This window comes from uncultured Parasphingopyxis sp., assembly GCF_937129435.1.
Classification (GTDB): Bacteria; Pseudomonadota; Alphaproteobacteria; order Sphingomonadales; family Sphingomonadaceae; genus Parasphingopyxis.
This window is the reverse complement of record NZ_CAKZNF010000033.1, coordinates 54,752-103,705: the sequence shown is the minus strand read 5'-3', so window position 1 is coordinate 103,705 and position 48,954 is coordinate 54,752. Positions and strand designations below refer to the sequence as shown.

The window sequence follows — 48,954 nt, the reverse complement described above, 5'->3', positions numbered from 1 at the left end:
ACATAGGCACCGGCTTCAAGCGGCGAGCGCATATCGGGCCGCGAGACGATCTCCATCAGCGCGACGCCCGAGCGGTTCAGGTCGACATAGCTCATCGTCGGATGCTGGTCGTGCATCAGCTTGCCCGCGTCCTGCTCGACATGGATGCGCTCGATACCGATCGTTTTCACCTCGCCATCGGGGTCCTTCTCGTCGAGCGGCACCTCGATCACGCCTTCGCCGACGATCGGGTGGTAGAGCTGCGAAATCTGGTAGCCCTGCGGCAGGTCGGCGTAGAAATAATTCTTCCTGTCGAAGCGCGACCAGCGGTTGATCTGCGCATTGAGCGCGAGCCCCGTCCGCACCGCCTGGCGGATGCACTCGCCGTTCACCACCGGCAGCATCCCCGGCATCGCTGCATCGACGAGCGACACGTTGCAATTGGGCTCGGCCCCAAATTCTGTCGAGGCCCCCGAAAACAGCTTGGCCTTCGACGTCACCTGTGCATGGACCTCGAGGCCAATCACGACCTCCCATTCGCCCGTGGCGCCTTGGATGCGATATGTGCCCATCAGGCCATCCAATCCTTATTTTGTTTCGGCAATGGTTTACCTGCGTTTTTACGCTGGAATTCGGTTCTGACCGAAAATTGTATGCGCGTTACTGTCGAATCAGCTTTGCTCCCTTCTGCCTCTCCTGCCGCCCCGACCGACAAGACTCTCAGTGAAAATCCACCTTTCTTTGCCGAGGTGCGCTCTGCAGAAACGGCTATATCAAAAGCGACCTTCTTTGGCGCATTATAAGCATGTGTTCCGGTCCCAAACGGGGAACTCATTTGCGCTTCTGGCTGCACATCCGAAATGCCGTCCATGATAGCCTTCAGACTACCCGAAACGAATGAACGCAACTCGGCGAAATCTTCGTCAGATTCACTCTCTTCGTTCACCACCACTTCTCCGCCCCCGCCACGAACCCGGCGCGCTCCTCGATCGCCAGTCCCGCATCCATCACGCCCTGCTCGTCGAGCGGCTTGCCGATGATCTGGAGCCCCAGCGGCAGGCCCTTCTCGTCCAGCCCACCCGGCACCGAAATCGCTGGCAACCCGGCAAGCGAGCTCGGCACGGTGAAGACGTCGTTCAGGTACATCGCGATCGGATCGTCGCTGAGATCGCCAAGCGCGAAGGCGGCGCTCGGGGCGGTCGGGGTGAGGAGGAGGTCGCATTCCTCCCACGCCTTTTCGAAATCCTGCACGATCAGCGAGCGGACCTTCTGCGCCTTGGTGAAATAGGCGTCGTAATAGCCCGCGCTCAGCACGTATGTGCCGATCATGATCCGGCGCTTTACCTCGTCGCCGAAGCCTGCCGTCCGCGTCGCGGCGTACATGTCCTGCAGGTTCGCGCCCTCGGGCAGCTCGCGCAGGCCGTAGCGGACGCCGTCATAGCGCGACAGGTTGGCCGAGGCTTCCGCCGGCGCGATGATGTAATAGGCGGGCAGCGCATATTTGGTGTGCGGCAGCGAGATATCGACGATCTCGGCGCCCGCATCGCGCAACATGTCCGCGCCCTTGTGCCACAGCGCATCGATTTCGCCGGGCATGTTCTCGACGCGATATTCCTTTGGAATCCCAACTTTTTTGCCCTTGAGATCCGACGACAGCGCCGCCTCCCAATCGGGCACGGCGACGTCGAGCGAGGTCGCGTCGCCGGGGTCGTAGCCCGCCATGACGTTGAGCATGATCGCCGCATCGCGCACGTCGCGCGTCATCGGGCCGGCCTGGTCGAGCGAGCTGGCAAAGGCGATGATGCCGAGGCGCGAGCAGCGGCCATAGGTCGGCTTCATGCCGACGATACCGGTAAAGGCGGCGGGTTGGCGGATCGAGCCGCCGGTGTCGGTGCCGGTGGCGGCCGGGCAGAGATGCGCGGCGACCGAAGACGAGCTGCCGCCCGACGATCCGCCCGGCGTCAGTGGCGCATTGCCGCCATCGTTGCGCCGCCAGGGCGAGACGACATCGCCGAAAAAGCTCGTCTCATTCGACGATCCCATGGCGAACTGGTCCATGTTGAGCTTGCCCAGCATCCCGGCGCCCGCATCGAACAGCTTGGTCGTGACCGTCGATTCATAGGGCGGCGTGAAGCCTTCGAGGATATGGCTCGCCGCGGCGGACTGGACGCCCTTGGTGCAGAACAAATCCTTGATGCCGAGCGGCACGCCCGACAGCGGCTTGAGCGTGCCGGCATCGCGATCCTTGTCCGCCGCGTCGGCCGCTTCGATCGCCTTTTCGGGCGTCGTGACGATGAAGGCGTTGAGCTGGCTAGCGGCTTCGACGGCGCCGTTGAACGCCTCGGCCACTTCGCGCGCGGTGAAGTCGCCGGCACGGAAGCCGTCGCGCAGCCCGGCAACGCCGAGATCGGTGAGATCGGTCATCGGCCCACCCCATTATGCTTCAGCATCCATATGCTCCGACGTCGCACTTCTTTGGTGGATGGTCGGCATATGGACCCTGAAACAAGTTCAGGGTGACGATCCGAATTCATTGCTGTCACAACCACTATTCGATCACCTTCGGCACGGCGAAGAAGCCGTGTTCGGCATTGGGCGCATTCGCCAGAATATCGTCGCGCTTGTTGCCGTCGGTGACGATATCCTCGCGCATCCGCGTCCTGTTCTCGATCACCATCGCCAGCGGCTCGACGCCGTCGGTATCGACCTCCTCGAGCTGCTCGACCCAGTCGAGTATGGCATTGAGATCGGGCTTCAGCGCCTCGGCCTCTTCCTCGCTCATCGCGATGCGCGCGAGGTTGGCGATCTTCATCACGGTTTCGGTATCGACGGACATGGCCGCGCGGCTAGCACCGCCCCCGCCCCGCTTCAAGCGCGGTCATTCGACCCGCCGCCATCGTCATTGCGAGGAGCCGAAGGCGACGCGGCAATCCAGAGCCGCATGAGTCGGCGCTTGCCGCTCTGGATTGCTTCGCTTCGCTCGCAATGACGGTATGGGAGCGATTGGCCTACGCTGCCCGCCTGTGCTGGACTTTGCCGCGCGTTCGCTTATGTCGCGGCCACATTTCCATCGTCCATAACCGAGTATCCGGATGGCCGCCCGCATCTTTCTCTACATCATTGCGTTTCTCGTCTTCCTCGCCGTTGCCGCAGCAATCGCGTGGAACGTATTTCAGGACGAGCTGCTGCGCATGGCCTTCGTGCCGTCCGAGCCGGTCGAGATTCTCGATCCGGTCGAGGAATCGGCCTATGCGGCGGCGAATATGTGGCTGGTGCGGCCCGACAAGGACGACGCGGCAAGCGACTGGTTGCCCGAAGGCTATGGCGAGGAAACGAGCCTCACCGATGCCGAGACGACGGCCGAGGATGACGAAGCCGGCACCGAAACGCCTGCAAACGTCGAAAATCCGCAAGAGGAGATGGCCGAGGACCGGGTCGATCTGCCGCGCGTCCCCGTCTTCTACGTCCTGCCCACCACCTATGTCGCGCGCGACCGGTGGAACGCCGAAATGCGCGATGCAAGCGTGCGCGAGCGGCAGGAATTGTTCGCCGCCAGCCAGGCCAGCGTGTTCAACGATGTGGGCGAGGTCTGGGCGCCCCTCTACCGGCAAGCCGTGCTGGGCGCCTTCCTGACGACGAGCGAGGAGGCGCGGATGGCGATCCGCTTCGCCTATCGCGATGTCGAAGCGGCGTTCGACTATTTCCTCGAACAGATCGGGCCGGATCAACCCTTCATCATCGCCGGTCACAGCCAGGGGTCGCTGCATCTGCAGACGCTGCTGTTCGAGCGGATCAACGGGACGCCGATCGCCGACCGGATCGTCGCGGCCTATCTGATCGGCTGGCCGATTTCGGTCGAGGCGGACCTCCCCGCCCTTCCCCTCCCCGGCTGCGTGAAGGCCGACGATGCCGGGTGCATCTTCAGCTACATCTCCTTCGCCGACCCCGCCGATCCGCGGCAGGTGGAAAATCTCTACGAGGACAGCACCGGCCTGACCCAGGATCCCCGGCGCGGCACCGACATGCTGTGCATCAACCCGCTGACCGGACGGCGCGGCGGAGAGGCGCCCGCATCGGCCAATAGCGGATCGCTGATTCCGAACGAGGAAACCGACGGCGCGACGCTGGAACGCGAGCGAATTCCGGCGAACTGCGGCGATCGCGGCATCCTGATGATCGGCGATCCGCCGGTCGGCTATGACAGCTATGTCCTGCCCGGCAACAACTATCATGTGTTCGATTACATGCTGTTCTGGGCGAACCTGCGCGCCGATGTGGACCGGCGAACGCGGGCCTATTTCGAGGCGAGAGGTTGAGGGTAGCGCGCCTAGGTCCTCCCCGTTCCGGGGAGGAACTGGCCGATGATCGCCGCCTCCCCCGCCGATTTCCGCGCCGCCCTCCCCTCCGGCGGGCGCCTTGCCGGGCTCGATGTCGGCACAAAGACGATCGGCGTGGCGCTGTGCGATGCCGGATGGACCTTCGCCAGCGCCGCCGTAACGGTGCAGCGGCGCAAATTCTCGAAGGACCTGGAAGCGCTCAAGGCGATCTTCGACGCCCAGCAGGTCGCCGGCCTCGTCGTCGGCCTGCCGCTCAACCTCGACGGCAGCGAGAGCCCGCAAACCCAGTCCGTCCGCGCCTTCGCGCGTAATCTCGATGCTGCCCCCGCCCTCCGCCTCCTGTTCTGGGACGAACGCTGGTCGCCCATGGCCGTCGAACGCGACATGATCGGCATGGACATCTCCCGCAAGAAACGCGCCGCCAAGGTCGACGCGGCGGCGGCGGAGTATATCCTGCAGGGGGCGATTGATGGGTTGGTGGCGGGCTAGTCTCAATCCCCATCGATAAGCGCGAAACCGGTTGCAACCTCCGACGCCGGCAATTCCGAAATAACTTGCCGGATCAAAGCCCGTGAAATGGCGGAAGCACCATCGGCACAATGGTACGGCAAAACGAACATTCCTATTTCCCCCCTCGGGCTAACGAAGGCCACGCTATACTCTATCCCGGCATCATAGATCATGGGGCACCCGGTCGGTCGTGTATGATATTCTACACCCTCCAATATCTCGGGTCGAACACGCCATAGCTCTCGCCGTAAGCGGTTAGCGGTTCCAGAAGATATCTCGATGATCTCTTCTCCACGCACCCGCTCCGCAATGGTTTCCGGTTCCCAATATGTGTGCTGAACTCGAAGTGCGTTATCAGGCCTCAACTCGTACATGAGCATATCGTCTTTGTAAGGTCCGAGCGCGCCTATATTGCCGGCCCATTGATGAATCAGGATTCTCTCCCGGGACAACTCATGAGTACCGGGAAGTTCGTCAGCACCCACAAGGCTCTCAGAAGCATCAATCGCTGGCCTGGAGCAAGCGACCAGCACTAAAGCCAATAGTATGATATGATGTCTCATAGCTGATATGTAGCGCAAAGAGGCGAGGATTAGCAATTCCACTCGCCACCATATTGCCCCCCTCCCCCATTCGCACTAAAGCACCCCTTTAATGTCCAGCGCCGCCTCTCATCCCGCCGCGACCCCCGAGGGCGCGCATCCGTTTCCGCACGGGCACCTCACCGGGATCGACGGGTTGCAGCCCTGGGAAATCGCCTTTCTCCTCGACGAGGCCGAGCAATGGGTGGCGCTCAACCGCGCGGCGACGAAGCATGACGACCGGCTCGCCGGCCTCACCCAAATCAACGCCTTTTTCGAAAATTCCACGCGCACGCTCTTGAGCTTCGAGATTGCGGGCAAGCGGCTGGGCGCAGACGTCGTCAACATGCACGCCGCGCAATCAAGCGTGAAGAAGGGCGAAACGCTGCTCGATACGGCGATCACGCTCAACGCCATGCGCCCCGACATCATCGTGATGCGGCATGGCAGCTCGGGCGCGGTGCAGCTGATCGCCGACAAGGTCGACTGCCCGGTGCTGAACGCGGGCGATGGCTGGCACGAACATCCGACACAGGCGCTGCTCGACGCGCTGACGATCCGCCGCCGCAAGGGCGCGATCGCGAAGCAGCGCGTCGCGATCTGCGGCGATATCCTGCACAGCCGCGTCGCGCGGTCAAACATCCTGGCGCTGACCGCGCTCGGCGCCGAGGTCCGCGTCGTCGCACCGCCGACGCTGATGCCGCCCGCGGTCGAGCGGCTGGGCGTGACCGCCTTCACCGATTTCGATGCGGGGCTGGACGGCTGCGACGTCGTCATGATGCTGCGGCTGCAGACCGAGCGGATGAAGAGCGGCCTTGTCCCCTCGGCGCGCGAATATTTCGCGCTCTACGGCCTGACGCGCGAGCGGCTGGAAAAGGCCGCGCCCGACGCGCTCGTCATGCACCCGGGGCCGATGAACCGCGGCATCGAGATCGCCAGCGACATCGCCGACGACCTCGACCGGTCGGCGATCACCGAACAGGTCGAGATGGGCGTCGCGGTGCGCATGGCCTGCCTCGACGTGCTGACGCGCAAGGGGCGCGGCGTGGAGGGGTGGGTATGACGGGTCGTGCCAAGTTCCTCCCCGGCACGGGGAGGTGGCAGCCCGGAGGGCTGACGGAGGGGGCTATCCTCGTGGCGCAACGCGCGTGGAGAGCCCCCTCCACCGCACTTCGTGCGGTCCCCCTCCCCGTGCCGGGGAGGATTTCATGACCGGCCTCACCATCACCGGCGGCACGCTGATCGATCCGGTCGCGGATGAAGAGCGCGACGGCGTGGTCCATGTCGATGACGGCCTAATCGCCGCCTCGGAACCCGAATTCGCCGAGCCGCTCGATGCCACCGGGCTACACGTCGCGCCCGGTATCGTCGATCTCGGCGTGTTCGCGGTCGACCTCCCCGCCTTCGTCGCGGGCGGGATCACACGCGCGGCGTTGATGCCCGACCAATCGGTTCCGCTCGACGAGCCGTCTCTGATCCAGCGCGCCGCCGCGTCGGGCAAGCCCGATGTGTGGATCCATCCCATCGCCGCCGCGACAGCCGGGCTTGATGGCGAGGAACTGGCCGAGATCGGCCTGATGCAGCGCGCAGGCGCCTGTGCCGTCGCGACCGGCAAGAGCTGGATCGCCGACGGCAGCGTCATGCTGCGCGTCCTGCGCTACGCCGCCGCGCTCGACCTGACCGTCATCACGACCGCCGAGGACGCCGGGCTGGCGGGAAGCGCCGTCGCCACCGATGGCGAAGCCTCCACGCGGCTGGGCCTTGCGGGAGCGCCCGCCATCGCCGAAGCCATCGCCATCGCGCGCGACCTGATGCTGGCCGAGGAAGCGGGCGCGCGCATCCATTTCCGCAATGTGACCACCGCGCGCGGTTTCGACCTGATCCGCGATGCCAAGTCGCGCGGCCTTCCCGTCACCTGCGGCATCACGCCGGCGCACCTGATCCTGTGCGATGTCGATATCGGGCCGTACCGCACATTCGCCAAGCTGACCCCGCCGCTGCGAAGCGCCGACGATCGCGATGCCGCGCTCGCCGCGCTTGCCGATGGGACCATCGATGTCATTGCCTCAGGTCACGATCCCCAGGGCACGGAAGCCAAGCGTCTCCCCTATGCCGATGCCGAGCCGGGCATGGCAGGCGCCGAAACGCTGCTGACGATGAGCCTCGGCCTCGTCCGCGACGGGCGGATCACCCTGTCCCGGCTTTTCGCGCTATTGTCGTCCAATCCGGCGCGCATCCTCGGCATTCCCGGCGGATCGCTCGACAAGGGCTCGCCCGCCGATATCGTGATGTTCGACTCCGACGCCCCATGGAAGATCGACAGCGAGAAGATGGCCGCCAGCGCCGGAAACACACCGTTCGATGGCCTGCCCGTACAAGGCCGGATCGCCCACGTAATAAAGGGCGGCCGACTGGTGATCGACCGCCCTTGAAGTAGACATTTTGTGGCTCGCTCTACCGCAGCGCGGCTGCTCCGGCGCCGCTGCGAGCGGCCATCTGGAGCGGTGCATCGCCGGCGCGGGCGCGGACAAAGCATTCGACGCCGTTGCTACGGAGCGTGCGGCACATGCGGGCGGCTTCACCGTGATTCTCGTATCCGCCGAACGAGAGGCGGTGCAGCACACGGCCCTGTTCGAACGTCGCGCGCGACGGCACGAAGCTCGCGAGAGCGGAATAGCGGCGCACTGCGCGGTCCCATGCGATGGTGACATTGGCCTGGTTGGCGAAGGCGCCAAGCTGGACGACGAAGCGCCCGGTCATGTTGCGCGGCGCGGCCGGGATGCTTGAAGCTTCGGGCGCACGCTCGACGCGCGGCGCGGGGGCCGGGCGCGGAGCGGGCGAAGGAGCGGCACGCGGTGCGGGCGGCGGCGTGACGCTCGCCATGCGGACCGGCGCTTCTTCCTCGACGATGAATTCACCTTCGGTGCGCGAGGCAAAGCTGCCCGCAACGCGCGGTTCAGCCGTCTGGCCGGTCGTCGTGCGAACGGGCGCCGGTGCCGGGGCGACGGCGGTTTCAACCGGTGCGGCGAAAGGCGCCGGCGGCGGTACTTCGACTTCGGTCACGCGCGGCGTGATCGAAACGTCGGCCGGTTCGACCGGCGCGGTAAAGGCAACAACCGGAGCCGGAACGGCGGGTTCGCCTTCATCGGCCGGTGCTTCGGCCATCATGACCTGGTTCTGGATCGGGCCGAGCGCGAGACGCGTCGGCTGTCCCGGATCGCGGGCATCGGCTTCGACACCGAGGAGATAAGCGACCCGGCCGGCATTGTTGCCCGGTTCGGCCAGCGAAATCCATTCGCGCATCCGGCCGTCGAGTTCACCCATCGAAATGTCCTGCGCCGCCGTGATCCGGGCTTCGGCCCAGCGGCCGGCAAGCGCATAGGTCAGCGCGAGATTCTGGCGTGCCCGTGGATCGCCGCCATTGGCACGCGCGGCATCGCGAAGGATCTCGATCGCCTGGTCGTGGCGGCCGGCAAGCGCCAGCGCGAGACCGCGATCGGATTCGCCGATTCGGCCCTGCAGATCGGCGATCTCTTCGACCGCCGACTGGGTATCGCCCTGCGCGATCAGCGTCAGCGCAAGATTGAAAGCCGTGCGATCGAGATCGGGATTGATCGTCAGCGCATCCTGGAAGCTCGTTTCCGCCGATTCGAAGCGGCCGGCGGCCAGATAGGCACGGCCGAGCAGGTGCCGGTATTCGGCGCTCATCGGCATCTTCTCGACGGCGCGTTCGGCCTGGTCGACAGCACGGTCGGCACGGCCTTCGGCCAGCGCTTCACGGGCTTCGTCGGCAGCGCGGGACGCGTCGCGGGCGTCGCGGTTCGAAACTTCGGCGACGCTCGTCGAATTCGCGACGGTCGCGATCCCGGTCATCGTGCCGCCGAGCAGCAGGCCCGACGCGGCGAGTTTGATCAGCTTGGCATTCATCGTCGTCTCTCCTGCGATCAATGAGTCGTGTCGTTCGAAGCCCGGGCGGCAAGCGCGTCGAGTTCCGGCATATCGGCGAGGAAATTGTCGAGCGCCTCGGTCACGAGTTGCTGCGCGGAGCGGTTGTGAAGCGCCGAAGCGAGCCGCAATTTGAGGTGCCGTTCACGATCGAGCCGCAGCGTGAAGGCCGCCTTCTGACGCGCCGGGACCGACTTCGCGACCGTTCTGACGACGCGATCGGCTTCGGCCTGCGCTACGACATCTTGCTCGGCCACAGCTTCGGTTTCCGATTGCTCGGGCTGAACCGAAAGCTCTGGATCGTGGCGAGCCGGCTTTTTCATCGCGGCCATCTGCTGCTCGATCGGCGCCGGTTCGAACGCTGTTTCGATGGAATGATCTTCGTCGATCTCCGTTTCGAAAGCCTCGGTCTCTACCGGCTCGCCGGATTCGACTTCGGAAGGCGTGTCGACCGGGCTCAGGCCGCAATTGCTGCCATTGGCGCGATATTCTTCGCGATCGTCTTCCTCATCCTCGGCAAAAGCGGGATCGTAGACGTCTTTCCCGGACGGCGTTTCGTCCATGTCGCGAGCGAGCCGGTCGATCTGTTGGCGAACTTGCGGCATCGGCGCTTCGATGTCTTCTTCGCCATGGATCGGACGCGGGGCTTCATAGCCCATGTCGTTCCAGCCGAGATCGTCGTGCGTGCTGCCATTGGGATTCATGAAGCCCTGACGCCGCATGGCAGGCTTTGCCGCGCCCTTGCGAGCGAGCAGGCCGGAAGACAGCGATGCGAATTTTTCTTCTGCCACGGCGTCGCCCCTACTGGCCCGGCACGCGGCGGCCGAAACCGGCGGCGGCGGGGCGCTGGACGGACGGCTGTGCGGCGAATCTGGGGCTGCTGAAGACGGTGCGGCGGAAATTCTTCTCGAGCCGGTCGGAGATGTAACTCCACAATTCGTGGATTTCCCGGGCGGATTTGCCGTTGGGATCGATTTCCATGACCGTGCGGCCATCGATCATCGAGGCGGCGAAATCGGTGCGATGGTGAAGCGTCACTGGCGCCACCGTGCCATGCTGCGACAGCGCGACGGCGGCTTCATAGGTAATCTTGGCTTTCGGGGTCGCCGCGTTGACGACGAAGATCAGCGGCTTTCCGGCCCGCTCGCAAAGATCGACGGTGGCGCCGACGGCGCGAAGGTCGTGCGGGCTCGGCCGGGTCGGGATGACGATCAGCTCGGCAACCTGGATGACGCTCTGGATCGCCATGGTGATGGCGGGCGGCGTATCGAGGACGGCGAGCTTGAAGCCCTGTTGCCGCAGCACCTCGAGGTCAGCGGCTAGCCTGGCGACGGTCGTCTGGGCGAAGGCGGGCATGTCGTCGTCCCGCTCGTTCCACCAATCCGCAAGAGATCCCTGCGGATCGATATCGATCAGCACCACGGGGCCGGCCCCGCTCCGCTGTGCCTCGACAGCAAGATGGCCGGACAAGGTCGTCTTGCCGGATCCGCCTTTCTGCGATGCCATTGCCAATACCCGCATGATATCCCCTTTTGTTCGCGGCTCTTGCGAGGGGCATTGCCATCGGGCTGCCTAAAATCTGGTTAACGCCGACTGTTATAAATTCGTGGAGACGGCGGAAATGCGGGGCGTATTTTTGCTAAACTCTCCTTAACCTTGTAATAGGATTGCGCTGTTATCGGGGGCAGCGAAACAGTTGGAGTGAGAGTGATTATGATGGGACGGACGGGACTGGTGGGGGCCGTCATGGCGGCGAGCCTGGCCTTTGCGGCACATGCGGGGGTACCGGAGGGTGTGGCGGCATGGCAGAATGGCGATTATGCCCGCGCCATTGCCGAATGGCAGCCATTGGCCGACGCCGGCGACGCCGATGCCCAGTTCAACCTCGGTCAGGCCTACAAACTCGGACGCGGCGTACCGCAGGACATGGAACGCGCGCTCGATCTGTTCGGCAGCGCCGCGCGCTCGGGCCATTTGCAGGCAGAGGCCAATTACGGCCTGATCCAGTTCCAGAACGGCAATCGCGAAGAAGCCATGCCCTATATCATCAGCGCCGCCGAACGCGGAGAGGTTCGCGCGCAGTACATATACGGCACGGCGCTGTTCAACGGCGACCTCGCGCCGCGAGACTGGCCGCGCGCCTATGCGATGATGACGAACGCTGCGGCCGCCGGGCTTCCCCAGGCGACGGCGAGCATCGAGCAGATGAACGAATACATCCCGCTCGAACAGCGCCAGGAAGGCGAACGGATGGCGGAGCGCTTCGCCGGAACGCAGGTCGCGGCCGCCTCGCCCCCTCCTTCGGCCGCGCCCGCACCCGCACCCGTAGCGGCCACGCCACCACAGCCTGCGCCGCAAACCTACCCGCAACCCGATCCTCGACCGCAGCCCGCGCCACCTGTCCGGCAGCCCGCTCCGGTTGTTGCCGAGACGCCCGCGCCTGCTCCGACACCCGCTCCGGCGGCGCGTTCGGGCAATTGGCGCGTCCAGCTCGGCTCGTTCCGCCAGCGCAGCAACGCTGAAAATCATTGGCGCAACCTGTCAGCACGCGTGTCGCAAATCGCTGCGCTGCAGCCCTATCTGGTGACGGCGGGGCCTTATACCCGGCTTCAGGCAGGCCCATTCGCAACGCGCTCCGAGGCGAACAACATGTGTTCGGTGGCTCGCAGCGCGGGATCGGACTGTATCGCGACGCAGCGGTAATCGGTCCGGCCTATCCGCGCACCCATTCGCTGCGCGGATATCCCTGCGCATAGAGCAATGCCGACAGATCGGCATGGTCCAGACACGCATCGGCAGCCTCCCGCAGCTTCGGCTTGCCGCGATAGGCGACCCCCAATCCGGCCTCCCGGATGATCGACAGGTCGTTGGCACCGTCGCCGATCGCCAGCACATCCTTCTCGGCCAGTTTCATCGCCTCGCGCTCCTCGCGCAGCGCAGCGAGTTTGGCATCGGCATCGACGATCGGGTCCGAGACCGTGCCCGTAAGCCGTCCGTCCTCGATATCGAGAATATTCGCCACGGCGCGGTCGAACCCGATATCGGCGGCGACACGGTCGGCGAACAGGCGAAACCCGCCCGACACGAGCAGACAGCGCGCGCCATGCGCCTTCATTGTGCCGACCAGCGCCACCGATCCGGGCGAAAGACCGACGCGTTCCTCATGACATCGCGTGACAATTTCGGATTCCATGTCCTTCAAAAGACTGACGCGTTCGCGCAACGCCTCGGCGAAGTCGAGTTCGCCGCGCATCGCTCGCTCGGTAATCGCCGATACCTCATCCTTGAAGCCGGCATAGTCCGCCAGTTCGTCGAGACATTCGACGGTGATCATCGTCGAATCCATGTCGGCGACGAGCAACTTCCTGGCCCGGTCGCGCTCGACCTGGCAGATCGCATCGATCCCGTCGAACGTGCCCGTCAGCGCTGCGCGAGCCGCGTCGAGATCGTCCTCGAAGCGCAGATCCGCCGCCTTTTGCGCCTCGATCCAGCGCTCGCCGAGCGGCACGACTCCGGCATCGGACAGCGCGTCCTCGGCACGCGAAATATCGGCTTGCGAGAGCGTGTCAGCTGCTATGAGCGTGGCGATGAACATGGCGAACGCGTCTCCCGAAACGAAGGTCGGCCTTATCGCCGGACCCACGGCCAGCGGCAAGTCGGGCCTTGCCATGGCTGTGGCCGAAGCCATTGGCGGTACGGTGATCAATGCCGACAGCGCGCAGGTTTACCGCGACCTTCGGGTCGTGACGGCGCGGCCGAGCAAGGCCGACGAGGCGAGAGTGCCGCACGAGCTGTTCGGCTATATCGACGGAGGCGAGCCCTGTTCGGCAGTGCGCTGGGCCGATGACGCCAAGGCGGCACTGGCCGAGTGCGCAGCCGCCGGCTCCATTCCGATTCTGACCGGGGGGACGGGCCTGTATCTGCGAACCTTGCTGGAAGGGATCGCGCCCATTCCGGAAATCGATGCCGCCATCCGCGAGACCGTACGCGCATTGCCGGTCGACAAGGCTTATGCAGCCCTTTGCGCCGAAGACCCCGACAGCGCCCACCGTCTCGACAGGACGGATTCCAGCCGCATTGCCCGCGCGTTGGAAGTCATGCGGTCGACGGGCAGACCGATCGGCGAGTGGCGGCGCGAGAAGACCGGCGGCATCAGCGACACCATCACGCTCGTCCCGCTGCTCCTGCTTCCCGATCGCGACTGGCTTTTCGAACGGTGCGACCGGCGCTTTGCAGAGATGTTCGCAAGCGGTGCGATCGAGGAGGTCGAAGCGCTGCTGGCGCGCGAACTCGACCCGTCGCTGCCGGTCATGCGCGCCATCGGCGTCCCGGAAATCGCTGCGTTTCTGCGGGGAACCATAAACAGGGAGGAGGCCATGGCCGCGGCCCGGCAATCGACGCGCCGCTACGCCAAGCGCCAGTTCACCTGGTTTCGGCACCAAAGTCCCTCCGATTGGCAAAGGATCGATGAGTCAGAATATGACTCTACAATATGTGAAATGATAATAAACTTGCGCTAACAGTGGTTGACAGACAATTTTTGCTTCTCTAGCAGCCCCCGTTCCACGCTGCTATGGCGGCGCGCATTCAACATTCGGATAGGTACATAATGGCCGAGAAAAGCGGCTCGGAAATATTGGTCGAAGCGCTCGTCGATTGCGGCGTCGAGATCGTATTCGGCTATCCGGGCGGCGCCGTGCTGCCGATCTATGATACATTGTTCGGGCAGAAGAAGATCCGGCACATTCTCTGCCGCCATGAACAGGGCGCAGCCCACGCAGCCGAAGGCTATGCACGCGCCACCGGCAAGCCCGGCGTCGTGCTGGTCACATCCGGCCCGGGCGCGACGAACGCGGTTACCGGAATCACGGACGCACTGATGGATTCGATCCCGATGGTCGTCATCACCGGTCAGGTCGCGACGCATCTGATCGGTACCGATGCCTTTCAGGAGGCCGACACGGTCGGGATCACCCGCCACTGCACCAAGCACAATTATCTGGTGAAGGACCCGGACAAGGTCGGATCGACGATCCAGGAAGCCTTTTTCATCGCCACCACTGGACGTCCAGGTCCGGTCGTTGTCGACATCCCCAAGGACGTGCAGGTTGCGAGCGGAACCTATCGCAAATCGGGGCCGATCGCACACAAGGCCTATGTTCCGCGCGACAAGCCCGACACCAAGCTGATTGAACAGGCCGTGGAAATGCTCGCCGAGGCCGAGCGGCCGATTTTTTACACCGGCGGCGGCATCATCAATGCCGGGCCGGGCGCCAGCCAGATGCTGCGGGAGCTCGTGCGGCTGACCGGCGCGCCCGTTACGTCGACACTGATGGGGCTCGGCGCCCTCCCGGCGACGGCGCCCGAATGGCTCGGTATGCTCGGCATGCACGGTACCTATGAAGCGAATATGGCGATGAACCGAGCCGACCTGATCGTCGCCATCGGCGCGCGCTTCGACGATCGCGTGACGGGCCGGCTCGATGCGTTCGCGCCGGAAGCGAAGAAAATCCACATCGATATCGACCGCAGCTCGATCAACAAGAACGTCTCGGTCGACCTGCCCATCGTCGGCGATGCGGGCCGCGCCATGGAGGACATGGCCAAGATCTGGAAGGCGAAGCAGCACAAGAAGCGCGATCTGGGCGACTGGTGGCGCCGGATCGAGGGCTGGCGCGCCACCCGCTGCCTCGATTTCCCCGAGGATGGCGACGAGATCATGCCGCAACGCGCGATCCGTGCGCTGTTCGAGGCGACAAAGGATAGGAAGCCGATCATCTCGACCGAAGTCGGCCAGCACCAGATGTGGGCGGCCCAGCATTTCGGCTTCGACGCGCCCAATAAATGGCTGACGTCGGGCGGACTCGGCACGATGGGCTATGGCTTGCCCGCGGCCATCGGCGCGCAGATCGCCTTCCCCAACGCGCTCGTCATCGACATCGCCGGCGAAGCCTCAATCCAGATGAACATTCAGGAGCTGGGCACGGCGAGCCAGTATCGCCTGCCGGTCAAGATCTTCATTCTGAACAACGAATATATGGGCATGGTCCGCCAGTGGCAGGAACTGACCTATTCGAGCCGCTATTCGGAAAGCTATTCGGACGCGCTGCCCGACTTTGTCGCGCTCGCCGAAGCCTATGGCTGGAAGGGTATTCGTATCGAGGGCAAGCAGGAGCTGGAGCCCGGCATCGGCGAGATGCTGGCGCATGACGGCCCGGTGCTGGTCGACTGCCATGTCTCCAAGCTCGCCAACTGCTTCCCGATGATCCCGAGCGGGGCGGCGCATACCGAGATGATCCTGCAGGCGAACGAGGTGTCGGGTACGATGGACGACGAAGCAAAGGCGCTCGTCTGATGAAAATCCGCAGCCCCGATACCGCGCCGCACACGCTCTCGATCCTCGTCGACAACGAACCGGGCATCCTCGCCCGCATCGCCGGCATGTTCACCGCGCGGGGCTATAATATCGAGAGCCTTACGGTCACCGATGTCAGTGAAGACAGTTCGGTCAGCCGCATCACGATCGTCACCACCGGCTCCCAAAACGTGATCGAGCAGATCATCACGCAGACCGAACGGATGCCGCCCGTCTACCGCGTCACCGACCTCACCGAACTCGGCCCGCATGTCGAACGCGATTTGGCGCTGGTGAAGGTCGCCGGCACTGGCGAGCATCGGATCGAGGCGCTGCGGCTTGCCGATGTCTTCCGTGCGCGCGTCGTCGATTCGACCACCGAAAGCTTCGTCTTTGAGGTCACAGGCGCCAGCGAAAAGGTCGACAGCTTCATCGAACTGATGCGCGAAGTCGGCCTCGTCGAAGTCGCGCGCACTGGCGTCGTCGCCATTGGCCGCGGCAAGGAAGCAAGCTGATGCCCGCCCCCTGCCCCATTTGCCCTGAGCTTGTCGAAGGGCTGCCTTTTTCATATCGCGCCAAAATGGAAGGCAGGGCTTCGACAAGCTCAGCCCAAACGGAAAAATGGGGTACCGGCCCTAAGCCGATCATCTAGGCCATGCGTGAAGTCATCAGCATCCTCGCGATCGTGATCGCCTTCGTCTATTTCGTGACCTTCGGGTCGGCCGTGATCATGGGCCTCGAGCGCGAGATGCATTGGGCACTCGCACTCGGCGCCTTCGCCGCGATCATCCTGGTTCGGCTGTGGCCGCTGCTGCCGCTGGCAGCCTGGTATGGCGCCGACACCGTCTGGGGCTGGCCATGGTGGATCGCCATCGGCCTCGCCGTGCCCGTCACCATCTACATTCTTTCGCATTACTGGACGCGGATTTCCGACTGGTTCCATCGTCCGGCACGCCAACAACAGGGAGCTTGAAACCATGCGCGTCTTTTACGATGCCGATGCCGATCCGGGTCTGATCGCCGACAAGAAAATTGCCATCATCGGCTATGGCAGCCAGGGCCACGCCCATGCGCAAAACCTGCGCGACAGCGGGGTGAAGGACGTGGCCGTAGCGCTGCGTGAAGGGTCCTCCACGCGCAAAAAGGCCGAGGCCGCCGACTTCAAGGTCATGACCGCCGCCGAAGCCGCCGGTTGGGCCGATATCCTGATGATGCTCGCACCGGACGAACACCAGGCCGCGATCTATGCCGACGACCTGCACGCGAATATGAAGGAGGGTGCCGCCCTCGCCTTCGCCCATGGCCTCAACATCCATTTCGGGCTGATCGAGCCGCGCGAAGATATCGACGTCATCATGGTCGCGCCCAAGGGCCCGGGCCACACGGTCCGCGCCGAATATGAGCGCGGCGGCGGCGTCCCCTGCCTGATGGCGATCGCGCAGGATGCAACCGGCAACGCGCACGATGTCTGCCTCGCCTATGCGAGCGGCGTCGGCGGCGGGCGTTCGGGCGTCATCGAGACGACCTTCCGCGAGGAATGCGAGACCGATCTGTTCGGCGAGCAAGCGGTGCTGTGCGGCGGCCTCACCAGCCTCGTCATGGCGGGCTTCGAAACTCTCACCGAGGCGGGCTATGCGCCCGAGATGGCCTATTTCGAGTGCCTGCACGAGGTGAAGCTGATCGTCGACCTGATGTACGAAGGCGGCATCGCCAACATGCGCTATTCGATCTCGAACACCGCCGAATATGGCGACTATCACACCGGGCCGCGCGTCATTACCGAGGAAACAAAGGCGGAAATGAAGCGCGTGCTCGACGACATCCAGAAGGGGAAGTTCGTCCAGCGCTTCATCGCCGACAACCGCGCCGGCAACCCCGAGATGAAAGCGGCGCGCAAGCTGCAGGCCGCACACCAGATCGAAACCGTCGGCGAGGAACTCCGCGCGATGATGCCCTGGATCGGCAAGAACAAGCTCGTCGACAAGGAAAAGAACTAGGCTTTGTGCTATGCCGCGAACGATCGAGAGGAAGACGGCATCATGGCAAAGCACCGCATCTACACGACGAGCTTCGGCAGCGTTTACCCGCACTATATCAACAAGGCGGAAAAGAAGGGACGCACCAAGGCCGAGGTCGATGAGATCATTCGGTGGCAGACCGGCTACAGCCAGTCCGCGCTGGAAATGAAGATTGGCGACAAAACCGACTTCGAAACCTTCTTCGCCGATGCCCCCGCGATGAATCCCGACCGGGAACTGATCAAGGGCGTGGTATGCGGGGTCCGTGTCGAAGAGGTTGAGGAACCGACGATGCGCGAGATCCGCTATCTCGACAAGATGATCGACGAACTGGCCAAAGGCAAAGCGATGGAGAAGATCCTGCGGACGCCCTAGCGGGCTGATTCGGCAATCAACGGACGCGCAAACCGGTTTCGATGACATCGAGCGCGCGCATCATTCGCGCCTCGAGCGGAACGTCATCGTCCCAATGCTCGGTCGCCCAGAGGCGGACGGCCATGAACATCGTCGAGACGATCGTTTCGGCTGCAACGCGCGGATCGAAGTTCGCCGAGATTTCGCCGTTCGACTGGCCCAGCGCGATCACCCCGGCAATCGCATCGAACAGATTGTCGATCTTTTCCCGTCGCTGATCCGAGACACGGCCCTGCAGAGCGCCGAAGATTTGCGATCGTGTCACGACCAACCGCAGGAAATCGGCCTCGGCCTCGATCGCCCGCGCCTGCGCGGCAATGGCCGATCGCATCCCGGTGAGCACGCCCCCATGCCCCGCCCCGTCCGCCCCCGCGCGCGGCGCAACGACCTGCGATTCCAGCCAGCGAAGCCCCAGCTCTCCGAGAACCGCGTCCTTGCCGGGAAAATAGTTGAAAAAGGTCTGCCGGCTGATGCCGCATCGCTCGACGATATCGTCGATGCTCGTCGCATCGAAACCCAGCTCGCGGAACAGTTCGCCGCAGATATCCAAGATCCGTGCGCGCATCGCGGCACGCTTCGCCTCGCGCACACCCATTCACGCCGACCGGCGACTTCGCGCGTCCCAGCCCGGTAACGCCTTGCTCGCCAGCAGCAACGCCCAGGCGATCAGGAACTCGATCATCAGCTTGCTGCTCTGCGTAACGAGGATGTTATGCGCCATCGGCGTCGCCCCCTGTTCGGGGTGCAGCATGCGCCCGGTGCTGCCGAGTCCGCACACTTCCCAGGTCGCGAAGGCGAAGAAGACGATCGATGCGACAAACAGCGTCCGCCGCGCGCGGTTGTCGCCCGGCGCGGCGGGCATGAGGATCGCCAGCGCGAGAAGCGTCATGACGATGCTGCCGAAGCCGATATAGAACCATGCGCCCGGCGCCGGCAGCGACGGCCAGGTCCAAAGCGCGATCCAGACCAACAATCCGATCGCCAAGGGTCGCGTCGCCAGCCCATTGCGCCGTGCATGCGCGACCGCGAGGCAGAACACGCCGATTTGAAAGGATAGCATCCAGAGGATCGTCTTCGCCGCACCGATCGCGACAGCCATATCGAAATCCCGTCCCGCCTCAGACGTGCCCCCGCGTTCGAGAAACCGCAAATAGCCGGGCAGCGCGACATAATTTCCCGCAATCGCATAGGCGAGAAAAGTAATGCCGATGACGATCAGCAGGCGGTTCGACTTCACATGGGTCATCATAGGCTCCGGCAAATGACCATTCGTCATCTTGGTGACCAGATTTTTAGACTGAGTCAATTATTTTATCGATCGCCTCCGTGCCTAAGCGGCTGGACTTGTTAACCAAAGCCTGTCTAAACTGCACCGCATGACCGCACGGCTCGCCCTGCTTCTTCGACTTACACGCCCTTAGGCGTGCCTTTCGTGCCGTGCGCGGCACACACGGCCTAAGGGCTCCCACTACCCACATCCACGAAGAAGCTTAAGGCGAACAGCCATGCCCATGTTGCAAGACCCCTCGACCAAATACCGACCCATTCCGCAGATCGACCTGCCCGATCGGCAATGGCCGTCGCAAACGATCACGGCGCCGCCGCGCTGGCTCTCGACCGATCTGCGCGACGGCAACCAGGCGCTGATCGATCCGATGAATGCAGAGAAGAAGCGCCGCTTCTTCGATCTGCTCGTCAAGGTCGGCTTGAAGGAGATCGAGGTCGGCTTCCCCGCCTCGGGCGCCACCGATTTCGATTTCATCCGGAGTCTGGTCGATGGCGGACATATCCCGGACGATGTGATCATCCAGGGGCTGACGCAATCGCGCGGCGATCTGATCGAGACAACCTTCGCTTCGATGGCCGGCGCCAAACAAGCGATCGTTCACCTCTACAACGCGATCTCGCCCGCCTGGCGCAAGATCGTCTTCCAGATGGACGAGGAGGGCGTGATCGACATCGCCCGGCGCGGCGCCGAGAAGCTCGTCGAACAGGCGGCGAAATATCCCGAGACCGACTGGCATTTCGAATATTCGCCCGAAACCTTCAGCACCGCCGAAATCGATCTCAGCGTCCGCATCTGCGACGAAGTCATCGCGATCGTCGATCCGAGTCCCGATCACCCGCTGATCCTGAACCTACCGGCGACGGTCGAGGCGGCGACGCCCAACATCTATGCCGACCAGATCGAATATTTCGGGCGACACATCTCGCGCCGCGACAGCGTCGTCATCTCGCTGCACACGCATAACGACCGCGGTACCGGCATCGCGGCGGCCGAACTCGGTCTGATGGCGGGCGCGGACCGCGTCGAAGGCTGCCTGTTCGGCAATGGCGAACGTACGGGCAATTGCGACCTCGTGACGATGGGGCTCAATATGTACAGCCAGGGCGTCCATCCCGGTCTCGATTTCTCCGACATCGCCGAGATCCGCAGCACCGTCGAATATTGCAACCAGATCCCGGTTCACCCGCGTCATCCCTATGGCGGCGATCTCGTCTTCACGGCATTCTCGGGTTCGCACCAGGACGCGATCAAAAAGGGATTCGCCGCGCAGGAGGCCAAGAACGACGAGTATTGGGAGGTCCCCTATCTCCCGCTCGATCCGCGCGATATCGGCAGCGATTACGAGGCGGTGATCCGCGTCAACAGCCAGTCGGGCAAGGGCGGCGTCGCCTGGGTGCTCGAACAGGATCGCGGGCTTAAGCTTCCCAAACGCCTGCAGGCGAGCTTTAGCCATGTCGTGCAGGAACTCGCCGATGAGACCAGCCGCGAGCTCAACGCCGAGGATATCTGGAAGGCATTCGAGGCGCATTACGGCCTTGCCGGCGGGCAGTCGTACGAACTGATCGACTATCACGAGACCCGCGCCGGCGGCGACCGCGTCTTCACCGGCACGATCCGCCACGCCGGCGAGGAACGCTCGGTCTCGGGCCGCGGCAACGGCCTGATCTCCTCGGTCCTCGCCGCGATCCGCGACGAATGGGGCATCGCGCTCGACGTCCAGGCCTATGACGAACACGCCATCGGCCACGGCTCCGACGCCCGCGCGGCCGCCTATGTCGAATGCACCGACGGCGAAGGAAACACCGTCTTCGGCGTCGGCATCAGCCGTGACGTGGCGACGGCGAGCGTCCGGGCGGTTTTGAGTGCGGTGAATGGCCTCTAGTATTCCCGCGAAGGCGGGAAACCAAGGCAGCGCATTGTATCGCTAGTAGCTCTGGGTTCCTGCCTAAGCGGGAATACTGGCATTTGTTATTTATCCGTTTGCCAAAATGTCAGCGACACTTCACCTTCGGTGTCAGAACCGTCCTCCAAGCTCACGACGAACTGTAAGTGGGGAAAGTCTCTGGCCAGTTTGAATGCATATATGTCTTTCAAGATTTTGCCGATGTATCGACAGCGCGCATCGAACAAATCGCGCCTTTCATCGGCAGCGGACATCTCCTCGCCATCGCGGAACAGATATTCGTTGACATAGATCCAGTTGACGAATTTTTCGGTATCGCGTTGACCTAAGCCTCGCTCCTTCAATTCCCTGACGTGGCTTAGAGCATAAGTTGCGATGAAAACATGGCCTTCATATTCTGAAAATTTGGGCCAAAATATCTCGGAAAACGCAACTGCTGCACCAGAAGTAAGCTCGGTGGAAACCCATTATCGCGCGTTCATTTTCGGCTGCCATTCGGCCATTTCAGGAAGAAGGTGAGCAATATCGCCCATCACTTCCGCCCGAACAGCTTTTCGATATCGCCATGGCCCAGCTTCACCCAGGTCGGGCGGCCGTGATTGCACTGGCCGGAATGCGGGGTCGCTTCCATTTCGCGGAGCAGGGCGTTCATCTCGGCGGTGGAGAGCATGCGGCCGGCGCGGACCGAGCCGTGGCAGGCCATGGTCGCGGCGACATGGTCGAGCCTTTCCTTGAGGCTCAGCGCCTGATCATAGGCCGCGATTTCGTCGGCGAGGTCGGTGACGAGGCCTTTCACATCGCCCGCGCCGAGCATCGCCGGAGTCGAGCGTACGAGCATCGCCTTGGGGCCGAAGCGTTCGAGTTCGAGGCCGAGTTCGGCTAGCTCCCCGGCGCGCTCCTCGAGCGCGTCGCAGGCCGTCTCGTCGAGCTCGACGACCTCGGGGACGAGCAATCCCTGTTTCGCGACGCCGCCATTCGCCATCGCCCGGTTCATCCGTTCGAGCACCAGCCGTTCATGCGCCGCGTGCTGGTCGACGATCACAAGCCCGTCCTCGGCCTCGGCGACGATATAGGTCTTGTCGACCTGTCCACGCGCGATGCCGAGCGGGTAGCGGGCGGCGGGTTCGGGCGGTTGCGGCGTCTCATCGCGCCGGCCTTCGGGCGCGGGGGCAAATTCGGCAGCGCTTTCCCAGACGCTCGCCTGGCCCGACGGCGCGGCGGCGAAGCTGTAGTTGGACCGTTGCGGCAGCGACTGGCGCATCTGCGGCATTGCGCCCGGATCGTTCACAGCTTCGGCCTGCCAGTTGCCGAGTGCGCCCGCGCTGGGCCGTTGCACGCTGCGGAAACCCGCCTCGTCGAGCGCGTGGCGCAAGCCGCCGACGATCAGCCCGCGCACCCCGCCGGGATCGCGGAAGCGCACCTCGGTCTTCGCCGGGTGGACGTTGACGTCGATTCGGTCGCTCGGAACCGTCAGGAACAGCGCGAGCACCGGATGCCGGTCGCGCGCCAGCAGGTCCTGATAGGCGCCGCGCACCGCGCCGATCAGCAGCCGGTCCTTCACCGGCCGGCCGTTGACGAACAAATATTGGTGGTCCGCGACGCCCCGATTGAAGGTCGGCAGGCTCGCCAATCCTTCCAAATGCAGATCTTCACGCCGGTAATCGACGCCGACATGGTTGTCCGCCAGTTCGCGGCTCGTCAGTGCTGCTACGCGCGACGGCCCGTCCTCGCCCGGCTGCACCGCAATATTCTTGCGCCCGTCATGCTCGAGCGTGAAGCCAATATCGGGCCGCGCCATCGCCAGCCGCCGCACGACGTCTGCGATCGCGGCATATTCGGATCGCGGCGTGCGCAGAAACTTGCGGCGCGCGGGCACCTTGGCGAACAGGTTCTCGACGATGATCCGGGTGCCGGGCGGCAGCGCAGCAGGCCCCTCTCCCGCGAGTTCGCCATTGTCGACGACCCTTGACCAGCCGTCGGCACCCCGGACGCGGCTCTCCAGCGTCAATTTCGCCACGCTCGCAATCGAGGGCAGCGCCTCCCCGCGAAAGCCGAGCGTCGAGACCGCCTCGATTGCTTCATCGGGCAGTTTCGATGTCGCATGCCGTTCGAGCGCCAGCGCCATTTCGTCGCGGTCCATCCCGCAACCATCGTCGGTCACTTCGATCCGGTCGATACCGCCATTTGCGAGTCGGATCGTGATCTGCCCGGCGCCCGCATCGATAGCGTTCTCGACCAGTTCCTTCACCGCGCTGGACGGGCGCTCGACAACCTCGCCCGCGGCGATGCGGTTGACCAGATGTTCGGGAAGGCGGCGAATGGGCATCGGAAGATCATATCCGAGGCTGTTCCGCCGGGCGAGCATGGCATCCACATGTTGCACCACGGCGGCCATTCAGGCCGCATCGCGACAGGCCGTTTCGCCGGCGCGGGAAAGCGCGGATTACCCCCAGCGCGAATCGAAATAATACTCGCAAATCCGCCGATTATCGCTATGTGGTGACGCAAGGCCGCCTGACGGTCGATTCCCACCCCTCACGCACAAGCTCTGGAAGACCTTTTCCCCCATGTGGTTCAAGAACCTTTTCAAAATGATGTCGCACGATATGGCGATCGATCTCGGCACGGCGAATACCGTCGTCTATGTCCGGGGCCGCGGAGTCGTGCTGAACGAGCCGTCGGTCGTTGCCATCGAAACCGAGAACGGCGTCAAGCGCGTCCGCGCCGTCGGTGACGACGCCAAGGTGATGATGGGCAAGACGCCCGATGCGATCGAGGCGATCCGTCCTCTCAGGGATGGCGTCATCGCCGACATCGATGTCGCCGAGCAGATGATCAAGCACTTCATCCAGAAGGTGCACGGCCCCCGCCGCTTCCCGCGCTGGCCCGAAATCGTGATCTGCGTGCCTTCGGGTTCGACCAAGGTGGAGCGGCGCGCGATCCGCGACGCGGCCTCCAACGCCGGCGCCAGCCAGGTCTGGCTGATTGAGGAGCCGATGGCTGCCGCGATCGGCGCCGACATGCCCGTGACCGAACCGATTGGGTCGATGGTCGTCGATATCGGCGGCGGTACGACGGAAGTCGCGGTGCTCTCGCTGCGCGGCCTCGCCTACACCACCTCGGTCCGCACCGGCGGCGACAAGATGGACGAGGCGATCAGCTCCTACATTCGCCGCAACCATAACCTTCTCATCGGCGAAGCCACGGCCGAACGGATCAAGATGGAGGTCGGCGTCGCGCTGATGCCGGCGGACGGCAAGGGCCAGACGATCCACATCAAGGGACGGGATCTGGTGAACGGCGTGCCGAAGGAAATCTCGATCAACCAGGGCCAGATCGCCGAAGCGCTGTCCGAGCCGGTCGGCACGATCGTCGAGGGCGTACGCATCGCGCTCGAAAACACACAGCCCGAGCTGGCCGCCGACATCGTCGATCAGGGCATCGTGCTTACGGGCGGCGGCGCGCTGCTTGAAGGGCTGGACGAAGTGTTGCGCCGCGAGACCGGCCTTCCCGTCACCGTCGCCGAGGACCCGCTGACCTGCGTCGCGCTGGGCACGGGCCGCGCCCTTGAGGAAGAGATCTATCGGGGCGTCCTGACGACCGGCTAGGGCGTAAGCCAGGGGAGAGGGCCATATGGCCTCCAGTGGATCGAAGCGGGCCGGATTTTCGCGCCGGGCGCGCTTCGGGCTGTTTGCCGGCTATGTCGTAGCCATTACGGGTATCCTTGTCGGCCTCGGTCTCGTGATCATCGCGATTGCCGATCCGCAAGGTTTTTCCGCGATCCGCGGCGCCGTCAGCGACGTGACCGCACCCGTCTCCTCGGCCGGGCGCGGCGCCGTTCAGGGCGGCGGACAGATCGACGACAATGTCGGCAACTGGTGGCAGGCCGGGCGGCAGAACCGGCAGCTGCGCGCCGAACTCGCCGAAGCGCGTCGCCGTCTGATCCAGGCGCAGGCGACGGAGCTCGAAAACCAGCGATTGCGCGAACTGGTCGGCCTGATCGAACGCGAAAGCAATGTCGTCACGACCGCCCGGCTCGTCAATTCGAGCGCGACGAGCGCGCGACGTTTTGCAACGATCTTCGCCGGGGCCAATCAGGGCGTCAGGGTCGGCATGCCCGTCCGTGCCGCCGACGGCCTGGTCGGCCGCGTCGTCGATACCGGCCGCAGCGCGGCGCGTGTCCTTCTCCTCACCGACACCGCCAATGTCGTGCCCGTCAAGCTCACCCGGAACGGCCAGCCTGCGTTCACCACCGGCCGGGGCGACGGGCGGGTCGACGTCCGTTCGCTCGAAGCGGGCAACAATCCGTTCGAACGGGGCGACGTGCTGATCACGAGCGGTACCGGCGGCATCTATCCGCCCAATATTCCCGTTGCCGTCGTCGTGCGTGTCTTCGGCGACACCGCGCTCGCCGCACCGCTCGCCAATCCCGCGACGCTTGATTTCGCCATCGTCCAGCGCCCCTATGAACCCGCTGCCGAGCAGACCGGCCTGCCGCCTGCAGAAGATGCCGGCGACGCGGAGGCCCCATGACGCGGATTATCGGACAGGATGAAAATGTCGCCCTGATCCGCGCGCAACTCAGCCTCATTCCGTCGGCCAGCGTGATCGCGGGGTCGTTGCTGCCGATCATCCCGATCATTGCGCAATCGCCGATCCTGCCGCCGCTGGGAATCATGATCTTCCTCGGCTGGCGGTTCCTGCGCCCCGAAATCTGGCCGATATGGGCGGGTTTGCCGCTCGGCCTGTTCGACGACCTGATCTCCGGCAATCCGATCGGCGCCGGCATGATGCTATGGACGATCGCGCTCATGGTGCTCGATCTGGCTAATAACCGCATGGTCTGGCGCGACTATTGGATGGACTGGCTGCTGGCGGGAACGGCCCTCACCCTCTATATCCTGGTCATGATGGTCCTGACGACGCTTACGGGCGGCGGGTGGACGCTGGTGCCGATCCTGCCGCAAATTCTGCTCACGGTGATGCTGTTCCCGCTCGTGCTCCGCCTGTGCGCGCGGCTCGACCGGTGGAGGCTGTCGCTGTGATCTGGAAGCGCAAGCACGGAGCCCAGCCGCTATCGGTCAGCGATTCGATGCGTCAGACCATGTTCTCTCGCCGTTCGGTGCTGGTGAACGGCGCGCAGCTCGGCGTTGCCGGCCTTCTTGCCGCTCGCATGGGGTGGATCGCGATCGCCGAGAATGAGCGCTGGGAACTGCTTGCCGAGAGCAACCGCGTCCAGCTCAGCCTCATCCCGCCGCGCCGCGGCTGGATCGTCGACCGCGAGGGCCGGCCCATCGCGATGAACCGCTCGGATTTCCGCGTCGACCTGATCCCCGATCGCGTGCAGGAACGCGACCGCGTTATCAATACGCTCGCCGAACTGCTGTCGCTGCCCGAAGACGAAGTCCTGCGTATCCGTACCGAACTCGACAACGTTCCCGGCGCCCAGCCGGTGCAGGTCAAGGCGGGGCTCGAATGGGAGGAATTCGCCGCCGTCAATGTGCGGCTCGACGAACTGCCGGGCGTGTCGCCGCTCCAGGGCTTTTCGCGCTATTATCCCGCCGCCGCGGCGGTCGGTCATCTCGTCGGCTATGTCGGCGCGCCAAGCCGCGAGCAATATCTTGAAGAGGACTCGAACCCCCTGCTCCTTTTTCCCGGCTTCAAGGTCGGCAAGGACGGCCTCGAAAAGACCTTTGAACAGCGACTCCGGGGCGAGCCGGGCGCACGGCGTGCCGAAGTTACGGCGCGCGGCCAGCTTGTCCGTGAACTGGAGACCCGCCCCGACAAGCCGGGCGATCCGGTCCGCCTGACCATCGATGCGGGGCTGCAGGAGTTTGTCGGCCGGCGGCTCGGCAATGAATCGGGCTCCGCGGTCGTCATGAACTGCCAGACCGGCGAAGTGCTCGCCATGGCCTCGATGCCGTGCTTCGATCCGAACAGCTTTTCGGACGGCATCAGCCATCCCGAATACAATATGCTGACCGAGGACGAACGCGTGCCGCTGCGCAACAAGACGCTGCTCGGCATGTACCCGCCCGGTTCGACCTTCAAGCCGGTGACGGCGCTGGCGACGCTGGCCGCCGGCGTCGATCCCGAAGAGATCGTCTATTGCGGCGGCGGTTATACGCTCGGCAACCGGCGCTTCGGCTGCCTTGGCGTTCATGGGCCGATGAACCTGCACCGCGCCATTGCCCGCTCCTGCAACACCTATTTCTATTCGATGGGCCGCCGCGTCGGCATCCGCCGGATCGCCTGGGCCGCACGCAAGCTGGGGCTGGGCGCCGAGTATGATATCCCCTTCCCGAACCAGAATTACGGCACCGTCCCCGACGACCGCTGGATCCAGCGGCGGCACGACCGCGAATGGACCGACAGCGACACGCTGAACACGTCGATCGGCCAGGGCTACCTCCTCGTAACCCCATTGCAGCAGGCGGTGCTGTCCGCCCGCATCGCATCGGGCCGGGCCGTGGTTCCGCGCATGGTCGCCGGCGATAATCGACCCGCGCCGCCGATCGAGGGTGTCGATCCCGAACATCTTGCACGGATCCGCGCCGGTATGGACGAGGTCGTCAACGGTGCGGGCACGGCTCCCCGGGCGCGGCTCGGTCTCGACGATGTCCGGCTTGGCGGCAAGACGGGAACGGCGCAGGTCGTCAACCTTTCGGCCGGCCGCGGCGGCATGGGCGTCCCGTGGCGCTATCGCGACCATGGTCTCTTCGTCTCGTTCGCGCCGGTGGACGGCCCTCAATATGCCTGCGCCGTCGTCGTGGAGCATGGCATGTCCGGCGGGCGGGCCGCCTCGCCGGTCGCCAAGGACGCGATGCTCTACATGTTCGACCGCGAACGCGCGCTCGAAAATCTCGCGACACTCGAAGATGGATGGGGCGGCGATATCCGACAGCGCATGGCGCGCGAAGAAGCCGCCTATCGCGCAGCCAACGGCCTCGAACCCCTGCCCAGCCTGCCTCGCGTAGAAGTGCCCGAAAGCGACACGTCGCAAGACGCGGGCCCGGGCGAGGACCCGACCCGCCCACCGCCCGCTGTCGTGGCGCCGGCACCCGACGCACCGGCGCCGCCGGCGGGAACGCCTGCGAGCACAGACGGCGCGGCGGCCGCCACTACACCGTCCGCGCCAGCCTCGCCCCCGGCGGCAGAACCGTCCGGTGGCGAGACATGAGGAACAATTACGATTCCGTTGTCCCGCAGCCGATTGCGGATCTTCCGTGGCGGCTGATTACGCTCGTCCTGCTGATCGGCGGCTTCGGCATCACCATTCTCTATTCCGCAGCAGGGGGAAGCGCGGAGCCCTGGGCGTGGTCGCATGCGGTCCGCTTCTGCATGTTCATGGCCATGGCCATCTTCCTGTCCCATCTCCGGCAGGAACATTGGCAGTTTTTCGCTTATCCGGTCTATGTCGCGACATTGCTCGGCCTCGCCGGTGTCGAGGCACTGGGCCAGATCAACGGCGGCAGCCAACGCTGGCTCAATCTCGGTTTCATGCAGATCCAGCCGTCCGAAATCATGAAACCCGCGCTGATCCTCGCGCTGGCCAAATTCTACGACGGACTGCCTTCGGGCGAATTGCGCAAGCTGGTCGCGATCTGGCCGGCGTTGCTGCTGATCGGCCTTCCCGCCGCTCTCGTGGTGATCCAGCCGGATCTGGGAACGACGCTCGCGCTGGTGGCAGGCGGCATCGTGGTCATGTTCCTCGCCGGGTTGCCGCTGCGCTATTTCATCGGCGGCCTTATTGCCCTCGCCGCGTTCATCCCGCTCGCCTTTACCTTCCTGCTCGAAGACTATCAGCGCAACCGCGTGCTGACCTTCCTCAATCCCGAGAACGATCCGCTGGGCACCGGTTATCACATCACCCAGTCGAAGATCGCGATCGGATCGGGCGGATTTTTCGGCAAGGGCTTCCTGAACGGCACGCAGAGCCACCTCGCCTATCTCCCCGAGGGCCATACCGATTTCGTCTTCGCGACGATGGCCGAGGAATTCGGCATGATCGGCGGTTTGGCACTGATTGCCGGCTTCGCGCTCCTGATCCGCTGGGGCATCCGCGTCGGCCAGAGATCGAAGACGACCTTCGCCCGGCTTACCGCGGTCGGCCTGTCCTTCACGATCTTCTTCTATGTGGCGGTGAATTTGATGATGGTCATGGGCTTCGCACCCGTCGTCGGCATCCCGTTGCCCCTCGTGTCGCACGGCGGATCGGCGATGATGACGGTGATGATATGCATCGGCATCCTGATGTCGCTCGACCGCGAGAACCGGATACCCAGATAACACGGCAGGCTCGACCTGGCAGTCGAGCGCCGCAAACGCTACCGCTTGCGGCACGCGAAACCTTCTGCTAGTGGCCCCGCCTTCCGCAAGCGAAAGCGCCTCGCGGAACGCCTGACATGGTATGGACGCGTAGCTCAGTTGGTAGAGCAGCTGACTCTTAATCAGCGGGTCCGGGGTTCGAACCCCCGCGCGTCCTCCATGGCTTTTCACAACCGCACACCGCCATGCACGCTTGGCATTGCCGCAAGCGAGCGCTAGTCCACGCCGCAAGGGGGGTGAAGGCGATGAGCGGGGATGGCACGGCGAGATCGGGCGGCAAGCGTCCCGTCGCGTTCATCAGCCATCATAGCTCGCAGGTCGAAACCGCACGTCGGTTGAAACGCATCCTCGACAGGAACGGCATCGGCGGATGGCTTGCGCCCGACGATGTCCAGCCGGGCCGCCCGTTCGACCAGGCGATTATCGAACAGGTGCGCGGGTCGGACCTCATCATCCTGCTCTTCTGCTCCCGCTCGGACCAGTCGCGCCATGTGAAGCGCGAACTGATGATGGCGGAGAACGAGGACAAGCTGATCTACCCCGTGCGGCTCGAGGAGATCGAGGCGTTCGGGCTCGCCTATTGGCTCAACGACTATCAATGGGTCGACTGGTTCGACGGCAAGGACAAGTCGATCGAGCGGATGGTCAACACGGTGAAGGAACAGTTCGGGCTTCCCGATACGTCGCCGGAGCCCCCTGCCCCGCCGCCGAGCCAGCCGGTCATCATGCCGCCCGATCCGGAGCCCGACCCCGCGCCGCTCCCGGCGGAGCCGAAACCCGTCCCTCCCCCGCCGCCAGACCCTGAACCACCCGTTTCCTCAACGCCGATCAGCGCCAAATCCGAAACTCCGGCTGCCGATCAGACACGTCGCGTCCCGAAGCCCGCCAAGCCGGAGGGTGACGATGGCGAGGGCGGCGACAAGCGCAAGATGCTGCTGATCGGAGCCGGGATAGCCGCGCTGCTCCTTCTGGTGCTGCTCTTCTGGTTGCTTTCGGGCAGCGATGAAGAGGGCGAAGAGGACGCAGTGGTCGGATCGAGCCGCCTCTCGCCGAGCGTCGATTGTGCGGACCTTTCCAGCCCGGCGCACGAACTGATCTGCAACAGCGCCGAACTGGCGGCGCGCGAGCGGCAGGTCGCGGCGGCCTATGAGGCGGCGACGGCCGCTGCATCGGACGACGCGGCGCGCACGGCGCTCGAAAACGCGCAGGCCGAATTCATCGCCCGCCGTGATGGCTGCGACAACAGCGCCTGTATCGATGCCGCCTATATCGCACGCCTCGAACAGCTTGGCGCCTCGACCGCTCCGCCTCCGCCCGAACCCTTGCCGCCACAGCAGCCCGATGGCGACGAGCCGGCGGCAGTCCTGCCGGGAGAGACGCGGCCATCGCCCGAACAGCGGCCCGATCCGCGCGCACCCGTTGAGGATACGCGTCGTCCGCCGCAGGGCGACACGACGCGCCCCACACCGACACCCGCTCCGCCGCCTCCACCGCCGCCGAGCCCGGCCAGCGCCGCCACACCGCCAAGACCTGCGAACAATCCCGCTTCCTGGGTCACGCAATCCGATTATCCGAGCAATATTCTTCGCAACGGCGAATCGGGCACGTCGCGCTTCCAGCTCCGCATCGGTCCCGATGGCGTGCCGACCGGATGCTTCACAACCGGCACGAGCGGCCATTTCCAGCTGGATGCGCGTGCCTGCAACATGGCCCGCGCCCGTGCCCGTTTCACACCGGCACGCGATGCGAACGGCAATCCGACGAGCAGCACCTATTCGGGAAGCTTCACTTGGCGTGCGCCATAATTATTTCGTATCACGCAAACTGTTCTTTACTTTTTGGGGCTAGATCATGGACATCACCGGGGGGTGTCAATGATACAGACAAATGCTGTTCCGGCGTATGAGGATACGCCGGACAAACGCGGCGCCATGCGCGCCAGAATCGAACTGGAGGCCCGCATCAGTGGCGCGGGAGAGGATGGCGATGCTGTTCTCGTCAGGAACATATCGACCTTGGGCTGTCTGCTGGATGCGCGTGGCATGGCGATCGGCTCCGGCCAGCTGGCCATTGCCTTACCAGGTCTCGATCAGCCGATCGGTTTAGATATCGTCTATGGCGATGGAGCCTATCTCGGGGTGAGATTCCAGACGCCGCTCGACGAAGAATTCGTAGCGAAGCTGGTCGAATCCCATTCCGGCAGACGGTTGCGGCTGCTCTAGGCGGCCAAAGCTGTCCACCAGCGCCATAGCAGACGCGCGGCGACATACAGGATCAGCACAGCCGTCATCCGTTTGACGAGCAACGGCGGCAGCCGCGTGCTGCCGATCCGCGAACCGATCTGCCCGCCGATCAGTACAGCCGGGAACAGCAGCCAATAGTCTTGCAGCGCCTCGACCTGGCCGAAATCATCGAGCTTCATCAGCTGCCCCGTCAAACCGGCCAGCGAATTGACGAGGATGAAGACGCTGGCCGTACCGGCGATTTCACGCGCAGGGCCCCAGCGGAGCAGATAGAGGATCGGTGCCAGGAATATTCCGCCTCCGATACCGACAAGCCCGGAAAGCAGGCCGATTCCGCCGCCGATTCCAGCCTGTAGCGGCAGCGGCAAAGCCCTGCCCTCCGTCGCTTCCGCTCCGGCGTGTCGCTCAAAGGCCAATTGCAGTCCGGCGATCAACAACGCGCCGCCGAGCAGCCCGATGAAGACCGTTTCCGATATCGCGATCCGGCCGCCGAGCCAGGCCGCCGGTATCGACAGTAGAAACCAGGGCCAGAGCCGGTCGAACCGCACATGTCCGGCCCGCCAGAACCGCCAGCTCCCGCCGGAGACGACGATGATGTTGGACAGCAGCGCGATCGCCGGGAGCAACCGGTAGTCGGTCCCGCTCAGGACAAGAAGCGCGTTGTACGTCGATCCTCCGCCAAAGCCGACCATCGCGTAAAGCAGGGCGGTCAGAGCGAAAAGGCCAGCCAGTTGAAGCACCGAAGCGCATCTATCCCGATGCGCCACCATTGTCGAAATGGAATTCGGCGATGCATTCGGGCTTTCGCGACAGCGGCAGGAAGTGATAATGCTCGCTGCAACCAAAAAGGCGGGACAGCCGTGAAACATGCAGCCATTGCCGCAATCCTGTTCTGTCTTGCCGCTCCACTTGGCGCGCAGGAGCCCGGGAGTTCTCCATGGAACGGCGAACGTCTGATTCTGCCCGACATGAGCGGGTATGAGCTGGTTCACGAACATCACGACATTCTAAGCGAGCGGCGCTACGTGCCGATCGGCGAGAGCGAAGACACCTTCACACGCATGATCACCGTCGAAACTGCCACGCCGCGCGTGCATCAGGGGCGCCTCGCCGCAGAGACGCTGAGCTTTCTCCAGGCGAGCTTGACCGAAGAATGCGCCGGCGAAATTCCGGGCGACATTCATATCTTCGAAATCGACGGCCATCCTGCCGCCCGCATGCGCTTCGATTGCCCCCGCACGAAAGACAATCCCCAATATCAGGCCGCATTCTTTCTCGCGTTGGATGGTACGCCGGATCTCTATATGATCACCGTTGGAATCCCGCACGAACCAAACGACACAGAGGAACGATGGGCCGACGCATTTCTTGCTTCGATCCGCCTCTGCCCCACCGACAGCATGGAAGACTGCCCGTAAGTCGCACTTCTCGACCTCGCTCACGGATTGTGCAGGCGCGATGGTGCAGAAAGCCGCGTACGGGCCTGACAATCTCGTTGGCAATATTGCCGCTTGCCCCGTCAATCGGTTGCGTTAGGAAACCGGTATGACACTACCCAGTCCCCTATTCGATCCGCTCCGCCTGCCGCTCGTCGGCGCGCCGCTGTTCATCATCTCGCAGCCCGCGCTCGTCATCGCCCAGTGCAAGGCCGGGGTCGTTGGCTCCTTCCCGGCGCTGAACGCGCGGCCGCAATCGCTGCTCGACGAATGGCTGCACGAGATCACCGAGGCGCTCGCCGAACATAATCGCGACCATCCGGACCGGCCCGCCGCACCTTTCGCGGTCAACCAGATCGTCCATCGCTCGAACGACCGGCTCGAACAGGATCTGGCGACCTGCGAGAAATGGCAGGTGCCGATCACGATCACCTCGCTCGGCGCCCGCGAGGAACTCAACCAGGCGGTACACAATTGGGGCGGCATCACGCTCCACGACATCATCAACGATCGTTTCGCGCGCAAGGCGGTCGAAAAGGGCGCGGACGGCATCATCGCCGTCGCCGCCGGCGCCGGCGGCCATGCCGGTGTCACCTCACCCTTTGCGCTGGTCGGCGAGATCCGCGAATGGTTCGATGGGCCGCTGCTGCTTTCCGGTGCCATCGGCACGGGCAAGGCGATCCTGGGCGCGCAGGCCATGGGCGCCGATCTGGCCTATATGGGATCGGCCTTCATCGCGACCGAAGAGGCCGCCGCGACCCAGGGTTACAAGGAAGGCATCGTCGAGGGTCGCGCCGCCGATATCGTCTATTCGGACCTCTTTACCGGTGTGCATGGCAATTATCTTCGCGGTTCGATCGAGCAGGCGGGTCTCGATCCCGACAATCTGCCGCAGGGCGATCTGAAGACGATGAATTTCGGTTCCGGCGGCAATCAGGAGAAAAAGGCGTGGAAGGATATCTGGGGGTCGGGCCAGGGCATCGGTGCGGTCACGGCGGTCGAGAGCGTCGCGGATCGCGTGGCGCGGCTCGAAGCGGAATATGAAGAGGCGAAGGCCGAACTGGCCGCCAAACAGCGCGACGTCGCCTAGAAGGCGCGCTCGAGCCTGTTCAGCAAGCTCCGCGCAGGGCTGCCGCGCGCCTGGGTCTCTTCGGGCGGCGAGAGCAGATCCTGTTCGAGCCTGGCGACGCGCGCGTACAGATCTTCGCTCGCTTCGATCAGGCCGACTGCACCTTCGGGAAGCTGCGGCAGAACCGCCGGATCGCTCAGCCCTGCTTCGCCGAGCCGCCGGTCGGGCTGGCTCGCTGCAGCGCGATCGATTTCGCCGGCCTCAAGCCCGCGCCGGGTGAGCAGCCAGGCGATGACATGCATGATGCGCGTCGTCACCTTCAACGATTCGACAGCATAGCCGACGCGCAACGCCGGCGTCAGCGCATCGCGCTCCTCGGTGCCATGATCCTCGAAATAGGCGCGTGCCTCGTCGGCCAGCACCATCGCCTCGATATAAAGCGAATCGACGAGCCTCGGCGTAATCCGGGCTTCCATCCCTGTTCCATCCCCCATTGCGCGAGCAATGATGCCACAGGACGATGCGCTTGAGAACGGCGAAATCGGGCTGTTTCGCGCGCTCAGGGTTAATGTCCCGATACGGGGCGACAGCTCTTGAATTCAGCGTATGAAATCCCATCTCTCAACCGTTCGAAGCGCCGCCTTTTCAGGGGTGTTTTCGGATAGCCGCGCGGGAACTCCGCGGACTCAACATATGAAAATCGCTTGAAGAAAAGGATTTTGGATATGCGTACTATGGATTTTGCTCCCCTCCTCCGTTCGTCGATCGGGTTCGAGAACCTGAACCGGCTCGTCGATGCGGCCACCCGCGGCGAAGGCAATGCCTACCCGCCCTATAATATCGAAAAGCTCGGCGACGATACCTATCGGATCACGATGGCGGTCGCCGGTTTCGCCGAGAGCGACCTCGACGTCACGGTCCACGAGAATGTGCTGATCGTCACCGGCGAAGTCGCCAATCGCGACCAGGACGAAGGCCGCGAGTTCATCCATCGCGGCATCGGTACACGCGCATTCGAGCGCCGCTTCGAACTCGCCGACACCATCCTGGTGAACGGTGCGAGCTATGAGAACGGCTTGCTCAACATCGAGCTGAAGCGCGAAGTTCCCGAAGAGAAGAAGCCGCGCAAGATCGCCATCGGCGGCAACGCCACGATCGAAGCGGCGAACGAGGATCATCGCGACGCCGCCTGAGCGCGTCGACTACGGTAATCAGGAGCAGGTCCGGCGTCAGCCGGGCCTGCTTTTTTGCGATTCTATGCGATGATGTCCGGCAGAAGACGGTCCTCGATCGACGCGATATCGTCTTTCAGCGCCAATTTGCGCTTCTTGAGCCGTGCCAGCCGCAGCTGGTCCGAACCCGGCGTCTCGCGAAGAGCCTCGATCGCGGCGTCGAGGTCCCGATGCTCGGATTTCAGGGCGGCCAGTCTTACCCGCAGGATCGCTTCTTCCATGACCGCTCCAAGCTCTCCAAACATCTGGCGGAGATATCCGCACGCCATGTCGATTCGTTGAAGACAAACGCAACGCGTTCGGCTTATCTTCTCCGTCCCACTTCATCAGGAAGGAGAGAAGGAATGCAACAGGCTCATGCCTCCGCACTTGCTCAAAAACATGCCGGTCTCGACGCGAAAATCGAGGAAGAGCGGCTTCGGCCTTCGCCTGATCAGATGAAGATTTCGGAACTCAAGAAACGAAAATTGAAGCTCAAGGAAGAACTGTCGAACGGGTAATCCCGGCTCGCGGTCCTATTCGTCGCGGGTCTGCCGCTCGCGCCGCTCATGCTTTTCCTGCGCCTCGACGGTCATCGTCGCGATCGGTCGCGCGTCGAGCCGCGCCAGCGCAATGGGTTCGCCGGTGATGATGCAATAGCCATATTCGCCGTTGTCGAGGCGGCGTAGCGCAGCGTCGATCTTGGCGATCAGTTTGCGCTGCCGGTCGCGGCGGCGCAGCTCGATCGACCAGTCGGTTTCGCTCGACGCACGGTCGGTGGCGTCGGCTTCCTTGAGCGGGCCCGAGGCGAGCTCTTCGCGCGTCGAATCGAGTTCGCGCTGAATCTCGGCCTTCCAGTCGTTCAGCTTGCGGCGGAAATAGCGCTGATGCGCCTCTTCCATGAAAGGGGCATCGAAATCGAGCGCGAGATCGGGATCGGGCGGCGGATTGTCGGCCACAGTGCGGCGTTCTTCCGATTCGCTTCTGAACGCAGTGGCCATCCGTCTCTCCCCTCGCAAATCGCGTTGTTTCCTAACGCATTCGCAGCCTTGGCCGGCGGCGCGCCTCTTACGCACGCCGTTTGCCGAGCACAAGATGCGAATCGGCGAAAAGAGATTCGAAGGGAAGAATTCCGTCCGACCGTGTTAACCGCGCATCGTAATCACCTTGCTTCACGAACGCATAGGCCGACTGCCCCTCAACGGGACATTAACCATCTTCCTTGGCCGGTATGCCATCCAGCCAACTGAAATAACTGCGAAATCATGGTTAACGATATTGCGCTTAACATCTTCTTGATGCCTTTTGACGACACCGAACACCGATGCAGGCACGGCGCGACGCCGGCCGGTCCAAACGGTGGCAAGAAGGGAAGTGAAGCCGATGTCTGTCAGAATGGCTCTAGCAAAACTGTGCGCCTGTGCCTGTGGCGGTGCGATTGTCGGCGGGGGCGCCGTCCATGTTGCCGAAACCTCGGGTCCGGCCGAAGTTCGCGCCGCGCAACCGCGTGTCGCCGCGCGCCAGATCGGGCATCGCCCGTCGGCCCGGCGCACCGTCCGCCGCGTGCGCCAGGTCACCACGACCACCAGCTGCCCGCAAACGCCGACGGTCGTCAGCGTGACGAACCAGGTGGCGGGTCCTGCCCCGCAGCCGGTTCCGGCTGTCTATGAGGTTCCGCCTCCGGCACCGATCCCCTATGGCGAAGTGCCGAGCTTCGGCGGCGGCGGCGCGGTCGAGGTCATCGGAGGCGGTGGCGGTTTCGGCGGCGGCTTTGGTGGCGGTGGCTTTTTCGGCGGTTTCATCGGCGGCGGCGGTGGTGGCGGCTCGAGCGGCGGCTTCTTCGTCCGCGAAGGCGATATCATCGTCCGCAACGAGAACAGCACTGGCGGCAGTTCGACCTCGACTTCGACGGGCGGCAGCTCCACTTCCACAGGTGGCAGTTCGACCTCGACGGGCGGTATCAGTTCGACGTCGACCAGCTCGACCGGCGGCAGCTCTTCGAGCACCTCGTCCGGCAATGTCAGCTCGACCAGCAGTTCCTCGGGCAATGTGAGCTCGTCCTCGTCGACCAGCTCATCCTCGTCGAGCTCGACCAGTTCCTCGACGAGTTCGTCGACCAGTTCGGGTGCAACCGGCGGTTCGTCCAGCTTCGGATCGAGCAGCAAGGGTTCGTCCAGCTATGGCAGTTCCAGCCATGGCAGCTCCAGCCATGGATCGTCGAGCTACGGTTCGTCCGGCGGATCGAATGGTGGGACCGACGTTCCGGCCCCGCCGATGATCCTGCTCTTCGGTGGTGCGGCGGCTGCGCTCGTTGCCCGTCGCCGGCTCGGCAAGCGGAAGAAAGATCAGGAGCAGAACGAGCAGTAGTTCGGCCCTGCTTCCCGACACAAGAAAACGGCGCGGTTCCCATCGGAACCGCGCCGTTTCTGGTTATGCCGGCCGTAACCTCAGTCGGTCGCCTGGATGATCTTCTCGATATCGACGATCGTATGTCCGGTCAGATCCTTGTCGAGCTCGCCGATAAGCCGATCGCTGACCTCCTTGTGGTAATGCTTTCGCAGCTCGCCCAGCGTTCGGGGCGGCGCGACGACGATCAACTTCTCGAAATCGCCGGAATGCGCCTTGTCGTAGAGGATATCCGCAGTTTCGGCTGCGAACCGGTCTTCGGCCAGTTGATGGAAGTCGGTATCCTGCACCTTGCTTCGCATCATCTGCGCACCGCTCGAAAAACTGCGCCCGGCCTGGTTCGCCTTCTGCTCGCGATTGGGCGGGTTTTCCTGTTTGCGCTTCGACGCCAGCTCCAGCTGCGGATACTCCTCGTCGCCATCGTTTCGGAAGAACAGCATTTTGCGGCCGTCCGCGACGACGACGAAACTGTCATGGGGCATCTTCATAGGGTGTTTTCTCCTTCTCTAAATGCCCAACGCACGACTGCGCCGCGGGGTTGCGCCAGCCCCCCCGTGCAGCCATAGCCCGACGCCATGCACGACCTGAAAGCCATCCGCGAAAACCCGGCCGCCTTCGATGCCGCCATGGCGCGGCGCGGCCATGAACCTATCGCCGCAACGATCCTCGCCCTCGACGAGAAAAACAGGCTGGTGCTGACCGAATTGCAGGAGTTGCAGGCGCGCCGAAACGACGCGTCCAAGGCGATCGGCCAGGCGAAAGCCCAAGGCGACGAGGACCGGGCGCAGGAAATGATTACGAAGGTCGCCAACCTGAAGGCGCGGATCGCCGAACTGGAAGAATCGGCCGATGAGATGGCCCCCGAAATCGAAATTCGACTTTCCGGTTTGCCCAACATCCTGCACGAAGATGTGCCCGATGGCGCCGACGAGAACGACAATCTGCTGGTTCACGAGCGCGGGGAACGGCGCACCTTCAACTATGTGCCGAAGACGCATGACGAGATCGGCGCGGCGCTGGGTCTCGATTTCGAGGATGCGGCGAAGATATCGGGCGCGCGTTTTGCCGTGTTGCGGGGGCCCGTCGCGCGACTCAACCGCGCCATCGCGCAGTTCATGCTCGATCTGCAGACGGAGGAACACGGTTTCACCGAGGTCGCGCCGCCACTGCTTGTCCGCGACGAGGCAATGATCGGCACCGGCCAGCTGCCCAAATTCGCCGAGGATTCGTTCCAGACCACCGACGGCCGCTGGCTCATCCCTACGGCCGAGGTCAGCCTGACCAATCTGGTGCGCGAACGCATTCTGTCTTCGGACGAACTTCCGCTGCGCTTCGCCGCCCTGACACCCTGTTTTCGTTCCGAAGCGGGATCGGCAGGCCGCGACACCAAGGGCCTGATCCGCCAACACCAGTTCGACAAGGTCGAAATGGTAGCGATCACGCGCGCCGAGGATGGGCCGGACGAACATGAACGTATGACCCAGTGTGCGGAAACCGTGCTGGACCGGCTCGAACTGCCCTATCGCCGGATGCTGCTCTGCGCCGGAGACACGGGTTTTTCGTCGGCAAAGACGTTCGATCTGGAGGTCTGGCTGCCCGGCCAGGATTGCTATCGCGAGATCAGCAGCGTGTCGCATTGCACCGAATTCCAGGCGCGCCGGATGAACGCCCGCTATCGCGCCGAAGGCGAAAAGCAGACGCGCTTTGCCCATACGCTCAACGGGTCCGGTCTCGCGGTCGGGCGGACGCTCGTCGCGGTGCTTGAAAACTATCAGCAGGCGGATGGTTCGATCACGATTCCCGCCGCGCTGCGGCCCTATATGGGCGGCCTCGAAACGCTCACGCCCTGATGCGTATTCTTCTCACCAATGATGACGGGATCCATGCTCCGGGGTTCGCGGTGCTGGAGGAGATCGCGCAGACGATCTCGGACGATATCTGGATCGTCGCACCGGCGGAGGAGCAATCGGGGGCGGGCCATTCGTTGACGCTGACGCGTCCTTTGCGTCTGCGCCAGATGGGCGAGAAGCGCTATGCGGTCACGGGCACCCCAACCGACGCCGTCATGATGGGCATCAACTTCGTGATGAAGGACAATCCGCCCGACCTGTTGCTATCCGGCGTCAATCGCGGCGCCAATCTGGCCGAGGACGTCACCTATTCGGGAACGGTGTCGGCAGCGATGGAGGGTGCCCTCGCCGGTGTCCCCTCGATTGCGCTGAGCCAGTGCTATCCACGCCAAGCGATGGGCGACGACGTCGAATTCGCGGTTGCTCGACGGCACGGTGCCAGCCTCCTCAAACGGCTTGCAGCCTATGACATTCCGCCCAAGACGCTGATCAACGTCAACTTTCCCGCAGTCGCGCCTGATGCCGTGGCGGGCACGCGTATCGTTGACCAGGGCATGCGGGACTATGGCCGGCTGCAGATCGTCGAGAATACCGACCCTCGCGGTTTCCCCTATTATTGGTTTGGTCTCGGGCCGATGGTCGGAACGGCCGGGCATTCGACTGATCTCGAGGCGGTGGATGACGGCTTTATCGCGGTTACGCCGCTGCATCTGGATATGACCCACCATTCGTCGATGGCGGCCCTGTCCGCCGTCTTTGACTAGACGAGTTATACCCGCCCCGTCGCGGACCCTATGCTGGCAAATGGCCTGCCCGGCGGGTAAAGGCAGCCCATGGGCGGGGTTGAAGCGATTGCGCGAACGGGAGCGCTGGCGGCGCTGATGCTTTGCGCGCTCGCCGCCTGTATTCCCTCCGACGGGCGGCCATCCGCCGAGAGCGAGGCCGTTTCAGGACCGCGCGACATCGTTCCGCCGATCATTCGCGAGCCGCGCTGGCAGGCACAATCCGTCGCTCCGACGGCGCAAACCATTGCACCGACCAGCTATGTCGTGCGACCCGGCGACAGCCTCGGCCTCATCGCGCAACGATCGGGTGCCGGGGTCGCGGCGATCGCTGCCGCCAATGACATCGATCCGCCCTATGTCATCCACCCCGGTATGCGGCTGACCATCCCGGGTGGGCGCTACCACACGATACGGCGCGGCGAGACGGGCATTGCAATCGCAAGGGCATATGGCGTCGACTGGTCGCGCGTCGCGACGCTGAACCGGTTGCAGGAGCCGTACATCCTCCGCACCGGGCAGCGGCTTTTGCTGCCGAGCGATGCCGAAGTCGCCTCGATGAGCCGTGCCGAACGCGCCGCCGCCTTTAACATCGATATCGACGACATCATCACGGGCGGCGAGCCTGCATTGGCAGCCAATGAAAGTACGACACCGCCGGTCGCGACGGCGCGGCGCGAACTGCCCGACGATGCGGCAGTGCGATCGCCGGCCAATTTCGCCGGGCGTTTCGGCTGGCCCGTGACGGGCGAAATCCTGGCACCGTTTGGCGAGGTCAGCGAGGGTTTCCTGAACAACGGCATCGATATCGCAACGCCGCGCGGCACGCCCGTGCTTGCGTCCGCAGACGGCGTTGTGCTCTATGCCGGCACCGAGATTCAGGTGCATGGCGGTCTCGTCCTGATCAGCCATGGCGACGGCTGGATCACCGCCTATGGGCAGATGGAGGATTTGCAGGTGACACGCGGACAGGAGATCGAACGCGGGCAGATGATCGCCCGTTCCGGCCTTGGCGGCGCGGCCGATCGCCCGCTGCTGCATTTCGAAATTCGCCGCAACCGCCAGCCCGTCAATCCCGTGTCGCATCTGCCTTCGCTCTAGATGTTGCGCCCCGGCAGCCCGAACGACGACCGCTCCGGCGAGTTGCGTCGCAAGTCCCGGCTTTCGCGCTGGGGTTCGCTGACGCTGCGCGCGGCGGTCGTCTTCTTCCTCGTCGGCATCGCCATCGGCGTCCACTGGTTCGACCGCGAAGGCTATGTCGACCATTCGGACGGCAATATCAATTTCCCGGACGTCCTCTATTTCACCATGGTGACGATCACGACCGTCGGCTATGGCGATATCGTCCCGGTAACGGACCGGGCCCGGTTGTTCGAGGCGGTGCTGGTGACGCCGATCCGCCTCTTCATCTGGCTGATCTTCCTGGGGACGGCCTATGACTTTCTTCTCCAAAAGAGCTGGAGCCGCTGGCGCATGAGTCTGATCCAGAAAAACCTTCACAACCATATCGTCGTTGCCGGCTTCGGCATCAGCGGATCCGAAGCCGTGGACGAACTCATCGAACGCGGGACCGATCCGAAGGAAATCGTCGTCATCGACGGCGATCATGCGCGGCTGGAAGCAGCGGAGCGCCGCGGCTGCAACGTGATGCAAGGCGATGCCTCGCGCGACAAGACAATGAGCCAGGTTCGCGTCTCACGCGCCAGAGCGATGATCGTGTCGGCTGGGCGCGACGATACCTCGATCCTCGTCGTTCTGACGGCGCGAGCGATGGCGCCCAAGCTTTCGATCAGCGTGCTCGTTCGCGCATCGGACAATGAGCGGCTGGCGCGGCAGGCCGGCGCGTCCAATGTCATCAACCCGGTGAACTTCGCCGGCCTGCTGCTCGCGGGATCGTGCCACGGGCCGCATATCACCGATTATATGGCCGATCTTGCCTCTGCGACCGGCCGGGTCGCCCTGCGCGAACGGATGGCGACGCATATGGAGGAAGGCCTTCCTCTGGCCGCGATCCAGACCGGCCTTGGCGTCCGGCTTTACCGCAACGGCAAGCCCTATGGCTTCTGGGAAGAGGAAGCCAAGGAGATCCGCGAAGGCGACCTCATCGTGGAGATCACCGGCAAGCCCGACGATATCGGCGGCGCCGTCTACCCGAGCAGGTAGAAGGACCCCGGCCGGTCAAGCGAACGCCGCGTGAACGAGCCCCATCGCGGTGTAGAACAGCAGCCAATAACCTCCGTCGATCAGGAATAGCGAGCGTTTGGCGCCCTGGAACAGATAGTTGGTCCAGAGTGCCGGCACGACGAACCCAAGCGCGACGCCGAAGGCGGTCAGCACCATGACGCTGAACGCGAGGTCCGGATAGGTCGCGAAAACATGCGCGAGGGTCCATGAGGCGAGCAGGCTCAACAAAAAGGTAAAGCCATAGGTCTTCACCATATTGCCTTCGCGAATCTGCTCTTCGGTCACGCCGACCGCCGCCATCCAGCGCTTGCCCATAACCGGCCCGTACCAAAGCCCGCCCACGACGAACCCCGCCAGCGCCGCCAGCACCACTGCCAGCCAGTTCACATCGAAAATGTCCATCAACCCCTCCCTGTATTAATATTATGGCGGCATGTCATACCGCTTCCGCCGGGCCCGAACCAGCCAGCAAGTGACATTCGCCGTCTGAATGCCTATCTGCCGCGACAATGGTCACAACCCTCCCCTCCCCTCCCAAGATCGGCATGGTATCGCTCGGCTGCCCCAAGGCGCTCGTCGATTCCGAACGCATCCTGACCAAGCTGCGCGCCGACGGTTACGGCCTGTCGCCCGATTATGACGGCGCGGATGTCGTGCTCGTCAACACCTGCGGCTTTCTCGACAGCGCCAAGGAGGAGAGCCTCGAGGCGATAGGCGAGGCGATCGCGGAAAATGGCCGGGTCATCGTGACGGGCTGCATGGGCAACGAAGCCGAAACGATCCGCGCGCGCTTTCCCGGCGTGCTCGCCGTGACCGGGCCGCAGCAATATGAGCAGGTCGTCGGCGCCGTGCACGAAGCCGCTCCGATGCCGCCCTCGCCCTATGTCGATCTGGTGCCCGACGCGGGACTCAAGCTCACCCCGCGCCATTACAGCTATCTGAAGATCTCGGAGGGCTGCAACCATCGCTGCAGCTTCTGCATCATCCCCTCGATCCGCGGCGATCTCGCCAGCCGCCGCCCTGATGCGATCCTGCGCGAGGCGGAAAAGCTCGTCGCGGCCGGAACGAAAGAACTGCTCGTCATAAGCCAGGATACGAGCGCCTACGGCCTCGACCTGAAGCACGCCTCATGGCCTTGGAAAGGCGAAGAAGTCCGCGCGCATATGACCGACCTCTCGCGCGAACTCGGTAAACTGGCGGACGAGCTGTGGGTCCGCCTTCATTATGTCTATCCCTATCCGCATGTGGATCAGGTCATCCCGCTGATGGCCGAGCGGCTGATCACGCCCTATCTCGATATCCCGTTCCAGCATGCATCGCCGGCGGTGCTCAAGGCGATGAAACGTCCCGCGAACGAGGCCAAGGTGTTGGAACGGCTCGCCCATTGGCGCTCGATTTGTCCCGACATCACCGTCCGGTCGACCTTCGTCGTCGGTTTCCCCGGCGAGACCGATGTCGATTTCGACTATCTACTCGAATGGCTGGACGAGGCGCAGCTCGATCGTGTCGGCGGTTTCCGCTTCGAACCGGTAGAGGGCGCGGCGGCAAACGACCTCCCCGGCGCCGTGCCCGAGGAGGTGAAGGAAGAGCGTTATGCGCGGTTGATGGAGAAATGCGCCGCGATCTCCGCCGCCAAACTTGCCGCCAAGGTCGGCAAGACCGTGCGCGTATTGATCGACGCGGCCGATGACGAAGGCGGCGCCACCGGCCGCTCGGAAGCCGATGCACCCGAAATCGACGGCGAAGTCCACCTTCGCGATGCCCATGGCCTGACCCCCGGCGACTTCGTGACCGTGCGGATCGAAGACGCCGATGCCCACGACCTGTTCGGCGTGCCGGTCGACGCGCGCTAATTCGCGTCGACATCCGCCGAAAATTGAGGATTGGCCAGCCTCCCCCGCTTTGGCTATCCTCCGCCGATGACAGACTTTGCCGCACTCCTGCGTCCGGACAAGGGCGAACCCGCGCACGACATCCATCTCGTCGCGCAAGGCGATATCGAAACCTGGCTGAAAGACCGGCCCGAACGCGAACGCGTCGCCGCAGGGGCGCAGAATTTCGATGGCAAGACCAACGATCTCGCCATCCTTCCCGGAGACGCCGCCGAGAACTGGTCGGTGGCGGTTTCGACGGATTCGGCCGACGAACCTTCGCTATGGTCGCTGGCGAAGGCCGGCCAGTCCTTGCCCGAAGGCACCTATCGTCTCGCGAACAAAGAGCCCGGCGCTGCGGCGCTGGGATGGCTCCTCGCCCATAATCAGATGGGCGGCTATCGCCAGTCGCCCGACCCGGCGAAACAGCGTGTCCTGCTGACGCCGCAAGCCGCTTCCATCGACCGGCTCGTCCGGGAGGCCGAAGCTACTGCGCTGGTCCGCAATCTCGTCAATACGCCGCCCGAGGATATGGGCCCGCCCCATTTGGAAGCCGCCGCACGCGAGGTCGCAAAGCTATTCGACGCCGAAATCCGTGTTACGACCGGCGATGAGCTGGCGCAGGCTTATCCTATGATCCACGCCGTCGGCCGTGCAGCGACGCGCGAGTTCGCGCCGCGCCTGATCGAGCTGGAATGGGGCGATCCGTCGCATCCGCGCGTCGCGATCGTCGGCAAGGGCGTGTGCTTCGATTCGGGCGGGCTCGACATCAAATCGGCCGCCGGCATGCTGCTGATGAAGAAGGATATGGGCGGCGCGGCCCACGCGCTGGCCCTCGCGCGGCTGGTCATGGGGGCGAAGATGCCGGTGCGGCTGCACCTGCTGATCCCGGCGGTCGAAAATGCGATATCGTCCAATTCCTTCCGCCCCGGCGACGTGCTGAAAACGCGTAAAGGCCTGTTCGTCGAGGTGGGCAATACCGATGCCGAGGGACGGTTGATCCTCGGCGATGCTCTGACCCGCGCCTGCGAAGACGAGCCGGCGCTGATGATCGATTTCGCGACGCTCACCGGCGCCGCGCGGGTGGCACTGGGACCGGACCTTCCGGCCATGTTCACCGACGACGACACGGTTGCGGACGAACTCGTCGCGGCAGGAACCAGCGTCGAAGACCCGCTGTGGCGGCTGCCGCTTTGGGACGGGTATGACGAGTATCTGAAGTCGGACATCGCCGACCTGTCGAACAATTCGAGTGTTCCGATGGCGGGAGCCAGCACAGCGGCACTATTCCTCCGCCGCTTCGTCGAGAAATCGGTCCCCTGGGTCCATTTCGACACCTATGCGTGGCGCCTTTCCGCCAAGCCGGGGCGGCCCAAGGGCGGCGAGGCGCTCGGCCTCCGGGCCAGCTGGACAATGCTGCAGTCCCGCTTCGGCGGGTGAGCGGGCACCGCCTGCGCTTGAACAGCCCCTGCACTCTCGGCTATGCCGCGCGGATTCAGGCTCTTTCGGGCTTTCCGAACCGTTTGACCAAGGCATTTCGTTGACCAAGACTTCGCAGACCAGCCGCGTGCGCTTCGCCCTTGCCGGGCCGTCCGAGAATCTCGATCCGCGGATCAATGCCTATCGCGCCGACATCGCCGACATGGCGCTCGCCGGCCGGATATTCGCGCATTATTATGCCCATCCGTCGGTGCGGCAGTGCATCGTCCCGCACGCGCCGCTCCATGAAGGGCCCGATCGGGAATCGACGATGACGTCCGAACTGCTGTTCGGAGAAGGCTTTGCCGTCATCGATCGCACGAAGGACTGGGTCTGGGGCTTTTGCACCCACGATCACTATGTCGGCTATCTGCCCGCCGATGCGATCGGAGAAGCCGACGCGCCCGATCATATCGTCGTCGTGGCGAAGACCGCCGCACATCTGTCGCCCGATATGACGGCAGATACGCATGCTGCCCTGACGATGGGCGCGCGTCTGTCGGGAAGCGCGAGCGGGAACTGGCTGGAAACATCGCTCGGCTTCGTGCCGTTGGCGGATCTCGCCGCTCTCGAGACGACGGAGAGCGATCCGGTGACGGTGGCGGAGCAGCTGATCGAGACGCCCTATCTCTGGGGCGGTCGCGGGGCGGCGGGCATCGACTGTTCGGGCCTTGTCCAGATCGCGCTGGGGCTGTTCGGGACCGAGGCCCCGCGCGATTCCGACATGCAGATGGCATCGCTCGGCGAACCGCTCGCCGACGATGCCGTGCTCAAGCGCGGCGACATCGTCTTCTTCCCCGATCATGTCGGCTGGATGGCCGATCCCGAAACGCTGCTCCACGCGGCGCACCATCATGGCAAGGTCGTTTACGAGCCACTGGAGGACGTGGTGGCGCGGATCGGGCAGGAGCATGACCGGCCTGTTCTGGCACGCAAGCGGTTGGTCTGATGCCGCACCGCGTTTTCATAGACGGCGGCCACGGGACGACGGGGCTCGAAATCCATGAACGGCTGCACGGCCGGACGGATTTCGAGCAGATCCTGCTCGACGATGCCGCCCGCAAGGACGATGACGCCCGGCGCGATGCGCTGGCCGCTGCCGATTTCGCCATTTTGTGCCTGCCCGACGACGAAGCTCGCAAGGCCGTCGCGCTCGCCGCTGACACGGGTACGCGAATCATCGACGCATCCACCGCGCATCGGATCGATCCCGATTGGGTCTTTGGCTTTGCCGAGATGGAGGCCGGCCAGCGCGAACGGATTGCGTCGGCGAAGCGCGTTTCGAACCCCGGCTGTTATGCGCTGACCTTCATTACGCTCGTCAGGCCACTTGTTCGGGCCGGGCTGGTCGCCGCCGACGCCCGGATCAGCGTGAATGCCACATCGGGCTATTCGGGCGGAGGCAAGGCGATGATCGCGGAGTTCGAAAGCGGCGCGGCGCGGACGGCGTTTCGCAACTACGCCCTCCCCCTTGCGCACAAGCACCTGCCCGAAATGCGCGAGCGCACGGGGTTGTCGCATGCGCCACTATTTTCGCCGTCGGTGGCGAACGCCTATCGAGGCATGCTCGTCGAAATTCCGCTTTGGTCGGTCGATGGTGGTGCCGCGCGTGATACCCTGACCTCGGCCTATGATGGATCGCGTCTGATCTCGGTGCTTTCCGATACCGAAACCGAGGCTATGGGCGTCCTTCCGCTCGAAAGATGCGCCGGAACGGACCGGCTCGACATCATTGTTTTCGAGAACAGCGCCAACGGTCAGATCCGGCTGGTCGGCGCAATCGACAATCTCGGCAAGGGCGCCGCCGGGTCGGCGGTCCAGAACCTCAACCTGATGGCGGGGGCCAACGAATTGGCCGGTTTGCGGCTCTAGTTCACAGACTTATCCACAAACCTTTCAATCTTGCCTGAGATTTGCGAAGACGGGGACAGTTCGAACCCGAGGGAAGGGATCACCCGTGAACAAGGTGCTCAATACGCGCCCACCCGGTTGGTTCTGGGTCGCGTCCGTGCTGCTCCTGATCTGGAACGGCCTGGGCGGCGGCATCTACCTGCTTCTGAATACCGCGAGCGTCAGCGAACTTTCCAGCAACTACAGCGACGTCATTCTCGAAGCCATGGCCATTGCAGCAGACGCGCCGGCGGCCTTCGCGATTGCAATTGCCACGGGGCTGGTAGGGTCGCTGCTCCTGCTGGCGCGCAACGGCCACGCACGTCTGTTCTTCTTGGTTTCGCTCTTTGCAGTGTTCGTTCAGTATTTTTGGGCCTTCGCACTCGACGGCTTTCTCGGAGCCGTCAGCGCCGGAGCGATCGTCCTGTCGCTGCTCGGCGTGGTTATTTGCGTGTTTCAGCTTTGGCTCTCGGGCAAGGGGATCGCCCGCGGCTGGCTCCGCTAGTCGCTACATCTCGCCGCGTTCGCGCCGAATTCGATACCAGCGCTGCACATTGCGGTTATGCTCTTCCAGCGTTTCCGCGAAGATATGCCCGCCCGAACCATCGGCCACGAAATAGAGTGCATCGGTCTCGGCCGGATTGAGGACCGCTTCGAGCGCCTCCGGCCCGACATTGGCAATCGGCCCGCGCGGCAATCCCGTCATCGAGTAGGTATTGTAGTCGTTGACCTGGTCGATCTCCGAGCGCCGGATCCGGCGGCCGAGCGGGCGGCCGCGGGTGATCGGGTAGATGATCGTGGGGTCGGCCTGCAGCCGCATCCCCTGCCGCAACCGGTTCGAGTAAACGCCCGCCACCATCGGGCGCTCGCTCGCC

General features: G+C 64.0%; 50 protein-coding genes, 1 tRNA gene and 2 pseudogenes (1 of these 53 running past the window's edge). 34 read left to right on the top strand and 19 right to left on the bottom strand.

Annotation, left to right across the window (positions count from 1 at the left end):
* The 4 genes and pseudogenes from gatB to gatC form a co-directional block, all read right to left on the bottom strand.
* Positions 1-551, bottom strand: a pseudogene (gene gatB / locus Q0139_RS06660) (Asp-tRNA(Asn)/Glu-tRNA(Gln) amidotransferase GatCAB subunit B); the annotation flags it as partial.
* Positions 551-925 carry a hypothetical protein gene (locus Q0139_RS06655; protein ID WP_298019324.1) on the bottom strand — a complete coding sequence of 125 codons (375 nt, stop codon included), beginning with the start codon at positions 923-925 and terminating at the stop codon, positions 551-553. The gene Q0139_RS06655 and the pseudogene gatB, both read right to left, overlap by 1 nt.
* Positions 922-2,403, bottom strand: coding sequence for an Asp-tRNA(Asn)/Glu-tRNA(Gln) amidotransferase subunit GatA (gene gatA / locus Q0139_RS06650; RefSeq protein ID WP_298019321.1), 1,482 nt, complete (start codon positions 2,401-2,403; stop codon positions 922-924). Before gatA ends, Q0139_RS06655 begins: the two co-directional genes overlap by 4 nt.
* Positions 2,404-2,527: 124 nt before the next feature.
* Positions 2,528-2,815, bottom strand: coding sequence for an Asp-tRNA(Asn)/Glu-tRNA(Gln) amidotransferase subunit GatC (gatC, locus tag Q0139_RS06645; protein WP_298019318.1), 288 nt, complete (start codon positions 2,813-2,815; stop codon positions 2,528-2,530).
* Between the two features lie 256 nt (positions 2,816-3,071).
* Between gatC and Q0139_RS06640 the strand changes: the two genes are divergently transcribed.
* The 4 genes from Q0139_RS06640 (at position 3,072) to Q0139_RS06625 (ending at position 7,839) form a co-directional block, all read left to right on the top strand.
* On the top strand, positions 3,072-4,295 hold the full coding sequence (locus Q0139_RS06640) for a DUF3089 domain-containing protein (RefSeq protein WP_298019314.1): 1,224 nt from the start codon (positions 3,072-3,074) through the stop codon (positions 4,293-4,295).
* Between the two features lie 45 nt (positions 4,296-4,340).
* Positions 4,341-4,805, top strand: a complete 465-nt coding sequence (gene ruvX / locus Q0139_RS06635; RefSeq protein ID WP_298019312.1) for a Holliday junction resolvase RuvX — start codon at positions 4,341-4,343, stop codon at positions 4,803-4,805.
* 675 nt (positions 4,806-5,480) lie between these two features.
* Positions 5,481-6,470 carry an aspartate carbamoyltransferase catalytic subunit gene (locus tag Q0139_RS06630; RefSeq protein WP_298019309.1) on the top strand — a complete coding sequence of 330 codons (990 nt, stop codon included), beginning with the start codon at positions 5,481-5,483 and terminating at the stop codon, positions 6,468-6,470.
* A gap of 145 nt (positions 6,471-6,615) precedes the next feature.
* Positions 6,616-7,839, top strand: coding sequence for a dihydroorotase family protein (locus Q0139_RS06625; protein WP_298019306.1), 1,224 nt, complete (start codon positions 6,616-6,618; stop codon positions 7,837-7,839).
* A 22-nt stretch (positions 7,840-7,861) separates the two neighbouring features.
* On the opposite strand, the gene Q0139_RS06620 is transcribed toward Q0139_RS06625, so the two are convergent.
* The 3 genes and pseudogenes from Q0139_RS06620 to Q0139_RS06610 form a co-directional block, all read right to left on the bottom strand.
* The gene (locus tag Q0139_RS06620; RefSeq protein WP_298019301.1) at positions 7,862-9,334 is read right to left on the bottom strand and encodes a tetratricopeptide repeat protein; all 1,473 of its coding nucleotides are present in this window, start codon (positions 9,332-9,334) and stop codon (positions 7,862-7,864) included.
* A gap of 17 nt (positions 9,335-9,351) precedes the next feature.
* A pseudogene (locus Q0139_RS15515) lies at positions 9,352-9,537 on the bottom strand (hypothetical protein); the annotation flags it as partial.
* A 616-nt stretch (positions 9,538-10,153) separates the two neighbouring features.
* Positions 10,154-10,873: a ParA family protein gene (locus tag Q0139_RS06610; protein ID WP_298019295.1), complete on the bottom strand. Its 720-nt coding sequence runs from the start codon at positions 10,871-10,873 to the stop codon at positions 10,154-10,156.
* 192 nt (positions 10,874-11,065) lie between these two features.
* Between Q0139_RS06610 and Q0139_RS06605 the strand changes: the two genes are divergently transcribed.
* Complete coding sequence (locus Q0139_RS06605; protein ID WP_298019291.1) at positions 11,066-12,055, top strand: SPOR domain-containing protein; 990 nt, start codon at positions 11,066-11,068, stop codon at positions 12,053-12,055.
* A gap of 10 nt (positions 12,056-12,065) precedes the next feature.
* Here the strand turns inward: Q0139_RS06605 and serB are convergent, their stop codons facing one another.
* Complete coding sequence (gene serB / locus Q0139_RS06600; RefSeq protein ID WP_298019288.1) at positions 12,066-12,947, bottom strand: phosphoserine phosphatase SerB; 882 nt, start codon at positions 12,945-12,947, stop codon at positions 12,066-12,068.
* Here serB and miaA point away from each other — a divergent pair.
* From miaA to Q0139_RS06570, 6 genes are all read left to right on the top strand, one after another.
* Positions 12,940-13,872 (top strand): tRNA (adenosine(37)-N6)-dimethylallyltransferase MiaA, encoded by a 933-nt coding sequence (gene miaA / locus Q0139_RS06595; protein WP_298019285.1) that lies wholly within the window; start codon positions 12,940-12,942, stop codon positions 13,870-13,872. The two genes, serB and miaA, sit on opposite strands and share 8 nt — an antisense overlap.
* A gap of 89 nt (positions 13,873-13,961) precedes the next feature.
* Positions 13,962-15,707, top strand: a complete 1,746-nt coding sequence (gene ilvB / locus Q0139_RS06590) for a biosynthetic-type acetolactate synthase large subunit (RefSeq protein ID WP_298019281.1) — start codon at positions 13,962-13,964, stop codon at positions 15,705-15,707.
* On the top strand, positions 15,707-16,222 hold the full coding sequence (ilvN, locus tag Q0139_RS06585; RefSeq protein WP_298019279.1) for an acetolactate synthase small subunit: 516 nt from the start codon (positions 15,707-15,709) through the stop codon (positions 16,220-16,222). The genes ilvB and ilvN overlap by 1 nt, the downstream gene beginning before the upstream one ends.
* A gap of 140 nt (positions 16,223-16,362) precedes the next feature.
* Positions 16,363-16,680, top strand: coding sequence for a hypothetical protein (locus tag Q0139_RS06580; RefSeq protein ID WP_298019276.1), 318 nt, complete (start codon positions 16,363-16,365; stop codon positions 16,678-16,680).
* Positions 16,681-16,684: 4 nt separating this feature from the next.
* Positions 16,685-17,704 (top strand): ketol-acid reductoisomerase, encoded by a 1,020-nt coding sequence (ilvC, locus tag Q0139_RS06575; protein WP_298019273.1) that lies wholly within the window; start codon positions 16,685-16,687, stop codon positions 17,702-17,704.
* 42 nt (positions 17,705-17,746) lie between these two features.
* Entirely contained in the window at positions 17,747-18,100 is a 354-nt protein-coding gene (locus Q0139_RS06570) for a DUF2200 domain-containing protein (protein WP_298019266.1), read from the top strand.
* Between the two features lie 16 nt (positions 18,101-18,116).
* Here Q0139_RS06570 and Q0139_RS06565 read toward each other — a convergent pair whose 3' ends face one another.
* Positions 18,117-18,704, bottom strand: a complete 588-nt coding sequence (locus tag Q0139_RS06565) for a TetR/AcrR family transcriptional regulator (protein ID WP_298019263.1) — start codon at positions 18,702-18,704, stop codon at positions 18,117-18,119.
* A 30-nt stretch (positions 18,705-18,734) separates the two neighbouring features.
* Positions 18,735-19,385: a hypothetical protein gene (locus Q0139_RS06560; protein WP_298019260.1), complete on the bottom strand. Its 651-nt coding sequence runs from the start codon at positions 19,383-19,385 to the stop codon at positions 18,735-18,737.
* Between the two features lie 265 nt (positions 19,386-19,650).
* Between Q0139_RS06560 and leuA the strand changes: the two genes are divergently transcribed.
* Complete coding sequence (leuA, locus tag Q0139_RS06555; protein WP_298019340.1) at positions 19,651-21,309, top strand: 2-isopropylmalate synthase; 1,659 nt, start codon at positions 19,651-19,653, stop codon at positions 21,307-21,309.
* 86 nt (positions 21,310-21,395) lie between these two features.
* On the opposite strand, the gene Q0139_RS06550 is transcribed toward leuA, so the two are convergent.
* Positions 21,396-21,674, bottom strand: coding sequence for a hypothetical protein (locus tag Q0139_RS06550; RefSeq protein ID WP_298019257.1), 279 nt, complete (start codon positions 21,672-21,674; stop codon positions 21,396-21,398).
* Positions 21,675-21,862: 188 nt separating this feature from the next.
* Positions 21,863-23,656, bottom strand: a complete 1,794-nt coding sequence (gene mutL / locus Q0139_RS06545; RefSeq protein ID WP_298019331.1) for a DNA mismatch repair endonuclease MutL — start codon at positions 23,654-23,656, stop codon at positions 21,863-21,865.
* 241 nt (positions 23,657-23,897) lie between these two features.
* Between mutL and Q0139_RS06540 the strand changes: the two genes are divergently transcribed.
* The 8 genes from Q0139_RS06540 (at position 23,898) to Q0139_RS06505 (ending at position 31,880) form a co-directional block, all read left to right on the top strand.
* Entirely contained in the window at positions 23,898-24,938 is a 1,041-nt protein-coding gene (locus tag Q0139_RS06540) for a rod shape-determining protein (protein WP_298019254.1), read from the top strand.
* A gap of 25 nt (positions 24,939-24,963) precedes the next feature.
* The gene (gene mreC, locus Q0139_RS06535; RefSeq protein ID WP_298019248.1) at positions 24,964-25,863 is read left to right on the top strand and encodes a rod shape-determining protein MreC; all 900 of its coding nucleotides are present in this window, start codon (positions 24,964-24,966) and stop codon (positions 25,861-25,863) included.
* Positions 25,860-26,375, top strand: coding sequence for a rod shape-determining protein MreD (locus Q0139_RS06530; protein WP_298019245.1), 516 nt, complete (start codon positions 25,860-25,862; stop codon positions 26,373-26,375). Before mreC ends, Q0139_RS06530 begins: the two co-directional genes overlap by 4 nt.
* Positions 26,372-28,510 carry a penicillin-binding protein 2 gene (mrdA, locus tag Q0139_RS06525; RefSeq protein ID WP_298019242.1) on the top strand — a complete coding sequence of 713 codons (2,139 nt, stop codon included), beginning with the start codon at positions 26,372-26,374 and terminating at the stop codon, positions 28,508-28,510. The genes Q0139_RS06530 and mrdA overlap by 4 nt, the downstream gene beginning before the upstream one ends.
* The gene (rodA, locus tag Q0139_RS06520) at positions 28,507-29,619 is read left to right on the top strand and encodes a rod shape-determining protein RodA (RefSeq protein ID WP_298019239.1); all 1,113 of its coding nucleotides are present in this window, start codon (positions 28,507-28,509) and stop codon (positions 29,617-29,619) included. Before mrdA ends, rodA begins: the two co-directional genes overlap by 4 nt.
* Positions 29,620-29,742: 123 nt before the next feature.
* Positions 29,743-29,818, top strand: a tRNA-Lys gene (locus tag Q0139_RS06515).
* Between the two features lie 85 nt (positions 29,819-29,903).
* Positions 29,904-31,463: a TIR domain-containing protein gene (locus Q0139_RS06510; protein WP_298019235.1), complete on the top strand. Its 1,560-nt coding sequence runs from the start codon at positions 29,904-29,906 to the stop codon at positions 31,461-31,463.
* A 69-nt stretch (positions 31,464-31,532) separates the two neighbouring features.
* A complete protein-coding gene (locus Q0139_RS06505; RefSeq protein ID WP_298019232.1) occupies positions 31,533-31,880 on the top strand; it encodes a hypothetical protein in 348 nt (115 codons plus the stop codon).
* On the opposite strand, the gene Q0139_RS06500 is transcribed toward Q0139_RS06505, so the two are convergent.
* Positions 31,877-32,641: a sulfite exporter TauE/SafE family protein gene (locus Q0139_RS06500; protein WP_298019230.1), complete on the bottom strand. Its 765-nt coding sequence runs from the start codon at positions 32,639-32,641 to the stop codon at positions 31,877-31,879. The genes Q0139_RS06505 and Q0139_RS06500 overlap by 4 nt on opposite strands.
* On the opposite strand from Q0139_RS06500, the gene Q0139_RS06495 reads away from it, so the two are divergent.
* Both Q0139_RS06495 and Q0139_RS06490 read left to right on the top strand, forming a co-directional pair.
* Positions 32,633-33,319, top strand: coding sequence for a hypothetical protein (locus tag Q0139_RS06495; RefSeq protein WP_298019228.1), 687 nt, complete (start codon positions 32,633-32,635; stop codon positions 33,317-33,319). The genes Q0139_RS06500 and Q0139_RS06495 overlap by 9 nt on opposite strands.
* A 127-nt stretch (positions 33,320-33,446) precedes the next feature.
* Positions 33,447-34,427 (top strand): nitronate monooxygenase family protein, encoded by a 981-nt coding sequence (locus Q0139_RS06490; RefSeq protein WP_298019226.1) that lies wholly within the window; start codon positions 33,447-33,449, stop codon positions 34,425-34,427.
* Here the strand turns inward: Q0139_RS06490 and Q0139_RS06485 are convergent.
* Complete coding sequence (locus tag Q0139_RS06485) at positions 34,424-34,882, bottom strand: DUF1465 family protein (protein WP_298019224.1); 459 nt, start codon at positions 34,880-34,882, stop codon at positions 34,424-34,426. The two genes, Q0139_RS06490 and Q0139_RS06485, sit on opposite strands and share 4 nt — an antisense overlap.
* Positions 34,883-35,131: 249 nt before the next feature.
* Here Q0139_RS06485 and Q0139_RS06480 point away from each other — a divergent pair, with 249 nt between their 5' ends.
* Entirely contained in the window at positions 35,132-35,599 is a 468-nt protein-coding gene (locus Q0139_RS06480; RefSeq protein WP_298019222.1) for an Hsp20 family protein, read from the top strand.
* Between the two features lie 62 nt (positions 35,600-35,661).
* Here the strand turns inward: Q0139_RS06480 and Q0139_RS06475 are convergent, their stop codons facing one another.
* Positions 35,662-35,859 (bottom strand): DUF465 domain-containing protein, encoded by a 198-nt coding sequence (locus Q0139_RS06475; protein ID WP_298019220.1) that lies wholly within the window; start codon positions 35,857-35,859, stop codon positions 35,662-35,664.
* Positions 35,860-35,982: 123 nt separating this feature from the next.
* Here Q0139_RS06475 and Q0139_RS06470 point away from each other — a divergent pair, with 123 nt between their 5' ends.
* On the top strand, positions 35,983-36,138 hold the full coding sequence (locus Q0139_RS06470; protein ID WP_298019218.1) for a DUF465 domain-containing protein: 156 nt from the start codon (positions 35,983-35,985) through the stop codon (positions 36,136-36,138).
* Positions 36,139-36,153: 15 nt separating this feature from the next.
* On the opposite strand, the gene dksA is transcribed toward Q0139_RS06470, so the two are convergent.
* Positions 36,154-36,519 carry an RNA polymerase-binding protein DksA gene (gene dksA / locus Q0139_RS06465; RefSeq protein WP_298019327.1) on the bottom strand — a complete coding sequence of 122 codons (366 nt, stop codon included), beginning with the start codon at positions 36,517-36,519 and terminating at the stop codon, positions 36,154-36,156.
* A 493-nt stretch (positions 36,520-37,012) separates the two neighbouring features.
* Here dksA and Q0139_RS06460 point away from each other — a divergent pair, with 493 nt between their 5' ends.
* On the top strand, positions 37,013-37,984 hold the full coding sequence (locus tag Q0139_RS06460; protein ID WP_298019216.1) for a PEP-CTERM sorting domain-containing protein: 972 nt from the start codon (positions 37,013-37,015) through the stop codon (positions 37,982-37,984).
* A gap of 80 nt (positions 37,985-38,064) precedes the next feature.
* On the opposite strand, the gene Q0139_RS06455 is transcribed toward Q0139_RS06460, so the two are convergent.
* The gene (locus Q0139_RS06455) at positions 38,065-38,511 is read right to left on the bottom strand and encodes a host attachment family protein (protein ID WP_298019214.1); all 447 of its coding nucleotides are present in this window, start codon (positions 38,509-38,511) and stop codon (positions 38,065-38,067) included.
* A gap of 87 nt (positions 38,512-38,598) precedes the next feature.
* Here Q0139_RS06455 and serS point away from each other — a divergent pair, with 87 nt between their 5' ends.
* The 4 genes from serS to Q0139_RS06435 all read left to right on the top strand — a co-directional run bounded on the left by serS (position 38,599) and on the right by Q0139_RS06435 (position 42,818).
* Positions 38,599-39,873, top strand: a complete 1,275-nt coding sequence (serS, locus tag Q0139_RS06450) for a serine--tRNA ligase (protein WP_298019212.1) — start codon at positions 38,599-38,601, stop codon at positions 39,871-39,873.
* Positions 39,873-40,637 (top strand): 5'/3'-nucleotidase SurE, encoded by a 765-nt coding sequence (gene surE / locus Q0139_RS06445; RefSeq protein ID WP_298019210.1) that lies wholly within the window; start codon positions 39,873-39,875, stop codon positions 40,635-40,637. Before serS ends, surE begins: the two co-directional genes overlap by 1 nt.
* A gap of 69 nt (positions 40,638-40,706) precedes the next feature.
* Positions 40,707-41,756, top strand: coding sequence for a LysM peptidoglycan-binding domain-containing M23 family metallopeptidase (locus tag Q0139_RS06440; protein ID WP_298019208.1), 1,050 nt, complete (start codon positions 40,707-40,709; stop codon positions 41,754-41,756).
* Entirely contained in the window at positions 41,757-42,818 is a 1,062-nt protein-coding gene (locus Q0139_RS06435) for a TrkA family potassium uptake protein (RefSeq protein WP_298019206.1), read from the top strand.
* Positions 42,819-42,833: 15 nt separating this feature from the next.
* On the opposite strand, the gene Q0139_RS06430 is transcribed toward Q0139_RS06435, so the two are convergent.
* Positions 42,834-43,241, bottom strand: a complete 408-nt coding sequence (locus Q0139_RS06430) for a DUF1761 domain-containing protein (RefSeq protein ID WP_298019204.1) — start codon at positions 43,239-43,241, stop codon at positions 42,834-42,836.
* A gap of 107 nt (positions 43,242-43,348) precedes the next feature.
* Between Q0139_RS06430 and rimO the strand changes: the two genes are divergently transcribed.
* The 5 genes from rimO to Q0139_RS06405 all read left to right on the top strand — a co-directional run bounded on the left by rimO (position 43,349) and on the right by Q0139_RS06405 (position 48,584).
* Entirely contained in the window at positions 43,349-44,692 is a 1,344-nt protein-coding gene (gene rimO, locus Q0139_RS06425) for a 30S ribosomal protein S12 methylthiotransferase RimO (protein ID WP_298019201.1), read from the top strand.
* 66 nt (positions 44,693-44,758) lie between these two features.
* Positions 44,759-46,150 (top strand): M17 family metallopeptidase, encoded by a 1,392-nt coding sequence (locus tag Q0139_RS06420; protein WP_298019198.1) that lies wholly within the window; start codon positions 44,759-44,761, stop codon positions 46,148-46,150.
* A 100-nt stretch (positions 46,151-46,250) separates the two neighbouring features.
* Positions 46,251-47,138: an NlpC/P60 family protein gene (locus Q0139_RS06415; RefSeq protein ID WP_298019195.1), complete on the top strand. Its 888-nt coding sequence runs from the start codon at positions 46,251-46,253 to the stop codon at positions 47,136-47,138.
* Positions 47,138-48,061: an N-acetyl-gamma-glutamyl-phosphate reductase gene (argC, locus tag Q0139_RS06410; protein ID WP_298019192.1), complete on the top strand. Its 924-nt coding sequence runs from the start codon at positions 47,138-47,140 to the stop codon at positions 48,059-48,061. The genes Q0139_RS06415 and argC overlap by 1 nt, the downstream gene beginning before the upstream one ends.
* An 85-nt stretch (positions 48,062-48,146) precedes the next feature.
* The gene (locus tag Q0139_RS06405; RefSeq protein WP_298019189.1) at positions 48,147-48,584 is read left to right on the top strand and encodes a hypothetical protein; all 438 of its coding nucleotides are present in this window, start codon (positions 48,147-48,149) and stop codon (positions 48,582-48,584) included.
* Between the two features lie 3 nt (positions 48,585-48,587).
* Here the strand turns inward: Q0139_RS06405 and mltG are convergent, their stop codons facing one another.
* Positions 48,588-48,954: the end of an endolytic transglycosylase MltG gene (mltG, locus tag Q0139_RS06400; protein ID WP_298019187.1), read on the bottom strand. 602 nt of this gene lie beyond the right edge of the window; only the last 367 of its 969 coding nucleotides appear in the window; its start codon lies off the right edge, out of view — the gene reads right to left on this strand; it ends in the stop codon at positions 48,588-48,590.

Excerpts from the sequence above, each read along its gene's own strand:
- leuA (WP_298019340.1), top strand. The coding sequence starts at position 19,651 with ATGTTGCAAGACCCCTCGACCAAATACCGACCCATTCCGCAGATCGAC.
- Q0139_RS06460 (WP_298019216.1), top strand. The coding sequence starts at position 37,013 with ATGGCTCTAGCAAAACTGTGCGCCTGTGCCTGTGGCGGTGCGATTGTC.
- rodA (WP_298019239.1), top strand. The coding sequence starts at position 28,507 with ATGAGGAACAATTACGATTCCGTTGTCCCGCAGCCGATTGCGGATCTT.
- Q0139_RS06565 (WP_298019263.1), bottom strand. The coding sequence starts at position 18,704 with ATGCGCGCACGGATCTTGGATATCTGCGGCGAACTGTTCCGCGAGCTG.
- Q0139_RS06630 (WP_298019309.1), top strand. The coding sequence starts at position 5,481 with ATGTCCAGCGCCGCCTCTCATCCCGCCGCGACCCCCGAGGGCGCGCAT.
- mreC (WP_298019248.1), top strand. The coding sequence starts at position 24,964 with ATGGCCTCCAGTGGATCGAAGCGGGCCGGATTTTCGCGCCGGGCGCGC.
- rimO (WP_298019201.1), top strand. The coding sequence starts at position 43,349 with ATGGTCACAACCCTCCCCTCCCCTCCCAAGATCGGCATGGTATCGCTC.
- Q0139_RS06475 (WP_298019220.1), bottom strand. The coding sequence starts at position 35,859 with ATGGAAGAAGCGATCCTGCGGGTAAGACTGGCCGCCCTGAAATCCGAG.
- Q0139_RS06530 (WP_298019245.1), top strand. The coding sequence starts at position 25,860 with ATGACGCGGATTATCGGACAGGATGAAAATGTCGCCCTGATCCGCGCG.
- Q0139_RS06420 (WP_298019198.1), top strand. The coding sequence starts at position 44,759 with ATGACAGACTTTGCCGCACTCCTGCGTCCGGACAAGGGCGAACCCGCG.
- Q0139_RS06610 (WP_298019295.1), bottom strand. The coding sequence starts at position 10,873 with ATGCGGGTATTGGCAATGGCATCGCAGAAAGGCGGATCCGGCAAGACG.
- Q0139_RS06480 (WP_298019222.1), top strand. The coding sequence starts at position 35,132 with ATGCGTACTATGGATTTTGCTCCCCTCCTCCGTTCGTCGATCGGGTTC.
- argC (WP_298019192.1), top strand. The coding sequence starts at position 47,138 with ATGCCGCACCGCGTTTTCATAGACGGCGGCCACGGGACGACGGGGCTC.
- Q0139_RS06510 (WP_298019235.1), top strand. The coding sequence starts at position 29,904 with ATGAGCGGGGATGGCACGGCGAGATCGGGCGGCAAGCGTCCCGTCGCG.
- ilvN (WP_298019279.1), top strand. The coding sequence starts at position 15,707 with ATGAAAATCCGCAGCCCCGATACCGCGCCGCACACGCTCTCGATCCTC.
- gatC (WP_298019318.1), bottom strand. The coding sequence starts at position 2,815 with ATGTCCGTCGATACCGAAACCGTGATGAAGATCGCCAACCTCGCGCGC.
- Q0139_RS06560 (WP_298019260.1), bottom strand. The coding sequence starts at position 19,385 with ATGACCCATGTGAAGTCGAACCGCCTGCTGATCGTCATCGGCATTACT.
- Q0139_RS06570 (WP_298019266.1), top strand. The coding sequence starts at position 17,747 with ATGGCAAAGCACCGCATCTACACGACGAGCTTCGGCAGCGTTTACCCG.
- ilvC (WP_298019273.1), top strand. The coding sequence starts at position 16,685 with ATGCGCGTCTTTTACGATGCCGATGCCGATCCGGGTCTGATCGCCGAC.
- Q0139_RS06640 (WP_298019314.1), top strand. The coding sequence starts at position 3,072 with ATGGCCGCCCGCATCTTTCTCTACATCATTGCGTTTCTCGTCTTCCTC.
- ilvB (WP_298019281.1), top strand. The coding sequence starts at position 13,962 with ATGGCCGAGAAAAGCGGCTCGGAAATATTGGTCGAAGCGCTCGTCGAT.
- mutL (WP_298019331.1), bottom strand. The coding sequence starts at position 23,656 with ATGCCCATTCGCCGCCTTCCCGAACATCTGGTCAACCGCATCGCCGCG.
- Q0139_RS06580 (WP_298019276.1), top strand. The coding sequence starts at position 16,363 with ATGCGTGAAGTCATCAGCATCCTCGCGATCGTGATCGCCTTCGTCTAT.
- miaA (WP_298019285.1), top strand. The coding sequence starts at position 12,940 with ATGAACATGGCGAACGCGTCTCCCGAAACGAAGGTCGGCCTTATCGCC.
- serB (WP_298019288.1), bottom strand. The coding sequence starts at position 12,947 with ATGTTCATCGCCACGCTCATAGCAGCTGACACGCTCTCGCAAGCCGAT.
- Q0139_RS06440 (WP_298019208.1), top strand. The coding sequence starts at position 40,707 with ATGGGCGGGGTTGAAGCGATTGCGCGAACGGGAGCGCTGGCGGCGCTG.
- Q0139_RS06620 (WP_298019301.1), bottom strand. The coding sequence starts at position 9,334 with ATGAATGCCAAGCTGATCAAACTCGCCGCGTCGGGCCTGCTGCTCGGC.
- dksA (WP_298019327.1), bottom strand. The coding sequence starts at position 36,519 with ATGGAAGAGGCGCATCAGCGCTATTTCCGCCGCAAGCTGAACGACTGG.
- gatA (WP_298019321.1), bottom strand. The coding sequence starts at position 2,403 with ATGACCGATCTCACCGATCTCGGCGTTGCCGGGCTGCGCGACGGCTTC.
- Q0139_RS06540 (WP_298019254.1), top strand. The coding sequence starts at position 23,898 with ATGTGGTTCAAGAACCTTTTCAAAATGATGTCGCACGATATGGCGATC.
- Q0139_RS06605 (WP_298019291.1), top strand. The coding sequence starts at position 11,066 with ATGATGGGACGGACGGGACTGGTGGGGGCCGTCATGGCGGCGAGCCTG.
- Q0139_RS06490 (WP_298019226.1), top strand. The coding sequence starts at position 33,447 with ATGACACTACCCAGTCCCCTATTCGATCCGCTCCGCCTGCCGCTCGTC.
- Q0139_RS06430 (WP_298019204.1), bottom strand. The coding sequence starts at position 43,241 with ATGGACATTTTCGATGTGAACTGGCTGGCAGTGGTGCTGGCGGCGCTG.
- Q0139_RS06435 (WP_298019206.1), top strand. The coding sequence starts at position 41,757 with ATGTTGCGCCCCGGCAGCCCGAACGACGACCGCTCCGGCGAGTTGCGT.
- Q0139_RS06505 (WP_298019232.1), top strand. The coding sequence starts at position 31,533 with ATGATACAGACAAATGCTGTTCCGGCGTATGAGGATACGCCGGACAAA.
- ruvX (WP_298019312.1), top strand. The coding sequence starts at position 4,341 with ATGATCGCCGCCTCCCCCGCCGATTTCCGCGCCGCCCTCCCCTCCGGC.
- Q0139_RS06485 (WP_298019224.1), bottom strand. The coding sequence starts at position 34,882 with ATGGAAGCCCGGATTACGCCGAGGCTCGTCGATTCGCTTTATATCGAG.
- Q0139_RS06455 (WP_298019214.1), bottom strand. The coding sequence starts at position 38,511 with ATGAAGATGCCCCATGACAGTTTCGTCGTCGTCGCGGACGGCCGCAAA.
- surE (WP_298019210.1), top strand. The coding sequence starts at position 39,873 with ATGCGTATTCTTCTCACCAATGATGACGGGATCCATGCTCCGGGGTTC.
- Q0139_RS06625 (WP_298019306.1), top strand. The coding sequence starts at position 6,616 with ATGACCGGCCTCACCATCACCGGCGGCACGCTGATCGATCCGGTCGCG.
- serS (WP_298019212.1), top strand. The coding sequence starts at position 38,599 with ATGCACGACCTGAAAGCCATCCGCGAAAACCCGGCCGCCTTCGATGCC.
- Q0139_RS06470 (WP_298019218.1), top strand. The coding sequence starts at position 35,983 with ATGCAACAGGCTCATGCCTCCGCACTTGCTCAAAAACATGCCGGTCTC.